Annotated in this window: 53 protein-coding genes and 1 tRNA gene (1 of these 54 only partly in view); 33 read left to right on the top strand and 21 right to left on the bottom strand. The window is 31.1% G+C overall.

The window, feature by feature from the left end; translation table 11 throughout:
* Nucleotides 1-317 precede the first annotated feature (317 nt).
* From thrS to ABDX67_RS11635, 7 genes are all read left to right on the top strand, one after another.
* The gene (gene thrS, locus ABDX67_RS11665; RefSeq protein ID WP_347175208.1) at nucleotides 318-2,258 is read left to right on the top strand and encodes a threonine--tRNA ligase; all 1,941 of its coding nucleotides are present in this window, start codon (nucleotides 318-320) and stop codon (nucleotides 2,256-2,258) included.
* A gap of 61 nt (nucleotides 2,259-2,319) precedes the next feature.
* Nucleotides 2,320-2,877, top strand: coding sequence for a translation initiation factor IF-3 (gene infC / locus ABDX67_RS11660; protein WP_347175209.1), 558 nt, complete (start codon nucleotides 2,320-2,322; stop codon nucleotides 2,875-2,877).
* A 39-nt stretch (nucleotides 2,878-2,916) separates the two neighbouring features.
* Nucleotides 2,917-3,114: a 50S ribosomal protein L35 gene (rpmI, locus tag ABDX67_RS11655; protein WP_301399729.1), complete on the top strand. Its 198-nt coding sequence runs from the start codon at nucleotides 2,917-2,919 to the stop codon at nucleotides 3,112-3,114.
* Between the two features lie 94 nt (nucleotides 3,115-3,208).
* Nucleotides 3,209-3,553 (top strand): 50S ribosomal protein L20, encoded by a 345-nt coding sequence (gene rplT, locus ABDX67_RS11650; RefSeq protein ID WP_301399728.1) that lies wholly within the window; start codon nucleotides 3,209-3,211, stop codon nucleotides 3,551-3,553.
* Between the two features lie 97 nt (nucleotides 3,554-3,650).
* Nucleotides 3,651-4,223, top strand: coding sequence for a coiled-coil domain-containing protein (locus tag ABDX67_RS11645; protein ID WP_347175207.1), 573 nt, complete (start codon nucleotides 3,651-3,653; stop codon nucleotides 4,221-4,223).
* Nucleotides 4,224-4,891: 668 nt separating this feature from the next.
* The gene (locus ABDX67_RS11640) at nucleotides 4,892-6,058 is read left to right on the top strand and encodes a glycoside hydrolase family 19 protein (protein WP_347175206.1); all 1,167 of its coding nucleotides are present in this window, start codon (nucleotides 4,892-4,894) and stop codon (nucleotides 6,056-6,058) included.
* 7 nt (nucleotides 6,059-6,065) lie between these two features.
* Nucleotides 6,066-6,461: a hypothetical protein gene (locus ABDX67_RS11635; protein ID WP_347175205.1), complete on the top strand. Its 396-nt coding sequence runs from the start codon at nucleotides 6,066-6,068 to the stop codon at nucleotides 6,459-6,461.
* Between the two features lie 65 nt (nucleotides 6,462-6,526).
* Here the strand turns inward: ABDX67_RS11635 and prfA are convergent, their stop codons facing one another.
* Nucleotides 6,527-7,603, bottom strand: coding sequence for a peptide chain release factor 1 (gene prfA, locus ABDX67_RS11630; protein ID WP_347175204.1), 1,077 nt, complete (start codon nucleotides 7,601-7,603; stop codon nucleotides 6,527-6,529).
* Between the two features lie 93 nt (nucleotides 7,604-7,696).
* Between prfA and ABDX67_RS11625 the strand changes: the two genes are divergently transcribed.
* The 3 genes from ABDX67_RS11625 to ABDX67_RS11615 are packed head-to-tail and all read left to right on the top strand — an operon-like array spanning nucleotide 7,697 to nucleotide 9,629.
* Nucleotides 7,697-7,990 carry a hypothetical protein gene (locus tag ABDX67_RS11625; protein ID WP_347175203.1) on the top strand — a complete coding sequence of 98 codons (294 nt, stop codon included), beginning with the start codon at nucleotides 7,697-7,699 and terminating at the stop codon, nucleotides 7,988-7,990.
* A complete protein-coding gene (locus ABDX67_RS11620; RefSeq protein ID WP_347175202.1) occupies nucleotides 7,978-8,634 on the top strand; it encodes an ATP-binding cassette domain-containing protein in 657 nt (218 codons plus the stop codon). The genes ABDX67_RS11625 and ABDX67_RS11620 overlap by 13 nt, the downstream gene beginning before the upstream one ends.
* The gene (locus tag ABDX67_RS11615; RefSeq protein WP_347175201.1) at nucleotides 8,631-9,629 is read left to right on the top strand and encodes a DUF6265 family protein; all 999 of its coding nucleotides are present in this window, start codon (nucleotides 8,631-8,633) and stop codon (nucleotides 9,627-9,629) included. The genes ABDX67_RS11620 and ABDX67_RS11615 overlap by 4 nt, the downstream gene beginning before the upstream one ends.
* A gap of 76 nt (nucleotides 9,630-9,705) precedes the next feature.
* Here ABDX67_RS11615 and ABDX67_RS11610 read toward each other — a convergent pair whose 3' ends face one another.
* A complete protein-coding gene (locus ABDX67_RS11610) occupies nucleotides 9,706-12,261 on the bottom strand; it encodes an adenosylcobalamin-dependent ribonucleoside-diphosphate reductase (protein WP_347175200.1) in 2,556 nt (851 codons plus the stop codon).
* Between the two features lie 286 nt (nucleotides 12,262-12,547).
* On the opposite strand from ABDX67_RS11610, the gene ABDX67_RS11605 reads away from it, so the two are divergent.
* On the top strand, nucleotides 12,548-12,964 hold the full coding sequence (locus ABDX67_RS11605; RefSeq protein ID WP_347175199.1) for a hypothetical protein: 417 nt from the start codon (nucleotides 12,548-12,550) through the stop codon (nucleotides 12,962-12,964).
* Nucleotides 12,965-13,016: 52 nt separating this feature from the next.
* Nucleotides 13,017-13,430, top strand: coding sequence for a hypothetical protein (locus ABDX67_RS11600; RefSeq protein WP_347175198.1), 414 nt, complete (start codon nucleotides 13,017-13,019; stop codon nucleotides 13,428-13,430).
* Here the strand turns inward: ABDX67_RS11600 and ABDX67_RS11595 are convergent.
* A complete protein-coding gene (locus ABDX67_RS11595) occupies nucleotides 13,427-14,287 on the bottom strand; it encodes a winged helix-turn-helix domain-containing protein (RefSeq protein ID WP_347175197.1) in 861 nt (286 codons plus the stop codon). The genes ABDX67_RS11600 and ABDX67_RS11595 overlap by 4 nt on opposite strands.
* Nucleotides 14,288-14,404: 117 nt before the next feature.
* Between ABDX67_RS11595 and ABDX67_RS11590 the strand changes: the two genes are divergently transcribed.
* Complete coding sequence (locus tag ABDX67_RS11590) at nucleotides 14,405-14,980, top strand: hypothetical protein (protein WP_347175196.1); 576 nt, start codon at nucleotides 14,405-14,407, stop codon at nucleotides 14,978-14,980.
* A 51-nt stretch (nucleotides 14,981-15,031) separates the two neighbouring features.
* On the opposite strand, the gene ABDX67_RS11585 is transcribed toward ABDX67_RS11590, so the two are convergent.
* The 3 genes from ABDX67_RS11585 to ABDX67_RS11575 form a co-directional block, all read right to left on the bottom strand.
* Nucleotides 15,032-16,210 carry an AIR synthase related protein gene (locus ABDX67_RS11585; RefSeq protein ID WP_347175195.1) on the bottom strand — a complete coding sequence of 393 codons (1,179 nt, stop codon included), beginning with the start codon at nucleotides 16,208-16,210 and terminating at the stop codon, nucleotides 15,032-15,034.
* Nucleotides 16,211-16,286: 76 nt separating this feature from the next.
* Complete coding sequence (locus ABDX67_RS11580; RefSeq protein WP_347175194.1) at nucleotides 16,287-18,470, bottom strand: glutamine synthetase III family protein; 2,184 nt, start codon at nucleotides 18,468-18,470, stop codon at nucleotides 16,287-16,289.
* Between the two features lie 127 nt (nucleotides 18,471-18,597).
* Nucleotides 18,598-19,533, bottom strand: a complete 936-nt coding sequence (locus tag ABDX67_RS11575; protein WP_347175193.1) for a calcium/sodium antiporter — start codon at nucleotides 19,531-19,533, stop codon at nucleotides 18,598-18,600.
* 123 nt (nucleotides 19,534-19,656) lie between these two features.
* Here ABDX67_RS11575 and ABDX67_RS11570 point away from each other — a divergent pair, with 123 nt between their 5' ends.
* The 5 genes from ABDX67_RS11570 to ABDX67_RS11550 all read left to right on the top strand — a co-directional run bounded on the left by ABDX67_RS11570 (nucleotide 19,657) and on the right by ABDX67_RS11550 (nucleotide 22,314).
* Nucleotides 19,657-20,061: a hypothetical protein gene (locus ABDX67_RS11570; RefSeq protein WP_347175192.1), complete on the top strand. Its 405-nt coding sequence runs from the start codon at nucleotides 19,657-19,659 to the stop codon at nucleotides 20,059-20,061.
* Between the two features lie 43 nt (nucleotides 20,062-20,104).
* On the top strand, nucleotides 20,105-20,257 hold the full coding sequence (locus ABDX67_RS11565) for an SsrA-binding protein (protein ID WP_347175191.1): 153 nt from the start codon (nucleotides 20,105-20,107) through the stop codon (nucleotides 20,255-20,257).
* Nucleotides 20,258-20,269: 12 nt separating this feature from the next.
* Nucleotides 20,270-20,500 carry a putative signal transducing protein gene (locus tag ABDX67_RS11560; RefSeq protein WP_347175190.1) on the top strand — a complete coding sequence of 77 codons (231 nt, stop codon included), beginning with the start codon at nucleotides 20,270-20,272 and terminating at the stop codon, nucleotides 20,498-20,500.
* Nucleotides 20,501-20,544: 44 nt separating this feature from the next.
* Nucleotides 20,545-20,618 (top strand) — tRNA-Arg (locus tag ABDX67_RS11555).
* 154 nt (nucleotides 20,619-20,772) lie between these two features.
* Entirely contained in the window at nucleotides 20,773-22,314 is a 1,542-nt protein-coding gene (locus ABDX67_RS11550; RefSeq protein WP_347175189.1) for a M20/M25/M40 family metallo-hydrolase, read from the top strand.
* Between the two features lie 115 nt (nucleotides 22,315-22,429).
* Here ABDX67_RS11550 and ABDX67_RS11545 read toward each other — a convergent pair whose 3' ends face one another.
* The 6 genes from ABDX67_RS11545 to ABDX67_RS11520 all read right to left on the bottom strand — a co-directional run bounded on the left by ABDX67_RS11545 (nucleotide 22,430) and on the right by ABDX67_RS11520 (nucleotide 25,418).
* A complete protein-coding gene (locus ABDX67_RS11545; protein WP_347175188.1) occupies nucleotides 22,430-22,627 on the bottom strand; it encodes a PID-CTERM protein-sorting domain-containing protein in 198 nt (65 codons plus the stop codon).
* Between the two features lie 96 nt (nucleotides 22,628-22,723).
* Entirely contained in the window at nucleotides 22,724-22,996 is a 273-nt protein-coding gene (locus ABDX67_RS11540; RefSeq protein WP_347175187.1) for a hypothetical protein, read from the bottom strand.
* 1 nt (nucleotide 22,997) lies between these two features.
* Entirely contained in the window at nucleotides 22,998-23,273 is a 276-nt protein-coding gene (locus tag ABDX67_RS11535) for an ATP-dependent Clp protease adaptor ClpS (RefSeq protein WP_347175186.1), read from the bottom strand.
* Nucleotides 23,274-23,292: 19 nt separating this feature from the next.
* Entirely contained in the window at nucleotides 23,293-24,129 is an 837-nt protein-coding gene (prmA, locus tag ABDX67_RS11530) for a 50S ribosomal protein L11 methyltransferase (RefSeq protein ID WP_347175185.1), read from the bottom strand.
* The gene (gene tpiA / locus ABDX67_RS11525; protein ID WP_347175184.1) at nucleotides 24,129-24,887 is read right to left on the bottom strand and encodes a triose-phosphate isomerase; all 759 of its coding nucleotides are present in this window, start codon (nucleotides 24,885-24,887) and stop codon (nucleotides 24,129-24,131) included. Before tpiA ends, prmA begins: the two co-directional genes overlap by 1 nt.
* A gap of 36 nt (nucleotides 24,888-24,923) precedes the next feature.
* Nucleotides 24,924-25,418 carry a TlpA family protein disulfide reductase gene (locus ABDX67_RS11520; RefSeq protein ID WP_347175183.1) on the bottom strand — a complete coding sequence of 165 codons (495 nt, stop codon included), beginning with the start codon at nucleotides 25,416-25,418 and terminating at the stop codon, nucleotides 24,924-24,926.
* Nucleotides 25,419-25,554: 136 nt separating this feature from the next.
* Between ABDX67_RS11520 and pyrF the strand changes: the two genes are divergently transcribed.
* A complete protein-coding gene (pyrF, locus tag ABDX67_RS11515; protein WP_347175182.1) occupies nucleotides 25,555-26,379 on the top strand; it encodes an orotidine-5'-phosphate decarboxylase in 825 nt (274 codons plus the stop codon).
* On the opposite strand, the gene ABDX67_RS11510 is transcribed toward pyrF, so the two are convergent.
* The 4 genes from ABDX67_RS11510 to ABDX67_RS11495 are packed head-to-tail and all read right to left on the bottom strand — an operon-like array spanning nucleotide 26,359 to nucleotide 27,747.
* Nucleotides 26,359-26,544 (bottom strand): Lacal_2735 family protein, encoded by a 186-nt coding sequence (locus tag ABDX67_RS11510; RefSeq protein ID WP_347175181.1) that lies wholly within the window; start codon nucleotides 26,542-26,544, stop codon nucleotides 26,359-26,361. The genes pyrF and ABDX67_RS11510 overlap by 21 nt on opposite strands.
* A gap of 49 nt (nucleotides 26,545-26,593) precedes the next feature.
* Nucleotides 26,594-26,764, bottom strand: a complete 171-nt coding sequence (locus ABDX67_RS11505; protein ID WP_347175180.1) for a C1orf53 family protein — start codon at nucleotides 26,762-26,764, stop codon at nucleotides 26,594-26,596.
* Between the two features lie 11 nt (nucleotides 26,765-26,775).
* The gene (locus ABDX67_RS11500) at nucleotides 26,776-27,213 is read right to left on the bottom strand and encodes a hypothetical protein (protein ID WP_347175179.1); all 438 of its coding nucleotides are present in this window, start codon (nucleotides 27,211-27,213) and stop codon (nucleotides 26,776-26,778) included.
* Nucleotides 27,214-27,228: 15 nt separating this feature from the next.
* The gene (locus ABDX67_RS11495; RefSeq protein WP_347175178.1) at nucleotides 27,229-27,747 is read right to left on the bottom strand and encodes a DUF4136 domain-containing protein; all 519 of its coding nucleotides are present in this window, start codon (nucleotides 27,745-27,747) and stop codon (nucleotides 27,229-27,231) included.
* 165 nt (nucleotides 27,748-27,912) lie between these two features.
* On the opposite strand from ABDX67_RS11495, the gene ABDX67_RS11490 reads away from it, so the two are divergent.
* Nucleotides 27,913-31,371 carry a methylmalonyl-CoA mutase family protein gene (locus ABDX67_RS11490; RefSeq protein WP_347175177.1) on the top strand — a complete coding sequence of 1,153 codons (3,459 nt, stop codon included), beginning with the start codon at nucleotides 27,913-27,915 and terminating at the stop codon, nucleotides 31,369-31,371.
* A 321-nt stretch (nucleotides 31,372-31,692) separates the two neighbouring features.
* Complete coding sequence (locus tag ABDX67_RS11485; protein WP_347175176.1) at nucleotides 31,693-31,842, top strand: hypothetical protein; 150 nt, start codon at nucleotides 31,693-31,695, stop codon at nucleotides 31,840-31,842.
* A gap of 88 nt (nucleotides 31,843-31,930) precedes the next feature.
* Here ABDX67_RS11485 and ABDX67_RS11480 read toward each other — a convergent pair whose 3' ends face one another.
* Nucleotides 31,931-32,590, bottom strand: coding sequence for a PQLLE family protein (locus ABDX67_RS11480; RefSeq protein WP_347175175.1), 660 nt, complete (start codon nucleotides 32,588-32,590; stop codon nucleotides 31,931-31,933).
* A gap of 356 nt (nucleotides 32,591-32,946) precedes the next feature.
* Between ABDX67_RS11480 and ABDX67_RS11475 the strand changes: the two genes are divergently transcribed.
* The 5 genes from ABDX67_RS11475 to ABDX67_RS11455 all read left to right on the top strand — a co-directional run bounded on the left by ABDX67_RS11475 (nucleotide 32,947) and on the right by ABDX67_RS11455 (nucleotide 39,793).
* On the top strand, nucleotides 32,947-34,890 hold the full coding sequence (locus ABDX67_RS11475) for a site-specific DNA-methyltransferase (RefSeq protein WP_347175174.1): 1,944 nt from the start codon (nucleotides 32,947-32,949) through the stop codon (nucleotides 34,888-34,890).
* 1 nt (nucleotide 34,891) lies between these two features.
* A complete protein-coding gene (locus ABDX67_RS11470) occupies nucleotides 34,892-37,543 on the top strand; it encodes a restriction endonuclease (RefSeq protein WP_347175173.1) in 2,652 nt (883 codons plus the stop codon).
* A 394-nt stretch (nucleotides 37,544-37,937) separates the two neighbouring features.
* Nucleotides 37,938-38,279, top strand: a complete 342-nt coding sequence (locus tag ABDX67_RS11465) for a DUF3703 domain-containing protein (protein ID WP_347175172.1) — start codon at nucleotides 37,938-37,940, stop codon at nucleotides 38,277-38,279.
* Between the two features lie 250 nt (nucleotides 38,280-38,529).
* A complete protein-coding gene (locus ABDX67_RS11460) occupies nucleotides 38,530-39,069 on the top strand; it encodes a sigma-70 family RNA polymerase sigma factor (protein ID WP_347175171.1) in 540 nt (179 codons plus the stop codon).
* Between the two features lie 151 nt (nucleotides 39,070-39,220).
* On the top strand, nucleotides 39,221-39,793 hold the full coding sequence (locus ABDX67_RS11455; RefSeq protein ID WP_347175170.1) for a hypothetical protein: 573 nt from the start codon (nucleotides 39,221-39,223) through the stop codon (nucleotides 39,791-39,793).
* 154 nt (nucleotides 39,794-39,947) lie between these two features.
* On the opposite strand, the gene ABDX67_RS11450 is transcribed toward ABDX67_RS11455, so the two are convergent.
* Nucleotides 39,948-41,504 carry an amidohydrolase family protein gene (locus tag ABDX67_RS11450; RefSeq protein ID WP_347175169.1) on the bottom strand — a complete coding sequence of 519 codons (1,557 nt, stop codon included), beginning with the start codon at nucleotides 41,502-41,504 and terminating at the stop codon, nucleotides 39,948-39,950.
* Nucleotides 41,505-41,530: 26 nt separating this feature from the next.
* Nucleotides 41,531-44,056, bottom strand: coding sequence for a M14 family zinc carboxypeptidase (locus tag ABDX67_RS11445; RefSeq protein WP_347175168.1), 2,526 nt, complete (start codon nucleotides 44,054-44,056; stop codon nucleotides 41,531-41,533).
* A gap of 173 nt (nucleotides 44,057-44,229) precedes the next feature.
* On the opposite strand from ABDX67_RS11445, the gene ABDX67_RS11440 reads away from it, so the two are divergent.
* The 3 genes from ABDX67_RS11440 to ABDX67_RS11430 all read left to right on the top strand — a co-directional run bounded on the left by ABDX67_RS11440 (nucleotide 44,230) and on the right by ABDX67_RS11430 (nucleotide 47,544).
* A complete protein-coding gene (locus ABDX67_RS11440; protein WP_347175167.1) occupies nucleotides 44,230-44,619 on the top strand; it encodes a hypothetical protein in 390 nt (129 codons plus the stop codon).
* Nucleotides 44,620-44,625: 6 nt separating this feature from the next.
* Nucleotides 44,626-45,342, top strand: coding sequence for an AAA family ATPase (locus tag ABDX67_RS11435; protein ID WP_347175166.1), 717 nt, complete (start codon nucleotides 44,626-44,628; stop codon nucleotides 45,340-45,342).
* Nucleotides 45,343-45,480: 138 nt separating this feature from the next.
* Complete coding sequence (locus ABDX67_RS11430; protein WP_347175165.1) at nucleotides 45,481-47,544, top strand: hypothetical protein; 2,064 nt, start codon at nucleotides 45,481-45,483, stop codon at nucleotides 47,542-47,544.
* A 166-nt stretch (nucleotides 47,545-47,710) separates the two neighbouring features.
* Here the strand turns inward: ABDX67_RS11430 and ABDX67_RS11425 are convergent, their stop codons facing one another.
* Nucleotides 47,711-49,669: a YgiQ family radical SAM protein gene (locus tag ABDX67_RS11425; RefSeq protein WP_347175164.1), complete on the bottom strand. Its 1,959-nt coding sequence runs from the start codon at nucleotides 49,667-49,669 to the stop codon at nucleotides 47,711-47,713.
* A 144-nt stretch (nucleotides 49,670-49,813) separates the two neighbouring features.
* On the opposite strand from ABDX67_RS11425, the gene ABDX67_RS11420 reads away from it, so the two are divergent.
* Nucleotides 49,814-51,670: a M61 family metallopeptidase gene (locus ABDX67_RS11420; RefSeq protein WP_347175163.1), complete on the top strand. Its 1,857-nt coding sequence runs from the start codon at nucleotides 49,814-49,816 to the stop codon at nucleotides 51,668-51,670.
* 123 nt (nucleotides 51,671-51,793) lie between these two features.
* On the opposite strand, the gene ABDX67_RS11415 is transcribed toward ABDX67_RS11420, so the two are convergent.
* On the bottom strand, nucleotides 51,794-52,519 hold the full coding sequence (locus ABDX67_RS11415; RefSeq protein WP_347175162.1) for a DJ-1/PfpI family protein: 726 nt from the start codon (nucleotides 52,517-52,519) through the stop codon (nucleotides 51,794-51,796).
* A gap of 116 nt (nucleotides 52,520-52,635) precedes the next feature.
* On the opposite strand from ABDX67_RS11415, the gene ABDX67_RS11410 reads away from it, so the two are divergent.
* The 3 genes in view from ABDX67_RS11410 to ABDX67_RS11400 are tightly spaced (at most 8 nt apart) and all read left to right on the top strand, a layout consistent with a single transcriptional unit that may run on beyond the window.
* Nucleotides 52,636-54,564 (top strand): CocE/NonD family hydrolase, encoded by a 1,929-nt coding sequence (locus ABDX67_RS11410; RefSeq protein ID WP_347175161.1) that lies wholly within the window; start codon nucleotides 52,636-52,638, stop codon nucleotides 54,562-54,564.
* 8 nt (nucleotides 54,565-54,572) lie between these two features.
* Complete coding sequence (locus ABDX67_RS11405; RefSeq protein WP_347175160.1) at nucleotides 54,573-56,759, top strand: acylase; 2,187 nt, start codon at nucleotides 54,573-54,575, stop codon at nucleotides 56,757-56,759.
* 4 nt (nucleotides 56,760-56,763) lie between these two features.
* A protein-coding gene (locus ABDX67_RS11400; protein WP_347175159.1) for a flavin-containing monooxygenase crosses the window boundary here: on the top strand, nucleotides 56,764-57,671 show its 5' portion. It continues 535 nt past the right edge of the window; only the first 908 of its 1,443 coding nucleotides appear in the window; it begins with the start codon at nucleotides 56,764-56,766; its stop codon lies beyond the right edge, outside the window.

The following is a 57,671-nucleotide window of genomic DNA, read 5'->3' as shown; positions in this document are numbered from 1 at the left end:
AAACTCTTTTTACAATACAAAAACTTTTTTAATGTTTTTTTGAAAAATTTATTTCGCAGTAACTTTAATGAACTTTTACTAAATAAAAAAAGCATTATGCTTTCCGTTAGCGGGTGCAAAGATACATCCTCTTTTCGGTTCTGCAAGAACTTTTTTAATCTTTTTTTAATCTTTTTTTCAAGGCGCTTAACATCAGTAAATTATAAAGAAATATTTGTCAAAAAAATAACCGTACATCTACTATAAAATCTTTGAACATATATATTGTATGAAATATAGTTTTCTAATATCTTTGCAGCCAATAAATATTAATTTAAATGATACATATTACTTTACCTGACGGAAGTGTTAGAGAGTTCAATTTAAATAGCACACCAATGGATGTGGCTAAAAGCATTAGTGAAGGATTTGCTAGAAACGTTATTTCTGCAAATTTTAATGGAACAACTATTGAAACCACTACACCTTTAACTTCTGATGGTTCTTTAATTTTGTATACATTTAATGATGATGGCGGTAAAAAAGCTTTCTGGCATTCATCTGCACACGTATTAGCTCAAGCTATATTAGAATTTCATCCAAAGGCAAAACTGACTATTGGACCTGCAATTGATAATGGGTTTTATTACGATTTAGATTTAGAAGACGAAGTCATATCAGAAAAAGATTTTACTAAAATTGAGCAAAAATTCTTAGAATTAGCAAGAGGAAAGCACGAATTTAAACTTCGTTCTGTCTCTAAAGCAGATGCTTTAGCATATTATCAAAAGGAAAACAATCAATATAAAGTAGAATTAATAGAAAATTTAACGGACGGAGATATTACTTTCTGTGATCATTCTGATTTTACAGATTTATGTCGTGGTGGACATATTCCAAATACAGGGATTATCAAAGCTGTTAAAGTAATGAATGTTGCTGGCGCATATTGGCGTGGTGATGAAAAAAACAACCAACTTACTCGTATTTACGGAATTTCATTTCCGAAGCAAAAAATGCTTACCGAGTATTTAGAATTGCTAGAAGAAGCTAAAAAACGTGACCATAGAAAATTAGGAAAAGAGTTAGAATTATTTACTTTTTCTCAAAAAGTTGGTGCAGGTTTACCTTTATGGTTGCCAAAAGGTGCAGCTTTAAGAGGAAGATTAGAAGATTTCTTAAAAGTAGCACAAAAGAAAGCTGGTTACGAAATGGTAATGACACCACATATTGGTCAGAAAGAATTATATGTTACTTCTGGTCATTATGAAAAATATGGAGAAGACAGTTTTCAGCCTATAAAAACTCCTAAAATGGATGAAGAGTTTTTATTAAAACCGATGAATTGTCCGCATCACTGTGAAGTATATAACTTTAAACCACACTCTTATAAAGATTTACCAAAACGTTTTGCAGAATTCGGAACCGTTTATAGATATGAACAAAGCGGAGAATTACATGGGTTAACTCGTGTAAGAGGATTTACACAAGATGATGCTCATATATTTTGTACACCAGAACAATTAGATCAAGAATTTAAAAATGTAATTGATTTAGTTCTTTACGTATTTGGCTCTTTAGGTTTTGAAAACTTTACAGCACAAGTTTCTATTAGAGATAAAGAAAATCCAGATAAATATATTGGTGATGTTGATACCTGGGAATTAGCAGAACAAGCAATTATTAATGCGGCAACTGACAAAGGGTTAAATTTTGTGATTGAAGAAGGAGAAGCTGCTTTTTATGGACCTAAGTTAGACTTTATGGTAAAAGATGCTTTAGGCAGAAGTTGGCAGCTTGGAACCATACAAGTTGACTATAATTTACCGAAACGATTTGAATTAACCTATAAAGGAGCAGATAACCAATTGCATCAACCCGTAATGATTCACAGAGCGCCATTTGGTTCTATGGAACGATTTATTGCAGTATTACTTGAGCATACAGGCGGAAATTTTCCTCTTTGGCTAACTCCAGATCAGGTTATCTTATTGCCAATCAGTGATAAATATCAAAAATATTCGGAAAAAGTTTTAGAATCGCTAGAAAATTCCGAAATTCGCGCCCTCGTAGATGATCGAAGTGAGAAAACTGGTCGAAAGATTAGAGATGCAGAAATGAGCAAGATTCCGTTCATGATTATAGTTGGCGAGAAAGAAGAAAATGAAGGAACTGTATCTGTAAGAAAACACGGAGAAGGAGACATCGGAACTTTTACTATTGAAGAATTTATTTTGTTGATACAGAATGAAATAAAAAGTACAAAAGTAGAATTTTAAAGAAGTAAAAAAAGCAGTTAAAGAAACTGCATTGTATAATTAAAATTTATTAGTCATAGCAATTAGAAGAAATAGGCCAAGAAGACCTTTAAGAGTACTTAAAGAAGATCAACACAGAATTAATCATAAGATTAAATTTGTTGACGAAGTACGTTTAGTTGGAGATAACATAGAAGTTGGTGTTTATCCGATTGAAAAAGCAAGAGCGTTAGCGGAAGAACAAGAATTAGATTTGGTAGAGATATCACCTAAAGCAGTTCCTCCGGTTTGTAAAATTATCGATTATAAGAAATTCTTATACGAACAAAAGAAACGCGAAAAAGCTTTAAAATCGAAAGCATCTAAAGTTACTGTTAAAGAAATACGTTTTGGACCCCAAACTGATGAGCATGATTACGAATTTAAAAAGAAACATGCCATAAAGTTTTTAAAAGACGGAGCAAAATTAAAAGCATTTGTTTTCTTTAAAGGAAGATCTATCATCTTTAAGGAGCAAGGACAAATCTTGTTGTTAAAATTAGCCCAAGAATTAGAAGAATACGGTAAAGTAGAACAACTACCAAAATTAGAAGGTAAACGTATGATTATGTTTATTGCTCCTAAAAAAGTAGGTAAATAATAATAACAATCTTATAAGCGAGATAAAAACGAAGGAGAAATGCCTAAAATGAAAACCAAATCTAGTGCCAAGAAACGTTTTAAGTTGACAGGTTCTGGAAAAATCAAAAGAAAGCACGCGTTTAAGAGTCATATCTTAACAAAGAAGTCTAAGAAACGTAAGCTTAAATTGACGCACGCTACATTAGTACACAAGTCTGATGAAGCGAACATCAAACAACAATTAACTTTAAAATAGTTAATTAAAGGGAATTTAATTATTAACCATGGAGTTAGGCAAAAATAAAAAGAGTTGATTTATCAACCGCCTACTACAAAAAACAATTTGAATTATGCCAAGATCAGTAAATTCAGTAGCCTCAAGAAAAAGAAGAAAAAAAATCTTGAAGGCAGCAAAAGGTTACTTTGGAAGACGTAAAAACGTTTATACAGTAGCAAAAAATGCGGTGGAAAAAGCAATGACATATGCTTATAGAGACCGTAAAAACAATAAGAGAAACTTCCGTGCATTATGGATTCAACGTATTAACGCTGGAGCTAGAGAACATGGAATGTCTTACTCTCAGTTTATGGGAAAAGTAAAAGCTAACAACATCGAATTAAACCGTAAGGTTTTAGCTGATTTAGCAATGAACAACCCAGAAGCTTTTAAGGCAATTGTAGAGAAAGTAAAATAATATAATAATCCTTGCTTATATATAAAAACCCAAACGAAACGTTTGGGTTTTTTTTGTTATTTTTAACCTTTTAATATTTGCTCTTTATACCAAAATTATGAAGTTTACTTTTACATTTCTATTTGCACTACTATTTTCTTTGAATTCTTTTTCTCAAGAAAATACAAATACGATCGACAATCAATTTAGAACAGTTTATAAAAAATCTAACAATTACTTAGAGTACAAAGTAATTCTTAAAAAAGATTATGGAGATATACATGACAATGTATTAGATAGTATTAAGGCTTTTAATAAACAGTTAGACGCTAAAAACACATTAATCAATTCTCAAAAAAACACTATTGCAATTTTAAATAAAGAGAAAGAAGAAACTGCTACAAAACTTTCTGAAGCTTTAAACAAAGAAAATTCTGTTTCTCTTTTTGGAATGCAATTAAGTAAAGGACTCTATTCTTTTATTTTATTTACTATAATTATTGCGTTACTTATCTCTCTTGGATATTTTGTTTACAAATTTAAGAACAGTAATGTATTAACAGTTGCTGCAAAAAACGATTTAGAAGATGCAGAAAATGAGCTAAATACTTTTAGAAAAAAATCTTTAGAAAAAGAGCAAAAACTACGCAGACAGCTGCAAGACGAGATTATTAAAAACAGAAATAACTAATTTCTAAATGGTTCAACTCACGGTTTTCCGTGAGACGTCTAACTCACGGTTTTCCGTGAGGCAACTCACGGTTTTCCGTGAGACAAAAAAAACCCCATAAATGGGTATTGCACAACACAATATTCTACTTTACATTTGGAGTATAGAATTACAACAACTAGAGTATTGTTATTCTTTGTTATAAAATTACCCCTTAATTAATTATTTGTTAACTTAAAGCGATTAAAACTTCCCCCTAGATTTTTAATCGCTTTTTTAAAAAGACAAAGATTGCACACATTAAATTTGAAGTATTAATATTAAATTTAACCATATGAAAAGAAAGAAAGAAAGAAAGAAAGAAAAATCTTTTAAAATTAGGACTGCTGTTCTTTGCAATTCCACTACTCTTATTTAATTGCGAAAAAGAAAACTTCCCAGAAGAAGATAGCTATTTTAAAACTGTTAGCATTTCAGAGTCTTTAAATTTTCTGAAAACCAAAAATTTAAATGCTAAAAGCACAAACGACATACAATTATCTGTTGCTTTTGATTCTATAAAACACGAAACTATAATTAATAGTAATCAAAAAATTACTGTATTTCCAGCAGAAACTCAATATAAAGATATTTATAGCAGAGTAGTTTTAATGCGTATTAATGATACTATAAAAACCGTATTAGTTAATATGTATAAAAAAGATAGTTCAGAACAATTTACTGGAAGAATAAGTATTACAAAACTAAATGGTAATTTTATTATAGGCTATACAGTAGAAAAAGGTAAATTAAAATCAATTTTTAAATTAAAAAATAAAAGTACTTTAAAAAGTAAATCTTCTAACGATGACAATTGTGTGCATTTTACTGCAACAACATACGGAAGTAATTGTATTAGACTAGACGAAGTTGTAATAACAGCAGAAGCAAAAAGCACTATATTATATTTAGATCCTTTTGTAAACGAAGGTAATGGAGATTACGAATATGATTACACGCTTGACTGGAATTTTGGTGACGGAAACCCAAATGGTGGTGGCGGTTTTAACTCCAATTGTACTGGCGGGAAAGTTTTAAACCCTGTAACAAGTGTTTGTGAATGTCCAACTGGATATACTGAAGACAGCAATGGAAAATGTGTTGTGAAATGCGAAACTACTGAAGATGATTTGAAAAAAGTTTTCCCAAACACAAATTCTACCAAATTAAAAGAAATTGCTGATATTATCAATAAGTATGGCAAGGATTTTGGTATTGATAACAATGAAAAATTACAACATTTCATATCTCAAGCAGGGCATGAAAGTGATGATTTTAATGCTTTTGAGGAATATACTAATTACAACATAAATAGATTACATTTAATTTTCTCTAAACACTTTAACCCGTATAATAATCCAACAGAGAACCTAAACAAACAAAACCCTCTTGATTACCAAACAACCGGTAGTATTTATGCAAATTCAGAAAAATTATATAATTATGTTTATAATGATGCAAACAGAGGTAAGAAACATAAGCTTGGAAATATTTACACTGGTGATGGCTATAAATTTAGGGGTAGAGGAATTTTTCAATTAACTGGTAGAGCAAATTATCAAAATTTCAATACTTTTTATCAAAACAAATATGATGCAAATACTAATTTAATAAATACTCCAGAATTATTATCTACAAATAATGTAATTGCCGTAATAAGTGCTCTATGGTTTTTTAAAAACAAAGTAAACATTGATATAGATGAAAATACTACTGTTGAAGAAGTCACAGATAAAATTAATGGAGGTGATAATGGCGTGAATGACAGAAAGCAAAAATTCAACAAAGCAAAAACAAATATTAACTGTATAAAATAAATCAATTATGAAAAATAAAAAGTTTAGTATATTAATATTATCTGTGGTTATAGCAACTATTATATACTCTTTTACAACTATAAAAACAAACCAATCAACAAAAGATAAAATTATTGGCACTTGGGTTTCTGATAAAGATATCAATAGTAAATGGGTATTCTCTCTTGATAATACTTGTAAAAGGTATTACAATGGAGTACTTTTAAACACCTATAGTTTTTCAATCACAAATTATTCTTGTAATAATGAATTAGATTCTAAATATGAGTATGTAAAGTTATTAAAAAGTAATCAAAAAACTTATTGTTACGCTATCAATGGAATTACAAAAGATGGTAATGATACTTATTTATCATTAGAATTTGACGGTAATCCTAGACCAATGTTATTTAAAAAACAATAAAATATTAATCAAAACAAAAAAAAGCACCCGTTCGGGTGCTTTTGTTTTATACAAGAAACTGATTTTTAAAAACCGTCTCCTAATTCTTTTAACTTTTCTGTGTTTTCTGCAAGCATTAATTCATCTATAATTTTCTGAATATCTCCATTCATAATATTAGGCAAATCATATAACGACAAACCAATTCTGTGATCTGTAACACGTCCTTGCGCATAATTATACGTTCTAATCTTTGCAGATCTATCTCCACTAGAAACCATAGAGCCACGTTTTAAAGCATCTTCTGCTTGTTTCTTCGCCAATTCCATATCGTACAAACGAGAACGCAATACTTTAAACGCTTTCTCTTTATTTTTATGCTGCGATTTTTGATCTTGGCATTGGGCAACCAAACCCGTTGGAATGTGCGTTAAACGAACTGCAGAATAGGTTGTGTTTACCGATTGTCCTCCAGGACCAGACGAACAGAAAAAATCAATTCTTACATCTTTCGGATTAATTTCTACATCAAATTCTTCTGCTTCAGGAAAAACCATCATCGTTGCGGCAGAAGTATGAACTCTACCTTGTGTTTCTGTTTGCGGAACTCTTTGTACACGATGCACACCAGCTTCAAACTTTAACGTACCATAAACATCTTCTCCGTTTACTTCAAACTGAATTTCTTTAAATCCGCCGTTGGTTCCTTCAGAAAAATCTACTGTAGAAACTTTCCAACCTCTACCTTCACAATACTTTGTGTACATTCTAAATAAATCTCCAGCAAAAATACTTGCTTCATCACCACCAGTTCCGGCACGTAATTCAACAACAGCATTTTTAGAATCTTCTGGGTCTTTCGGAATCAATAAAAATTTAATTTCGTCTTCTAATTCAGGAATTCTGGTATTGGCATCGCTCATTTCCATCTTTGCCATTTCTACCATTTCGGCATCAGAACCATCCGCAATAATTTCTTTTGCTTCTTCTATATTGTTTAATAAAGATTGATATTCTTCACCTTTTTTAACAACATCACCTAAATCTTTATATTCCTTACTTAAACCAGCGTATCTTTTTTGATCCATAATGATTTCTGGTTGGATAATTAAATCCGAAACCTCATCATAACGCTGCTTTACAATTCTTAATTTATCTAACATTTTCTATTCTTTACTTGATTGCGAATTTACAATTTTCTCTGAACTTCTCTAAATTAGATTTCATGTATATTTGATTAAAATTATTTTGTATTAATGAAAAAAATAAATCTCTATTTTTACTTTTATAAAAATAAATTTGCTTTTCCACTAGCTTTAAGTTTATTCATTTTATTTAGCTTAAGAGCTATGCCTTTAGCTGTATTGACTTTAGCTGCAACTACTTTTTTAATTTGGTTTTATCAAAAGTTTATTAATGATCAGAAAAACCAAACTCTCTATTTTTATTATAATTTAGGAATTACAGAACTAAAATTATATACTTTTTTGTTTTTTATAAATATGATTGTTTTAATCAGCATTAATATCAGTATCAAATGGATGTTATAGAAATTGATAATGTTGAGTTAAATTTTGGCATAAACGAAGTTTTAAAAGCAATTTATTTTAAAGCTGAAAAAGGAAAAATTACAGGAATATTAGGGAGAAATGGCTGTGGAAAAACATCATTATTAAGAATCATTTTTGGAGAACTAAAACCTAACAACAAACTAATTAGAATAGATAATAAACCTTTTTTAATTCCTTTATATAAAAAAGGTTTTATAAAATATTTGCCACAGTTTCATATAATTCCAAACTCGGTTTCTTTACAAAGTGGATTTCATTATTTTAATGCTTCATTTACTGATTTTTTAACTGATTTCCCTAATTTTAGAACAAAAGAAAAGCATCGCTTTTCTGATTTTTCTGGAGGAGAAAAAAGACTAATTGAAACGTATATTATTCTAAAATCCGAAGCAAAAATTATTTTACTAGACGAACCTTTTTCTCATTTAGCTCCGCTATATGTTCAAAAAATAAAAGAATTATTAAAAACCGAAAAACAAAATAAGATCATTATTATTACCGATCATTTATATAAAGAGATTATAGACGTAGCTGATACTTTATACTTATTAAAAGATGGCTGGAGTAGATTCATAAAATCACCAGAAGAACTAATACATTACAAATACATAAACTCATTATGAAAAAACTCATAGTACTAATAACTATCATTTTCATCTCTTCTTGCAATACAGAAACCAAACCTCAAAAACCAGATTTCTTATTGGGGAAATGGATAAGAACAAACGACAAACCAGAAAATATTACCTATGAAATATGGAACAACAACTTTACTGGATTAGGAATTACACTCAAAGAAAAAGACACTACTTTTAAAGAAATTCTAAGTATTGTTTCTATGAATGACACATTAACTTTAAAAGTTGAAGGTGTAAATGAAACTCCGACCTTATTTAAATTCACATCTCAAACCGACACTTCTTTTGTTGCAGAAAATCCAACACACGACTTTCCAACAAAAATTAAATACTGGCTAGAAAACAAGCAATTAAAAGCACATGTTTCTAACAAAAAGTTCGGAATTGATTTTGTTTTTGAGAAACTAAAAAAAACTAACTCATTAAAGGGCAAATCAATCAAAGAAAAATCAAAAGAACTTAAAAATAATTATTTAAATGCAAAAAATGCAGACGTGTTAAAGAAAAAGAAAATTGATGAAATGTTTTTTGAATCTTTTCCTAACTCATTTTTTGAAATGTATGAAATTTTTGGTTATGATGAGAATGCTCATAATGAAAATCTATACGATAATGGAAGTGAAATAATTAAATACTTCAGCAAACTTGAACTGAATAACAAAGAAAAATATTACAATAAATATATAAACATTTGTGTGGATGGAAAATGGGACGCAGATAATATTGCTTATGGTTTTTATATTTATAAAAGAATTATCTCTGACAAAAATCCATTTTTAGAAATTTTAAATAAAAGAACAGACGATGAACTTAAATCTGTTTTTAGATTTATGTTTGATGGTCCTCACCCTGATAACAAATCAAATCATAATCTAAATAAAAAACTAATGAAAGAAATACCAAATAAATTTGAACGATTAAAAAAGCTAATAAACTACTCTTTAGAGGAATTGATCTATGAAAATAAAGATAGTAACTAAAAATATTTCAAAATCGAAATAAAAAAATCCCAAATTCTAAATAAATTTGGGATTTTTACTTTCTATAAAATAGGATTTATCCACATTTAGAAGAACCACAATCTTGACAGGTTAAACAACCTTCTTGGTAAATTAAACTATCAGATTTACAGTTTTCACAAGATTGTCCTTTTGCTTTTGTGCCATCTTCCACATAACGTTTTAATGCACGTACAACTCCATTTTTCCAAGTATTAATTGATTCGCTATCAAGCTGTAAGCTATTAATTAAATCTACAATTTTATCAATTGGCATTCCGTGACGTAAAGTTCCAGAAAACAATTTTGCATAATTCCAGAATTCAGGATTAAATTTATGTGACAATCCTTCAATAGTGGTTTTATAACCTCGTTTATTTTTGTACTGAAAATCGTATCGTGATGTACCATCTTCGTTTCTACTTTTAATAATCAATCCGTTTTCTACCCAACGCGGAATTAAAATTCCGTCTTCATCATCAACCAAACCAGTAAAAACTTCATACGGTTTATCATCAACCAAACCAATAAAAGCAATCCATTTTTCTTTTTTATTTTGAAAACGAACTACATCAGCTTCCAAAATTTCTGGTCTAATAACAGGAAAAGAAGTCAATACATTTTCTTGATTTTCTTCTTTCTTTTCATCATTAGAAATCAAAACTCCAGCACGCGAACCATCTCTATAGACGGTTACGCCTTTACAACCAACTTCCCAAGCTTTTAAATACAGCTCGCCCACCAAATCTTCGTTAGCGTCGTTTGGCAAATTTATAGTTACACTAATGGAATGATCTACCCATTTTTGAACAGCGCCTTGCATGGTTACTTTACTCATCCAATCTACATCGTTTGAAGTTGCTTTGTAATACGGAGATTTTTTTATCAAAACATCCAATTCTTCTTGTGAAAAGTTTTTGTCAGCATCAATTCCGTTTACTTCCATCCATTGTTTAAATCGATGATGAAAAACCACATATTCTTCCCAAGAATCTCCTACTTCATCAACAAAATCTACGCGAGAACCTTTATCATTTGGATTCACTTTTTTTCTACGTTTATAAACTGGCATAAAAACAGGTTCAATTCCTGATGATGTTTGCGTCATTAAACTTGTTGTTCCGGTTGGCGCAATCGTTAACAAAGCAATATTTCTACGTCCGTATTCTAACATTTCGTAATACAATTTGCTATCTGCTTCTTTTAAGCGCAAAATAAACGGATTATTTTTTTCTCTTTCTGAATCAAAAATTGAAAATGCACCACGTTCTTTTGCTAAATTCACAGATGCTCTGTATGTTTCTATTCCTAATGTTTTGTGCACTTTTACTGAAAAATCGTTTCCTTGTTTACTTCCGTATCTAATTCCCAATGCCGCTAACATATCTCCTTCTGCAGTAATACCAATTCCGGTTCTTCTACCTTCGTATGCTTTTTGCCTAATGTTTAACCACAGGTTTTTTTCGGTTGCTTTAACATCATCTGCTTCTGGATCTGAATCAATTTTTTCTAATATTTTATCTATTTTCTCTAATTCTAAATCAATGATGTCATCCATCATTCTTTGTGCAATAACAATATGTTTTTTAAACAACTCAAAGTTAAAAGCAGCTTCTTTTGTAAACGGATTTTCTACATACGAAAACAAGTTGATCGCCAACAAACGACAAGAATCGTACGGACATAAAGGGATTTCGCCACACGGATTTGTAGAAACTGTTTTGTAACCTAAATCTGCATAACAATCTGGCACCGATTCATTAATGATCGTGTCCCAAAAAAGAATACCTGGCTCTGCAGATTTCCATGCGTTGTGCACAATTTTTTTCCATATTTTTTTAGCTTCTATCGTTTTTATAACTTTTGGATCAGCACTAAAAATTGGATATTTCTGAGTATATTTTTCATCATTTTTTACAGCTCTCATAAATGCATCATCAATTCTAACTGATACATTTGCGCCAGTAACTTTTCCTTGCTCTAATTTAGCATCAATAAAATCTTCTGAATCTGGATGATTGATAGAAACCGACAACATTAATGCACCACGACGACCATCTTGCGCAACTTCTCTGGTAGAGTTAGAATAACGCTCCATAAAAGGAACAATTCCTGTTGACGTTAATGCCGAATTTTTTACTGGAGAACTTTTGGGTCTAATGTGTGATAAATCGTGACCAACACCGCCACGACGTTTCATTAATTGCACTTGTTCTTGATCAATTTTCATAATTCCTCCGTAAGAATCTGAATTTCCATCATTACCAATGACAAAACAATTAGAAAGTGATGCTATTTGAAATGGATTTCCAATTCCAGCCATCGGACTTCCTTGTGGAACTATATATTTAAAATCTTTAATAGCTTCAAAAACTTCTGACTCTGTTAACGGATTTGCATATTTCTGTTCAACTCTTGCAATTTCTTTTGCAATTCTGGCATGCATATCATTCGGTGTACTTTCGTAAATATTTCCATCAGAATCTTTTAATGCGTATTTATTTAACCAAACACTTGCAGCTAAATCATCATTATTAAAGTAGCTTAAAGCCGCATCTAGCGCTTCTTGTCTTGTGTACGTCTTTTTAGGAGTAATTTGTGTTGTTGATTTCATTGTTTTTACTAGAGAATTAGATTATTATTTGTCAAGACTAAAGTAAGAAAAATAAAACAATTAAAAACATGATTAAAATCATAAAGTTTACAAGAAAAAATCATAAATTGCTTAATATCAATAAGCTAGTGTTTTATCAACATAAAAATGTTTACAAATATTTTATTTTTTTATTCACGACAGAACACTTAAAAACCTCTAAACAAGCGACTAACAGTACTATTTATCTTTAAAAAAAATAACATAAAAAAAACTATCTTTAACTTGTAAAATAAAACACACAATTATGAAAACTAAATCAAAATTTCAATCAATTGTAATCCTATTATTTCTTACACTAAACTTTTCTTGCACAAACACAGAAGGTGAATGTTTAATTTGCAACGAAGATCCAATACATATTTCTAAAAAAGCAATTCAGTTTGATGCAGAATTAAATACTACAACAATTACAACAAAGGGAACAACTTGGAAGCTTATTGAAATTTCTTATAACAATTCTATAATTGATTTAAGCGGAATTAATCCGCAGGCAACTACTTTTAAAGTAGAAAATCCGAATTTTATTTTTGAAAGGAAAAGCTCAAATGAGATTTATATAGAAATGAGTGCAAATTATACAGGAAAAGAAAAAAAGTTAATTGCAATTTTACAAGACGGAGATTATTTTGGTCAAATTGCTGTTTTACAAACTATTGATTAATTTTTACAAAAAAAAAACTACCTTTATTACTTTAATCTAAAATTTTATGAAAATGAAAACAATATTCCAATCAATAGCTTTATTACTTTTTTTAACCTTAAGCTTTTCTTGTTCTAATAATATTGAAGAAGATTGTAACGGATGCCAGACAGACACCATTGGTCTATCAAAAGAGAATGTTCAATTTTCAGCTGAAAGCAATTCAATAACACTAACCACTCAAGGTTCAGGATGGTGGCTAAGTGAAATTGAATTTAATGGAAATACTATTGATATTAGCGGACTTCACAGAATTGCCTACCAACTTAAAATAGAAGAACCAGAATTTACTTTTGAAAGAAAAAATGCAAATGAAATTTTTATTCAAATGACAAAAAACATTACAGGAAAAGAAAGAAAACTTCACGTTCTTTTAACTCATATGAACCGTGGAGCTCATATAGGTGTTTTTCAAGCTGCAAATTAATTCAACTCTAACTTATAACCAACTCCATGAATATTAATTAATTTAATAGAAGTATCTTCTTTTAATTTTTTTCGAAGTTTTGATATATAGGTATCTAAACTTCTACCCACAAAAACGCCGTGATCTTCCCAGACTCTTTTAGTTAATTCATCTCGTTTAATAATTTGATTTGGATTTGCAACAAAAATAGCCAACAACTCACATTCTTTTTTAGAAAGACTAATTTCTGTAGCTTGTTTTACCAATTTATTTTGCTCAGGATAAAATTGAAAACTACCTAATTTCGTATGATTTTTAATAGTTTCATCTAATTCCTCAGATTGTTTTCTTTTAGAATAAAAATAATCCAAAATAGAAACAATAATAATTAGAATAATCAACGCTAATTGTTTCGTAAAAAAAACAGTTATTTTATTTGTAAACCTAACTTCAATGCTATAACAACCATTTGGCAATAATCTTCCTGCACAAGGAATGATTGTGTCTTCTTTTTCAGCGCTCATTTGATAACTATAAGCAACTTCATTATCCGAACACTGTATCACCTCTACTCTATAATAGTTTGGAAGTTCTGTTTTTTGAAAACTATTTTTTATGGCGGAAACTAAATTGCTAGGTTCAAAAGAAAGTTGATTTTGAAATGACAACTTGTATTTAAACTTATTTAATTCAACTACAGGCAAAACTAAAGAAGTAGAATCGTTGTTTGATAACAACAATTGATTTCCAACTTCTCTAAGAGCAATTTTTACTCTTTCAGAAAGGTCATCATTTTTATCATTTGAATCAGAAAATATCCAAACAAAAAAAACAAGACAAATTAAAACACTATATAAATAAATTTTTCTTTTGCTCATAATCTCTACAAATAACATACAATTGAATGACATTTTACAACTGTTGACAGTTCTTTTACATTTTTTTGACACTTTTCTTTTGAAGTTGATATAGTTTTACTCAAAAACACAATCATCATGAAAAAAATTATTATTACTATTCTAGTACTTTCTTCAACATTTATTTTTGGGCAAAAAAACGAATTCAATTTAATACAACTTGATTCTACTTGGGGGCAAGAAGTACTTCGTTTTCCTGCAAGAAACATGGATTATGTTGGAGTTGGAGAAGTTCGATTTCCACCGAAAGGTTGGATAAATCCAGAGCACGACAACTTTTGGTCATATACGTACGCTTGGAGCATCAATATAAATAGAGAAATTCCAGAAAAGGAATTGGAGTTAGATTTAGTGAAGTATTTTAATAGTTTGAATCATATTGAAATGAATGACACAGCTAATATTCAGTATTCATCTGCAAATGCATCAATAACCAAAAAGGAAAAAGCAACTACTTTTTTTAAAGGATCTGTTAGAATTTTTGATCGTTTTGCAACTAATAAAATGCTTACTCTAAATGTTTTGATAGAAAGTCATTATTGTAAAAAAAAGCAGCGAACAATACTTCTTTTTAAATTCTCTCCTAAAGAGTTTAAACATGAAACTTGGAAAATGCTTAATAGAATAAAATTGTATCCTGATTTGTGTGAATAGAAATAAAAAAAACCTCAGAGTTTTCTGAGGTTTTTATAATTATAATATTTTCTAATACTCAAAAACTCCAAACTCACTTTTAATAGTGAGTTTTTTTGTTGATGATGCTTCTACTCGACCTACAATTTGAGCATTTACATTATACGACTTAGAAATCGAAATAATGTCTTCTGCTATTTCTGGAGAAACATAAATTTCCATTCTATGTCCACAGTTAAAAACCTGATACATTTCTTTCCAATCGGTTGTTGATTGTTCTTGTATCAATTTAAATAAAGGTGGAATTGAAAACATATTGTCTTTTACAATATGTAAATTGTCTATAAAGTGTAAAATTTTTGTTTGCGCTCCACCAGAACAATGAATCATTCCGTGAACGGAATCCGAATTAAATTTTGATAAAATTTCTTTGATAATTGGTGCGTAGGTTCTTGTTGGCGACAATACTAATTTACCAGCGTCAATAGGAGAATCTTCTATGCTGTCCGTTAATTTTACATTTCCAGAATACACTAAATCCGCTGGAACAGCAGCATCAAAACTTTCTGGATATTTTTCTGCTAAATAGTTGTGAAAAACATCGTGTCTTGCAGAAGTTAATCCATTTGAACCCATTCCGCCATTGTATTCAGTTTCATACGTTGCTTGTCCGAATGACTCTAAACCAACAATTACATCACCGGCTTTTATGTTTGCGTTATCAATAACATCAGCACGTTTCATCCTTGCCGTTACGGTAGAATCTACAATAATTGTACGCACTAAATCGCCAACATCCGCAGTTTCACCACCAGTTGAATGAATGGTTACTCCGAATTTTTTTAAATCTTCAATTAATTCTTCTGTTCCGTTGATAATTGCCGACAACACTTCGCCAGGAATTTTACTTTTATTTCGCCCAATTGTAGAAGACAACATGATATTATCTGTTGCACCAACACATAATAAATCATCAATATTCATGATTAACGCATCTTGTGCAATTCCTTTCCACACAGAAATATCACCAGTTTCTTTCCAATACATATACGCTAAAGAACTTTTTGTACCTGCTCCATCTGCGTGCATAATCAAACAATAATCTTCATCATTTGTTAAATAATCTGGAACAATTTTACAAAATGCTTTCGGAAATAAACCTTTATCGATATTCTTAATTGCATTATGTACATCTTCTTTTGATGCAGAAACGCCACGTTGTGCGTATCTTTTAGAAACTTCTTGACTCATGTTGCTGTGTTATTGTTGCTGCAAATTTACTTTTTTGTGAGTAAAAAATCCCGCTAAAGCGGGATTTAATTTTTAATTATCTAGTAAATAATAATTCTCTATATTTTGCTAATGGCCAAAGCTCATCGTCTACCATTAACTCTAACTTATCACAGTGATATCTGATTTCATCAAAGTAAGGTTTTACTTTATTACAATATGCATCTGCAGCTTCTTGACCGTGTAATGTATTTGCAATTTTACGCTCATTTATCATTTCTGTTGTCTTAGAATTGATTCCTGCAATACGCATAGATATTTTTTCAATTAACTCGATTTGCTCTTTAGCATGAGCTTTAAACTCGTCTCCAAAAATATTTTTTAATCCACTTACATTTTCTATCAAAGTATTTTGATACCTAATTGCAGTTGGAATCACATGGTTTCTAGCAATATCGCCCAATACTCTTCCTTCTATCTGAATTCTTAAAATATATTCTTCTAATTCTATTTCATGACGAGCTTCAACTTCTACCTTACTCATTACATCCATTTCTTCAAAAAGTGCAATCGTTTTTTTAGATTTTTTTGCTTTTAGTGCTTCAGGTGTTGTTTTATTATTGCTTAAACCTCTCTTTTTAGCTTCGATTTCCCATTCTTCTCCATAACCATTCCCTTCAAATCGTATCTTTTTTGATGCCTTAATATATTCTCTTAAAACATTAAAGATTGCCTCATCTTTCTTTAAGTTTTTACTTTTAATTAACGCATCAACTTCTATTTTAAAATCTTTTAATTGTTTTGCAACAATTGTATTTAAAACCGTCATTGAACCTGCACAGTTTGACCAAGAGCCAACAGCCCTTAGTTCAAATTTATTACCTGTAAAAGCAAAAGGCGAAGTTCTATTTCTATCAGTATTATCTAATAAAATCTCAGGAATTTTACCAACAATATTTAATTTTAAATCTGTTTTTTCTTCTGGCGATAATTTTCCGTTAGTTACATTTTCTAACTCATCTAAAACCGCTGATAATTGCGACCCAATAAATACAGAAATAATTGCTGGCGGCGCTTCATTTGCTCCCAAACGATGATCGTTACTTGCAGATGCAATAGACGCTCTAATTAATTCTTCATAATCATGAACTGCTTTAATTGTATTTACAAAAAATGTTAAGAATTGTAAATTTTTCATTGGTGTTTTCCCTGGACTTAATAAATTAACTCCAGTATTTGTTAATAACGACCAATTGTTATGTTTACCAGAACCATTAATTCCTGCGAATGGTTTTTCATGAAATAATACTCTAAAATTATGTCTTTGAGCAACTTTTTCCATCACATCCATTAATAATGAATTATGATCTACTGCTAAATTTGCTTCTTCAAAAATTGGTGCTAATTCATATTGATTTGGCGCTACCTCGTTATGTCTTGTTTTTACAGGAATTCCCAAAAACATACATTCTTGCTCTAAATCACGCATATAACTTAAAACTCTACGCGGAATTGAACCAAAATAATGGTCATCTAATTGTTGTCCTTTTGCTGGAGAGTGCCCTAACAACGTTCTTCCTGTTAAATTGATATCTGGTCTAGAAATTGCCAATGCAGAATCAATTAAAAAATATTCTTGCTCCCAACCTAAAGAAGCATTTACTTTTGTTACGTTTTTATCAAAATATTTACATACAGCTGTTGCAGATGTATCCATTGCTTGCAAAGCTCTTAACAACGGCGCTTTATTATCTAACGCTTCTCCAGTATACGCAACAAATATTGTTGGAATACATAATGTTGTTCCATAAATAAAAGCTGGCGATGTAGGATCCCAAGCAGTATAACCTCTCGCTTCAAACGTATTTCTTATTCCACCATTCGGAAAACTAGAAGCATCTGGTTCTTGCTGAACCAATTCTCCTCCACCAAACTTCTCCATCGCTCTTCCATTTCCAATAGTTTCAAAAAAAGCATCATGCTTTTCTGCAGTTGCTCCTGTTAATGGCTGAAACCAGTGTGTATAATGTGTTGCATTTTTAGAAAGCGCCCAATCTTTCATTGCTGCTGCAACTTGGTCTGCAACATTTCTATCAATCTTTTTTCCAAACTCAATTGCATCCATTACGCTTTTATATGCTTCTTTAGTCATAAACTGACGCATAGAATGTTCGTTAAAAACGTTTTTACCAAAAGCCTCTGACTTTCTCTCTTCTTCTGTAATTTTTAAAGGAACTCTTTTAAGTGTTTCTTTTAATGCATTAAATCGAATTGTTGACATATTTTTATTTAAAATTAAAATTATACGGGGCAAATGTACAAAAAAATGTATTTAAAATTAAAATACCCCTAAAAAAATAGGGGTAAGATTTAAAAATTTATCTTTTTAAAAGTAAAGACCCACTAAATTAACTTATTGTAGTAAAAATAAAAATTCCGTATAACGCTAAAAGAATAAAGCCATCTTTCCAATCTAGCCTTAATTTTCTTGGAAAAAAGACCAATGGAAGAATTAAGAAAGAAACACCAAGCATCCAGAAGATATCATAATCTAACAATTCAACATCTTTTAATTCTATTGGAGTAATCATTGCTGTAATTCCTAGAACTGCTAAAATGTTAAAAATGTTTGAACCAATTAAATTTCCAAGTGAAATTGCTTTCTCCTTTTTAAGCACAGCAACAATAGAGGCCGCTAATTCTGGAATACTAGTTCCTACAGAAACAACAGTAATTCCAATAATACGTTCGCTTACTCCAAAATCTTTTGCTAAATCTACAGCACCTTTTATTAGTAGTTCTGATCCAGCCCACAAACCTACTCCACCAATTGTAAAAAATAATGCTATTTTATACAAAGGCAACATTTCATCATCTTCTGGCATTTCATCAACAACGGCTTGCTTTTGAAAACGTAATAAATAAATTAAAAAAACTATTAATAAGGAAAACATAATTATACCTTCTGTAGTATCAATAATATTATCATTGTATAAAAAATAAAATAACAAACCCGAAGCAATCATCATTACTGGCCAATCTGTTTTATAAAAACTTTTCTGAACATCAATCTTAGCCAATGTAATTGTAATACCTAATACCAAAGCCAAATTGGCGATATTAGAACCAACAACATTACCCAATGCTAAATCAGGAAAACCATTTAATGCAGATTTTATACTCACAATTAATTCTGGTGCTGATGTTGCAAAAGAAACAACCGTCATACCAATTACAATTTTTGGAATATTTAATTTTAGAGACATTGCAACCGCTGCTTTCAACAACCAATTACCACCAAAAATCAACAGAGTTAATCCTAAAATTATATATAAAAATTCCATTTATTTATTTTTGCACAAAGATAGCATAATTTGATTTTTTTGAGCGGTTTTCTCTTTATTTCATTTTTAAAAAATTACTTTTATCTTTTGATTTTATTCGAATTTAAAATCGATATCAGCTTTATGAAAAAACACAACTACATATTACTTACTTTTCTTTTAGTTGCTGTATTTTTTATTAGCAACAACACAGTTGCTCAAGAAAAGAAAAACTTTTTACAAATTAGATTTAATGGTTTTACAGAAACCATCACTAAAAATTTCACCAAAGAAAAACTAACTGAATTAAAAAAGCGTCTTGAAAGACAAGGATTATTTTTCTCGTTCAGTAATTTAAAATACAACAAGAAAAAAGAAATTATAAAAATATCTATCAAAATAAAAAACAAAAGAAGCAATTCTGAAGTTACTTTTAATGATAATGAAAAACCAATTCCAGATATTAAAGTTGGAGAAGCGAACGGAATAGTAATTGCCACAAAAAGCAGTACTTTAGAGTTCATTTTTAAAGATTCAATATCAAACTAGAAATCATTTTGATTTAAACTTCAAAATAAGTATATTTAAACAGATGAAAAAACAGTTTTTTAAAATTATAGCCAAAGTAAACAAAGTAGTTTTACCTTCATTTACAAAAAGGCAATTAGATATAAGTAAAGCCTCAAAAATGCAATTGGCAATTATTGGTTGGCGCGCTTATGTTACTATAAACTCAAAAGATTAAAGTAATATCAACATGGAAAAAGAACACATAAAAGTATTTACAGGAACTTCAATATTAATTAACAGATTAAGTTACTTACTTGATAAAGAAAAAATACCGAGTTTAATTAAAAATCATCACGAATCTGCAAGGCTTGGTGGTTTTGGTTTAGCAATTGATACTATTGAGTTATTTATCTATAATTCTGATTTAGAAAAAGCAACACCAATTATTGAAGATTTTAGAAAAGAAATAGCAGAATAGGCTTTTAAAATTAAAAAATAGCAACTATATTTGCACCCGCTTACGGCCATGTGGCGCAACTGAATAGCGCACTTGATTACGGCTCAAGAGGTTATAGGTTTGAATCCTATCATGGTCACTAAAAACGCATCAAAAAATGATGCGTTTTTTTATTTATAAAAATTCTCAATTTACTTTTCTGCACTAAATTTCGTTGTTTTTGCATACATTTATCAAAAATACCTGATAATCAATATCAAAACACCAACAATTATTAACTAAATTTTACACTTATGATTCGTAAACTATTAATTTTACCTGCATTATTTTTCATTTCTCTTTCCTTTGGTCAAGAAGTATTTGATGCAAACACAATTGAAAAAATAAGAAACGAAGGACTAAACAATTCTCATGTAGAAAAAATAGCCTTTGAATTGATTGACAAAGCTGGATCTCGATTAACAAACTCACAAGGTTATAGAAGAGCAGCAAATTATGCCGTAAACCAATTATCTAAATGGGGATTAAAAAATTCTAAAACAGAAGTTTGGGGTGAATTTGGAAAAGGATGGGAAATAGAAAAGAACTACGTTGCAATGACAAAACCATATTATATGTCTTTTGTTGCAGTACCTAAAGCTTGGACAGAAGGAACAAATGGGCAAATTTCTGGAAAAGTAATAATGGTAGATATTAAATCCGAAGCCGATTTTGCAAAATATAAAGGAAAACTAAAAGGCGCAATTGTTCTTGTAAAAGCAAACGGAAGTCAAGCACCAACATTTGAAGCAGATGCAGTTCGTTTTAGCAATGAAGCTCTAAATAAAATGGAAAAACCGGCTGAGCCAAGAGCTAGAAGAACTGGAAATAATGATGACATGGCAGCAAGAAGAGCTGCATGGATGAAAAGAAGAGAGTTAGCTCAGAAAATTACAACTTTTCTTTTAAATGAAGGTGTTGCCTTGCAGGTTACTGGAAAAAATGGAAGACACGGAACTCTTTTCACAAGTGGTGGAAGAGGTTATTTAAAAGATGCTCCAAAATCTATTAGCGAAATAGAAATGGCTCCAGAACATGCAAATTTGATGGCACGTTTAATTGAAAACAACGTAGAAGTAGAAATAGAAGCGGAGGTAAAAACATCTTTTAACTCGAGAAGCTTAAATGGATATAATGTTGTTGCTGAAATTCCTGGAACTGATAGAAATTTAAAAGCAGAAATTGTAATGTTGGGAGCACATTTAGATTCTTGGCATGGAGCAACAGGTGCAACAGATAATGCTGCTGGGTCTATTGTTATGATGGAAGCTGTACGTATTTTAAAAGCAGTTGGCGTATCACCAAAAAGAACAATTAGAATTGCGCTTTGGGACGGAGAAGAGCAAGGTTTACACGGATCTAGAAACTATGTAAAAAATCATTTCGGAGATCCAGCAACAAAGAAATTTACCAAAGAGAATGAAAAAGTAGCTGGTTATTTTAATATCGATAACGGAACAGGAAGAATTCGAGGAATATATACTCAAGGAAATAAAGATGTTGTTCCGATTTTTAAAAGTTGGTTTACACCTTTTAGTGATATAATCGATAACACAACTGTTACTACAAATAATACTGGCGGAACAGATCATTTAGCTTTTGATGCAGTTGGAATTCCAGGATTTCAATTTATTCAAGATCCTGTAGAATACAGATCTAGAACACATCACACAAATGCAGATACTTACGAGCGTTTAGTTATGGATGATTTAAAACAAATGGCTGTTATCGTGGCTTCTTTTGTTTATAACACTGCTCAAAGAGATGCAAAGCTTCCTAGAAAGGAAATGAAATAATTGAATTCCACCTTAGATAATAAAAAAACGCGCCAATATGGTGCGTTTTTTTATGAAAAAGAAAAACCTTCAAATATTTCTATTTATAAGGCTTTTCATCTAACCAAACTTAATCTTAAAACTTGTTTTTGCTAATTATTTTTTTTACTCCGTAAATCAATCCACCAATTAATAAGTAAATTAATCCACCATCTATTGGTAAACCTGGAGGTGGCGGTGGCGGAATTGGAGGTGGAACCATTTGTGCATAACCGTTTAATGAAATAATAATTATTGCTATGGTAATAACTATTGTTTTGTTTTTAAAACTCATTTTAATTAATTCTTTACATTATTATGACACAGTAACTCTTAAAAAGTCACTCTGTATTATAAAAAAAATTAAAATTGCGGGAGATTCTCTTAATTTTTATTCGAAATACCTTCTTATCGCAATACGATGTTCCGGTATGCTTTTGTCGTAATCTTCGATTACTGTTTCTAAAAGTAATGGCTTGTTCTTGCCAATATCTTTTTTTGATTTGTATTTAGAAATATACAAATTATATTTTTCATTATTTTTTTCAAAAATCAAAAAATGCTCAGGATTTAACTCACTATAACAAATTTGATTTCCTGCAAATATATCAGATTCATCTTTAAAAAAAAAATTGAAATCGTAATATAAAAAAATATTTGTCATATTAAACTAATTCTGCGGATAAACCTAGTTGTTGCAATTTAGAGCACCTTGGCTTTAAATCTTTATATTCTCCTGTTTTCACAGTACACTTTCCTTTATAATGCACTAAGATTGAACATTGCTCTGCTTGCTCCAATGTGTGTTCACAAACATCAATTAAAGATTCTATTACATGGTCAAAAGTATTTACATCATCATTGAACAACACTATTTCGTGTTGATTTACTTCCTTTTCAAGAATATCTACTTCTTCTTGTATTTTCTCTTTTGTACTCATTTTAAAAATAAATATACAATTAGTCTTTTAAATATTTTAGCGAAACCCAATTATTTTTTTCAATTGTCTTCTGTAAACTTAATCCGTATTTAGAAACTTCTGTGTCAATAGTTGAAATATCTTCTTTGTAAAATCCACTCAACAATAAGATTCCGTTTTCATTTAAACATTTTGTATATGTAGCCATATCATTCAACAAAATATTTCTATTGATATTTGCAATAATAACATCATATTTCTGAGTTGTTAACAAACTTGCATCACCTTCGTAAAAAGAAATGTGCTTACAATTATTTCGTTCTGCATTTTCTATGGAGTTTAAGTAACACCAATTATCAATATCAATTCCGTCAATTGGTTTTGCGCCTTTCATTTCAGCAAAAATTGCTAAAATCCCAGTTCCACAACCCATATCTAAAGTCTTTTTATTTTCTAAATCTAATGCTAATAAATGCTGAATCATCATGTGTGTTGTTTCATGATGACCTGTTCCAAAACTCATTTTTGGCTCAATAACAATATCGTATTTTAGTTTTTTAACTTTATGGAAAGGTGCACGAACACTTACCAAATCATCAACCTGAATTGCTTCAAAATTCTTTTCCCATTCGCTGTTCCAATTGGTTTGTGCTACTTCATTTTTATCAAAAGTAATCTCAAATTCTTCAGATTTTAAAATTGATATATCTTCTAAAATATCTGCATTCCAATCTTCTTTTTGAATAAAAGCTGTAACTCCATTTTCGTTTTCCACAAAACTTTCAAATCCAGCAAAGCCTAATTCTGCAATTAAAATTTCTGTTCCAGGAACTGTTGGTTCAACAACAAAATTATATTCTATATAAATATTATCCATTAAATCGCTTTAATAATTTCTGTAAAATCATCTACATTTAAAGAAGCTCCGCCAATTAAACCACCATCTACATCTTGTTTAGAAAATATTTCATTTGCGTTAGAAGGTTTTACACTTCCACCATATAATATTGATGTATTATCGGCAACGCTTGTATTGTATTTTTCTTGTAATAATTTTCTGATAAAAGCGTGCATTTCTTGAGCTTGCTCTGGCGAAGCAGTTTCTCCTGTACCAATTGCCCAAACGGGTTCGTACGCCAACACAATTTGATTCCAAGCAATAGCTTCTAGATGAAACAATCCATTTTCTAATTGATTTTGCACAACTTTAAAATGATTGTCCGATTTTCTATCTTCCAATTGCTCTCCAAAACAAAAAATGACTTCCATATCATTTTGAATCGCTTGATTTACTTTTTCTGCAAGAAGCTCATCTGTTTCGCCAAAAATTGATCGTCTTTCTGAATGACCAATAATCACTGTTTTAACACCGATGCTTTTTAACATTTCAGCAGAAATTTCGCCTGTAAAAGCGCCATTACTTTCTTGATGCATGTTTTGAGCAACAACTTCTATCTTTGATTTTTTAGCTTTTTTAATTGCACTTGTTAAGTTTACAAATGTAGGCGCAACAATAACTCTTGTGTTTTTTAACGGAAATCTTTTAATAGCTTTTCTAATTCCTTTTACCAAGTTTTTTGTTTCCTCAACATCATTATTCATTTTCCAATTACCTGCAACAATTTTACTTCTCATTGATACTATTTTACTGTTAAACACTGCAAAAATACGTTATTTTTTTAAGGCTTCAACTATGCTTTTGTCGGTAATCTTTTTTGCTTTAAACAAATCTAAAGTTCCGTTTTCGTTTACTACTAAATATCTCGGAATCCAATTTGAGTTCAGAAAATCCCCAAAAGCACTATTCAATCCATTTTTCAGAAAATAATGATCTCCTTTAAGATCGTATTTATCGATTGCTTTTTTCCAACTAAAAACACTTCTATTTGTAGAAAGAAAAACATATTTTACAGTTGGATTATTTTTCTGAAACTCTTTTAAATCTGGAAAACCAACCACACAATCTCTACACCAAGAAGCCCAAACATTTATGAGTATTTTTTGTCCTTTATGTTTTGCTAAGATTTCTTTAAATTGAATCGATTTATTATTGATTTCAAAAAAAGAATCATCCAATGCTTCTTCTGTAAAATTCGAAGGAGATTTGAAGCTACATCCGATTAAAACTAAAGACAAAAGCGAAAAAAAAGTAATTTTTTTAATCATGATTATTGGTTTGAAAATTAGTCAATAACTAAGTGGATTTCTTACAAAAAATAACAGTAAAAAACTTTTACATTAAAAACAAATATAGATAAACTATCAAAATTAAGTACCTTTGCTAAACTTTATTACTGTTTGAATGACAACAAAGCAACTTATTGAGCAAATTCATCTAAAAAAATCATTTTTATGTATTGGTTTAGATGTTGATATCACTAAAATACCTCAACATTTATTACAAGAAGAAGATCCCATTTTTGCATTTAACAAAGCAATTATTGACGCCACGCATCATTTGTGTGTAGCCTACAAACCAAACACTGCTTTTTATGAAGCATACGGAATCAAAGGTTGGCAATCACTAGAAAAAACAATTCAGTACATCAATAACAAGTATCCAGAAATTTTTACCATTGCAGATGCTAAACGTGGCGATATTGGAAACACATCTAGCATGTATGCAAAAGCTTTTTTTGAAGATTTAGCATTTGACTCTGTGACTGTTGCTCCGTATATGGGTAAAGATTCGGTTGAACCATTTTTAGCTTTTAAAGACAAGCACACCATTTTATTAGCCTTAACATCTAATGAAGGTGCTTTTGATTTTCAAACAAAATTGGTAAATCAAAAAGAATTGTATAAAGAGGTTTTAGAAGCCTCTACATCTTGGGAAAACTCAGAAAACCTAATGTATGTTGTTGGTGCAACAAAAGCTGAATACTTTAAAGAAATAAGAAAGATTGTTCCGAATAGTTTTTTATTAGTTCCTGGTGTTGGTGCTCAAGGCGGAAATCTACAAGACGTTTGTAAATACGGTATGTCAGATTCGGTTGGCTTATTAATAAATTCTTCTCGTGGAATTATTTATGCTTCAAATGATGAAAATTTTGCAAATTCGGCGATGCATAAAGCGAGTGAATTACAAGAAGAAATGGAAATAATTTTAAGAAATTTCTTTGTTTAAATAGTTAATCCTATTTAATTTACCACGGATTTTCATGGCTTTATAAGCAGCTCTATCGCTTTTAATTTCATCAACATGTCTATAATCGCTAGATTTTTCTAGCAATCTGCGATATCTATCTTCTAGATGTTTTCTATATTGTAGCAGTTGACTTAAGCGTGACATTTTAAATTTTATATTTATAAATATACACAAATAATTGAAATCTAAAAAATTATTTTGTTTTAAAGCTATCTGTCTTTTTATCGTAACCGTACGGACAATGCTTACAACCACTTTTACAGCAATAACCCCTTTTTAAATGATACTTTTCTGTAAATACCCGATAACCTTCTTCATTAAAATAAAAGTCATCGGGTTCTAATTCAATATATGGCTTAAACATCTAATAAAAAATTAATTCTCTCCTCTCCATTCTGACCTTTTCCAATATTCATCAATGTTTTTTCCTTTTTTTCCTAAATCACTATCTTTTAATAAAGTCATTTTTCTAGAATAATTTTTCAACATATATTCTTTCTCTATTAAAAACTTAGCATAATTATAATTATATCTTATAATTTCTTTTTCAATTCTCTTCCAATCTCTATCAATCTTAACTCTATATGAATCCTTTACAGTTTCAACTTTTTTAGCAATAACAGAACCTGAGCTATAATTTATGTACAAATCGTTTCTATATTTATAAATTTTTGCTTTAGCGATAGCTTGAACTTGTGCTTCAGTTGATTTTACTTCTAATAAATCTTTTTTTTCTTGTGAATTGACATTCACAAAAACCATTAAAAAGAATGTTAATATAATTGACCTTAAAATTTGCGTGTGTTTTTTCATAATGTTTAACCTTTTCTAGTATGTAAATTTAGTAATAATTTCTTTTACAAATGTTTGTATTCTCTCTGCTTTCTTTTCGCCCGTTTTTGCGCCTAATGCACCAGATCCAATTCCTTGCCAAATTAATTTTTTATTTTCTACATCAATAAAATCAATAAACAAAGTTCCTTCTGTTTGTTTTGTTACTCGAAGTCTTTCTCTTCCGTAATAATAGGAAGGATACCAATATCCATAAGGATAATTTACTCTAGAATCTACTTGGATATTTTTTCTTGACTTTGCAAAAATACTCACCAACATATCTGGATTCTCAGATTTCTTAAATCCTTTTGCAAGCAATTCCACTTCAATTGCTTTTAATATTCTACGTTTATCAATATCAGAAATCTTCGCTTTGTCAATTCCACTTTTGTAAAATGCAAAGGTTTTATATTTAGAGAAATCCGTTTTAGAATCATAATCTGTAACCACTCTTACACTACTACACGAAACAAGTAAAAAAGTTGACAGAAATAATAGTATGAGTTTTTTCATCAGAAAGGCTTAAAAGTTATCAAAGTATAATTAGCAAAAAACATGCCAAAAGAAAAGTCTATTTTAAAAACATAAAATTATTTAACTTTTAAATATAACTAAAGAATCAAATTGTTTTTTAAGAATTCCGTAAATTGCGCACACAAAAATTTTGATTTTTTACGAATGGAACAAATAGCACCTTATAAACCAACACATACAGTACGAATTGTAACCGCAGCATCTTTATTTGATGGACACGACGCGGCAATAAATATTATGAGACGAATTATTCAATCTACCGGTGTAGAAGTAATTCATTTAGGTCATGATAGAAGTGTTGAAGAAGTGGTTAACTGTGCAATTCAAGAAGATGCAAATGCAATTGCCATGACTTCGTATCAAGGCGGACATAACGAGTACTTTAAATACATGTATGATTTGCTAAAAGAAAAAGGCGCAGAACATATTAAAATATTTGGCGGCGGCGGCGGTGTTATTCTTCCAGAAGAGATTAAAGAATTGATGGAGTATGGAATTACAAGAATTTATGCTCCTGATGATGGTCGCGAATTAGGTTTACAAGGAATGATAAATGATTTGGTAAAAACTGCTGATTTCCCGAGCCCATCCTTAATCCTTCCCAAAGGGAATGAAATAGCAACCTCTTTAAAAGAAAAAAACATTAATACTATTGCAAGATTGATTTCTTTTGCTGAAAATCAGCATGACGAATTCGCTAGACTTTTTTCCCCTTTGGAAAAATTAAAAGGGGAAACTCCGGTGTTAGGAATTACAGGAACTGGTGGCGCAGGAAAATCTTCTTTGGTGGACGAATTAGTTCGTCGTTTTTTAATTGATTTTCCAGAAAAAACGGTTGGATTAATTTCTGTTGATCCATCAAAAAGAAAAACTGGTGGCGCTTTGTTAGGCGATAGAATTAGAATGAATGCAATCAATAATTCTAGAGTTTATATGCGTTCGTTAGCAACGCGTCAATCTAATTTAGCCTTATCAAAATATGTAAATGAAGCGATTGAAGTTTTAAAAGCTGCTGAGTTTGATTTAATCATTTTAGAAACTTCTGGAATTGGACAATCCGACACAGAAATCATAGAACATTCTGATACTTCTTTATATGTAATGACTCCAGAATTTGGAGCTGCAACACAATTAGAGAAAATTGACATGTTAGATTTTGCTGATTTAGTTGCCATCAATAAATTTGATAAACGTGGCGCTTTAGATGCTTTGCGTGATGTAAAAAAACAATACATGCGCAACAATCACTTATGGGAAGTGCATCAAGATGATTTACCTGTTTTTGGAACCATTGCTTCTCAATTTAACGATCCAGGTATGAACACGTTGTACAAACGCATTATGGATACATTGGTTGAAAAAACAGGAGTTGATTTAAAAACCAACATGGAAATTACCAAAGAAATGTCTGAAAAAATCTTTGTAATTCCGCCAAGTAGAGTTCGTTATTTATCAGAAATATCTGAAAGCAACAGAGCGTATGATAAAAAAGTTGACGATCAAGTTGTGGTTGCTCAAAAATTATACGGAATTTATCAAACGATACTTTCAATTACGGATGTCACTTCGAGCGGAGTCGAGAAGTCTCTTTTAACAAAATTTGGACTTGACAACGACGAGATTTTATCTCTCGACTCCGCTCGAGATGACAATGAGTTCGTTAAGTTATTGCTTGCACAATTCGAGAAAGTAAAACTAAACCTAGATCCATTAAACTGGGAAATCATTTTAAACTGGAACGAGAAAGTACAGAAATATAAAAATCCTATTTACACGTTTAAAGTACGCGATAAAGAAATCAATATAGAAACACACAGCGAATCGCTATCACACACTCAAGTTCCTAAAATTAGCTTACCAAAATATGAAGCTTGGGGAGATTTATTGCGTTGGAATTTACAAGAAAATGTCCCTGGAGAATTTCCTTTTGCAGCTGGATTGTATCCGTTTAAAAGAACGGGAGAAGATCCAACAAGAATGTTTGCAGGAGAAGGCGGACCAGAAAGAACCAACAGACGTTTTCATTATGTGAGTTTAGGAATGGATGCAAAGCGTTTATCAACTGCTTTTGATTCGGTTACTTTATACGGAAATGATCCTGGTGTTAGACCCGATATTTATGGTAAAATTGGAAACGCAGGAGTTTCAATTTGCTGTTTAGACGATGCTAAGAAATTATATTCTGGCTTTGATTTAAGTCACGCCATGACTTCTGTTTCGATGACCATTAACGGACCTGCGCCAATGTTGTTAGGTTTCTTTATGAATGCAGCCATCGATCAAAATTGTGAGAAATACATTAAAGAACACAAATTAGAAAAACAAGTTGAAGCGAAGTTTAAAGAAATTTACGATTCAAAAGGATTAGACAGACCGGTTTATCAAGGAGAGTTGCCTGAAGGAAATAATGGTTTAGGTTTGCTATTACTTGGTTTAACTGGTGACATGATTTTACCTGCGGATGTGTATCAACAAATAAAAACGGAAACGTTAAGTCAAGTTAGAGGAACGGTTCAAGCAGATATATTAAAAGAAGATCAAGCACAAAATACCTGTATTTTTTCTACGGAATTTGCGTTGCGATTGATGGGAGATGTGCAAGAGTATTTTATCGAAAAACAAGTGCGTAACTTTTATTCTGTTTCTATTTCTGGATATCATATTGCAGAAGCTGGCGCAAATCCGATTACACAATTGGCATTGACGTTATCAAACGGATTTACGTATGTAGAATATTACTTATCGAGAGGAATGGACATTAATAAATTCGGACCGAATTTATCGTTCTTTTTCTCAAACGGAATTGACCCAGAATATTCTGTAATTGGTAGAGTTGCTCGTAAGATTTGGGCAAAAGCCATGAAATATAAATACGGAGCAAATCCGAGAGCACAAATGTTAAAGTATCACATTCAGACTTCCGGACGTTCTTTACACGCACAGGAAATTGATTTTAATGATATCCGTACAACATTACAAGCGCTGTATGCAATTAATGATAACTGTAATTCTTTACACACCAATGCCTACGATGAAGCGATTACGACTCCGACTGAAGAATCAGTTCGTAGAGCGATGGCAATTCAGTTAATCATCAACAAAGAATTAGGATTGACGAAGAATGAAAATCCGATTCAAGGTGCATTTATTATTGAAGAATTGACAGATTTAGTAGAAGAAGCAGTTTTAACAGAGTTTGATAGAATTACAGAACGTGGCGGTGTTTTAGGCGCGATGGAAACAATGTATCAACGTTCTAAAATACAAGAAGAAAGCTTGTATTATGAAACCTTGAAACACAATGGAGATTTCCCAATTATTGGTGTTAATACGTTTTTGAGTTCTAAAGGTTCTCCGACTGTGCAACCTGCGGAAGTTATTAGAGCAACCGAAAAGGAAAAGCAATATCAAATTCAGACGAAAGAGTTATTGAACAAGGCCAATGACGGAAAAGTACAAGAACAATTGGCAATTTTACAAGAAGCTGCAATCCAAAATGAAAACTTATTTGACAAGTTAATGGAAGCAACCAAGTTTTGTTCTTTAGGACAAATTACGGAGGCGTTGTTTAAAGTTGGTGGGCAGTATCGAAGAAACATGTAAGCAGAGAACAAGTTTTTTATTTAAAAACTTTGTGAATCGCTTATCCTGAGCGTAGACGAAGGATCTTAATAAAAACAAAAGTCCGTACAGATTGTGCGGATTTTTGTTTTTCAAGAGATTGCTTTAGTTTTCTATAATGACAGTGAGTTAAGATTCCTTTGTTTGTTCTTTTCTTTTCCATTGATGACCTCTCGACTCCGCTCGAGGTGACATTGAAACAAAAATTCTTCTTATAGCGTTTTTTTGCCAAAGTTGCAATGATTTGTAGGAATTGATGTTTTTACACGAATTTAACTCAAATAAAAATTCTATCTTTAAACCATGACTACATTTATTATTGTACTTATTGGTATTTATTTAATTTTTGTTTTAAGTAGTTATTGGATACGATTTGTAAATTGGTTAATGAATCCAATGATTAAAAGAACCGAAGAAAGGGAAAAGGAATGGCAAGAGAAAAATAAAACCTGAATAATATTCAGATTTTATTTTGATAAAAAGATTGCTTCAATCGTTCCTCTTTCGCAATAACGGTATTTTTGCAATAACAAAATAGTGTTTAACTCTTTACCATCTTACCTAAAGACTCTAGCAATTGAGGTTCTCCTTCTAGTGCAATTCTTGCAATAGCGTAGAAATCGCTCATCCATTTATCTAATTCTACAAAAGCTTTGTTTTTAGTTTTGGTAGCATTTTGTGAATTTCCTTTGGCTTGAATATAAGCTGCTCTTAAATTCTCTAACTCATTTAATGCAGCTATTTGGTCTGTAACATGCTGTTCTGTTATTTGTAATGTGGCTAATTTTGCTAATACATCTGGTTGTGCATTTAATGTGTTGTAAAATAAACTTACTGTTTCTAACCATTTTACATAGGTTCTTGGCAAACTGCCCTTTAAACCTAATTCTCTAAAAACAACTGCATCTGTTTTAAATACTACTTTAGCCTTTTTACGGTCTGTACTATAGGTACTATCTATTTCAACTCTCTTATCTTCAAAGGCTTTGTAAGCATTAAGTTTTATGTCTTCTAACTCTTGACTTTGATTATAGAGTGTTTTAGCTGTACTTAATAAGGCTTTGCCTTCGTCAATTTTTGCAGTATTGTAACCCAAAGCTTCCATTAAAGGTTTAATAATAGGATTGGTTTCTACATTTTCTAATGCAATTCTTGTAATTTCTAAAATTTCTGTTTGTGAACGTGTGTTTTTAAGTGCCATAGCAATTTATTTAAGTTAATTATTATTTTCTTTTTCAAAAGTGAGGATACAATGTGTTTGATTTAGCTCTCAAACCTATTGCGTAGGTTTCCTTACTCCTTAAATATAACAACAAATGTTTTAAATAGCCTTGCTTTGTTAATAAAACCACTTACAATGTTAATAAGGAGCTTTACATTTTAATAAAACGGGGTTACAATTACATAAATTACAGTTACAATTAATGTTATTGTACTTGCAATAAAAGAAAACTACTTTACAAGTACATAGGTGCTATATATTTTGATAAAATTTATGGTTTGGGTTTAAAAGTTATTATATTCGTTGAGTAGAAAAAATAATTTTGAAAAAGCACTATGAAAGGAGAAAGCTTAACCCCACAACAAGAAAAACTAAACGCTTTAAAACAAATATTACCAGAAGTTTTTGCTGAAGGCAAAGTAGATTGGGAAAAATTAAAAGCTACTCTTGGAGAAGATATAAACTTCTCTAACGAACGCTACGTTTTAAATTGGGCAGGAAAAAGTGAAGCCTTTAAAGTATTGCAAACACCTACCACAAAAACACTTGTACCCGCCAAAGACGAAAGTGTAAACTTTAACGATACCGAACATATTTTTATTGAAGGTGAAAATTTAGAAGTATTAAAGGTGCTACAGAAAAGTTACTTTGGTAAAGTAAAAATGATTTACATAGACCCACCATATAATACAGGAAACGACTCTTTTATTTATCCTGATAAATTCTCTGAAACCAAAGAAGACTACGAAAAACGTGTTGGCGACAAAGACGAAGAGGGAAATAAAACATCTGACTCGTATAAAAAAAATAGCAAAGAAAACGGACAATACCATAGCAATTGGCTAAATATGATGATGCCTCGTTTGTATTTGGCTAAGAATTTATTAAAACAAGATGGGGTTATATTTATTTCTATTGATGACAACGAAGTGCATAATTTACGTTTATTGATGAATGAAATTTTTGGAGAAGAAAATTTTATAGCAGAATTTATATGGAAATCTAGGTTAAGTGAAGATAATAGAAATTTAACAGGTGCTTCAATAGACCACGAATATATCCTAGCTTATAGAAAACAATCAGGTGTTTTAACAGGAGTTAAGAAAGATTTAGCAAAGTTCTCAAACCCTGACAATGACCCAAGAGGTCCTTGGAGAAGTTCAGATTTAACAGGCTTATTAACAATTGACCAAAGGCCAAATTGTCACTATGATTTAACAAATCCTGAAACAGGAATTACATATAAATGTCCACCAAAAGGATGGAGAAATGAACCAAAAACAATGGCTACAAAAATTTCTGAGAAAAGAATATTATGGCCATCTTCTTCTGATGGTAGACCAAGAAATAAGCTTTTTGTAAATGAAATGGATTCTTTAATGAAAAACATTTCTACCTTAATAACTAAAGTTTCTACAAATGATGGAACTAAAGAAGTAGCTAAATTAATAGGAACAGGTTTTTTCACTTTCCCAAAGCCAACAAAACTTATCAAGTTAATTTTAAACCAAGTGATTTCTAAAGACGATATTGTACTTGATTTCTTCGCAGGCTCAGGAACTACTGCTCATTCTGTAATGGAATTGAATAAAGAAGATGGAGGTAACAGAAAATGCATCTCTGTGCAGTTACCAGAATTGTGTGATGAAAAAAGTGAAGCCTATAAAGCAGGCTACAAAACTATAGCTGATATTGCCAAAGAACGTATTAGAAGAGCAGGTAAAAACATCTATGATAAAAGCCAAAGTGAAATAGCAAGATTGCAAGCAGAAATAGAAGTACTAGACAATGAGATACAATTGGAGAACACTTTAGATAAAATAAAAGAGTTACAAGAAAAAATAACAAGTTTACAAAATCAAGATTTAGGTTTTAAAGTCTTAAAACTTTCTGACAGTAATTTTAAACAATGGCAACAAATTACGGGCAAGGACAAACAAGCATTAGAAGAACAAATGCAACTTTTTATTGACCCAGTAGCAAAAAATGCTACGATTGAAAACATGGTGTATGAATTGTTGCTAAAAAGTGGTAAAGGTTTAAATAGTACTATTTCGCACGTTTCGACAAGCTCAACGCCCGAGGGTTTTTATGCTATCAATGAAACAGAACTCATATTGGTTTTGGAAAAAGCCAATCAAGAAATCATTGACGCAGTAATTGCCAGCAAGCCACAAAAAGTAATTGCCTTAGATAAGCTTTTTAAAGGCAACGACCAATTGAAAACCAATGCGTCTTTGCAAATGAAAGATGCAGGTATAGAATTTAAAACGATATAATATGAAATTAGCGTTTGATTCTAATCTGCAATATCAGCAAGATGCTATAAAGTCTATAACAGATTTGTTTGAAGGGCAACCTTTGGAAGATTCCATTATGGAGTTTAACTTTAAAGAAGCAGGCACGTTAGACCTTATAAATGGTGTGAGTAATAATTTAATTTTGTCTGAAGACCAGATATTATCCAATCTTCAAACCATTCAAGAAAAGAATGATATTGAGCAATCAACAAAATTAGAAGGAATGCACTTTTCTGTTGAAATGGAAACAGGAACAGGAAAAACCTATGTGTACTTGCGTAGCATTTATGAATTAAACAAACTTTATGGATTTAAAAAGTTTGTTATAGTTGTTCCGTCTGTTGCCATTAGAGAAGGAGTTTTGAAAAATTTAGAAATAACACATGAGCATTTTCAAAATTTATATGATAATATTCCAATAAATTTTCAAGTGTATGATAGTTCTAAAGTTTCAACTTTAAGAGGTTTTGCAACCAATAATAATATTGAAGTTTTGGTTATTAATATTGATTCTTTTGCCAAAGACCAAAACATCATCAATCAACCCCATTATAGAGCTAATGGGCGAAAACCCATAGAGTTTATACAAACTGTGAATCCGATAGTTATTGTGGATGAACCACAAAATATGGAAACAGAAAAACGTATTACGGCAATTGAAAATCTAAATAGTCTTTGTACACTTCGTTATTCAGCAACTCATAGAAATCAATATAATTTAGCTTACAGTTTAAATCCTGTAAAAGCTTATGATTTAGGCTTGGTTAAACAGATTGAAGTAGATTCTATCGTAGAAGAAAACGCTTTTAATGATGCTTTTGTACAAGTAGATTCTATAAAAGCAACCAAAACAAAAATAACGGCAAAAGTTTCAATCAATATCAACGATAAAGGAGGCGTAAAAAAGAAGTCTGTTGCTGTTAAAGTTGGAGATGATTTGTATAAACTATCTAACGAACGAGAAATTTATGCAGATGGTTACATCATTGAAGAAATAGATGCAACAAACAATTGCATTTCAATTTCAAACGGTAATTTATTGTACAAAGGCGATAGCCAAGGAGGATTGAATGATGAAGTAATGAAATTTCAAATCCGCAAAACGGTTGAAGAACATTTAAAAAAGGAAAAACGACTGAATAAATTAGGAATTAAAGTGCTTTCGCTCTTTTTCATAGATAAGGTTGCAAATTATCGTCATTACGATTCGGCAGGAAATCAAAACAAAGGAAAATTTGCAGAATGGTTTGAGGAGATTTATGAAGAATATATTGCAAAACCCGCATTTAAGGAACTTAATAAATTTACTGTAGAGGAAACACATAATGGTTATTTTTCTCAAGACAAGAAGGGTAAATGGAAAGACACTAAAGGCGAAACCAAGGCTGATGACGACACTTACAGTTTGATAATGAAAGATAAAGAGGAGTTACTGAATATTGATAATTCACTTCGCTTTATATTTTCGCATTCAGCACTTAGAGAAGGTTGGGATAATCCAAACGTATTTCAGATTTGTACATTGAATGAAACCAAATCTGACGTTAAGAAGCGTCAAGAAATTGGACGAGGTTTGCGTTTAGCGGTTGACCAAACAGGACAACGAACTTATGACCAAAATATTAATCGGCTAACCGTAATTGCAAACGAATCTTATGATGATTTTGCAAAGACATTACAAAAAGAAATAGAAGATGATTGTGGTGTTGAATTTAAAGGCAGAATTAAAAACAAACGTGAAAGAACAGCTATTAAATACAGAAAAGGATTTGAAGCAGACCCAAAATTCTTGGAGATTTGGGAAAACCTTAAAAAGAAAACCACTTACAGAGTTGATTATAAAACGGATGAATTAATTACGTTAGCTTCAAAATCAGTAAAAGATTTACCTGAAATCAAAGCACCTTCTATTCGTTCAACTAAGGTCAATATTAATATGACTGACGAAGGAATAGAAACAATGTATGCAGGAGATAAGGTAGAATCTTATGACAGCTATTCTTGGAAAATACCAGATGTTTTAGGGTATATACAAAGCAAAACGGAATTAACTCGTTCTACCATTCAAGAAATTTTAAGTAAATCAGAAAGAATTGGAGATATATTAATCAATCCACAATTATTTTTAGACTTAACCACTCAAGCCATTAAAAGAACTTTATATGATTTGATGATTGATGGAATCAAGTATCAAAAAATTGGAGGTTCTGATTATGAAATGGCTTTATTTGAAGCTCAGGAATTAGAAGTTTATTTGAATGACTTTTCTTTTAAAGTAGCGGATACTTCAAAAACGATTTATGAAGAGTTTGTGCCATTAGATTCTGGAGTTGAGAGCAGGTTTGCACAGGATTGTGAAACAAGCGACCAAATTAAGTTTTATTTTAAACTACCTAATTGGTTTAAAATTCCTACACCTATTGGAAATTACAACCCAGATTGGGCTTTGGTATTTGAAGATGATCAAAAAATTTATTTTGTAGCAGAAACAAAGGACACAGGAACGCCAGAAGTTGATGTAAAAAAATTAACTCCAGACGAACAATTAAAAATAAAATGCGGAAAAGCACACTTTAACGAATTTGAGGAGTTAGAGTATAAAGTAGTTAATAAAGTGGGGCAACTTATATAAGGTTTAATCATTGCAATTAAAAACTTCTTATAAAAGATGTTGTTCTATATGCTGACAGAAAATAGCATTAGAAATTGAGTTACAGTATATAAAAGAAGAGATTGCTTTAGTTTTCTATAATAACAGTGAGTTAAGATACCTTTGTTTGTTCTTTTCTTTTCCATTGATGACCTCTCGACTCCGCTCGAGGTGACATTGAAACAAAAATCTAGACTTATTATAATTTTATTGAATTCTAAAAGATATTACACTATCGCGTCCAGACCGTTTCACTCTTTGGACACTTAGCCGTTTCATCTCTTTTGAATTCTTACTAAAATTATAAATATGTCGGGGCTGGATTCGTGAATATGCATCTATTCCATTTTTTTAAAGTCTATTGTTTAAAAACAATATGTCAACACAACTTTTAAAAACTGAATTCTACAAACAAATCCAATTAGGAAAAGAAGCATTAAAACTAAAAAACTATGCTGTTGCTTTTTATCATTTTGAAAACGCACACATTCTTGGACAAAAACATGTATGGCGACATACAATTAGTCATTATTGGATGTTTGTCTTTGGAATAAAAACCAACAATGGTAAAGAAATAATTGGACAGGTATTTAGAATGCTTGCTTCTCTTCTGTTTACTTTGATTTGGGTTCCGCGTGGTAATACTGGAGGCACAAACATTTCCCCGATTAAACCAATTCCTGTCAGAAAAGAATTAACAAAATATTTCTCTAAATAATTGCATCTTTTTTGTACCTTTTTTGTCTATTAGATGAATTCTAAAACATATTATCATGAAAAATAAAAATGAATGTACTTGTAATTGCGAAGGTTGCAAAACAGGAAGTTGCTCTAATTGCACTTGCGAAAATTGTTCTTGTAATAATTGTAATTGTTAAAGTTAGAATGTCTCCTTGAGCGGAGTCGAAAGGTTATAAATAGTTCTCGACTCCGCTCGAACGGACATTATATATTCAAATGAAATTTCTATGACCACACAACAAGTTTGGAAAACCTATTCTGAAGATTTAAAAAGATTTATCATCAGCAAAGTAAAAGATATTGCTATTGCTGATGATATTTTACAGAATACGTTTATTAAAATTCACACGAAACTACATACGTTAAAAGATATTAAAAAACTAAAATCTTGGTGTTTTACTGTGGCTCGGAATTCCATTTTAGATTATTGGAAATCTACCAATCAAACATTTAAAATTGCAAACTTTGAAGCTGAAACAGTTGTAGAAGAAGACGAACATACAGAAAAAGATTGTTTGCGCGGCATTTTACAAAGCTTACCCAAAAAATATCGTGACCCTATCTTTTTATCAGACATTAAAGGGTTGAAACAACAAGAAGTTGCTGATCAATTAAAACAATCTTTACCAACAACAAAATCTCAGATTCAGCGTGCACGAAAGTTGATTGCGCAAGGATTTATGGATTGTTGTGGTTATGTTTTAAATGATGAAGGAAAACTCGTTGGCGAACTACAAGAGAAAGAAGATTGTAAGGTTTGTGGGTAGAAATTTATTTAACTTGTTTCTAAACTCATTTTTCGATAACTTCGCTTACTGCTGATATAAATCATTAAAACGGATTCATATCAAAATGCACGTTGGCAACAATTAAACGAATACCGAAACTTATTGATTTACATTGATTAAAAAAACATAAATGAAAGAAGGTTTAATAAAAGATACTTACGAATCAATCATAAAGGAAATACAAACAGTTATAACTGCTTCTTATATTATTGCTGTTGGAATAGGTATGCTTTTTAATTACCAAAAATATTCAGAATTTGATATAAATATATTTAATTATTCAGACGTATTTGACTTTCTGATTGCACCGTTTTCTGATTTTTATATACTATTATTTGCCACAGCATCAATTTTATTTGTTTCTATATTAATTAAATTAGACACCTTATGGAAAAATAAATGGCCGAAATCTTACTCAAAAGCAAGCTTTGGAATTGATAAAAAATCTTGGTATAAAACATACAGAATCGTGCTTTTCATAATAAGTTTTTTCCTTTACCTATATCTATCAGCTGATTCTTATGGAAAATATACAAAGGATAGAATAAATAACCTGAATGATATTTCAATAAAATTAGCTGACAATGAAATTAAATCAGGAAAATTAATCGGAAAAACAAAAGATGTGATTTTCTTGCTTAACAACGAAAACGTTTATGCAATACCTATTTCTTCATTAGTAAAGGAAATAAAAATAAAATAAAACTGTTGCCAACAATGGCTATAAGTAATTGCTTGTTCTCGCCTACTTCTGAAAATCCTCTCGGATTTTCAGTTTGGTGTGTACTTGCAAAGTTAAGTGCTAAACCACGCAACTACTCATAGCCGAGACCGTTAGCGAAACTTATAAAATTATATTAATTTTTAATTCCTGGCTGTTTTAATTTCCAATTGGTTTTAGCTTTTTCTGCATCTACCATTGTCTTAACATCAGCTAATAATCGCTTTGCGTCGTATATGATTCCGTCTTTAATCGTGTACTTTACGCCACCAACACGAACCACTTCATTGTCTTCAGTTAATTTAATTGCTCCTGTTCCGTACAACACTTTTAAATTTACCAACGGATTTTCTTCAACAATTACAAAATCTGCCAACTTCCCAATTTGAACTGAACCTATTTTATCTTCCCAACCCAAGGCTTCTGCACCGTTTAAGGTTGCAGCTCTAATGATTTCTAAAGGATGAAATCCAGCTTCTCGTAATAATTCCAATTCTCTTGCATAGGCAAAACCATATAATTGATAAATAAATCCAGAATCTGTACCAACAGTTACTCGTCCGCCTCTATTTTTATATTCGTTCACAAAAGTCATCCAAAGTCTATAATTTTCTTTCCATTGCACTTCTTGTTCTGTTCCCCAATAATGCCAATAACTTCCGTGACTTATTTTACTCGGTTCGTAAAATTTCCATAAAGAAGGCATTGTATAATCTTCGTGCCATTCTGCTCTACGAGCGCGTTGTAAATCTCTACTTGCTTCGTAAATATTAAAAGTTGGATCTAGTGTAAAGTCTAAACTCAACAATTCATCCATTACATTATTCCAATGTTCTGAGTACGGTTTTGCTGCTTGCGCCCACAATTTACCAGCTTGTTCAAAACGATGTTGTTCATTTTGATAATTATAATCTGCCGGATAATTCTGAACTGTTCTGTCATTAAACAGCGCTTCTGGCAAACCATACCAATGTTCCATTGAAGTCATTCCTGCTCTTGCAGAATGCAATACATTCCAACGTGAAACACTTAATTGTGCATGATGCGCTGTAGATTTTAACCCTAATCTTTTATTTTCTTTGATGGCAGCATCCATAATTTCTGGCTCTGCACCAAAAAATTTAATTCCGTCTGCGCCATTTTTTGCATTCATTCGAACCCAAGCAATAGCTTCTTCTGGAGTTGTAATTGGTTTTTTAGCACCTGAACCAAAACCTGTATATTCAAAAATTCTAGGAGCAACAATTGTATTTGCTGCACTTTGTTTTTTTAATCCGATTGCATTTCTTCCACTTGGTTGTCTAACAGAAGTTATTCCGTGAGCCATCCAAAGTTTAAAAACATATTCTGGACTTGCTCCTTGAGCAGGGCCTCCAATATGTCCGTGCATATCAATAAATCCGGGCAACAAATACATGCCATTTGCATCTAATTCTTTTCCTCCTCGTTTTAATTTTGGTCTTCTACTTTCATTTATTTTTACTCCTGGATAACCCACAATCTGCATGCTTACAATTTTATTGTCTTCTACAACAATATCCATTGGTCCACGAGGCGGAGAACCATCTCCGTTTATCAACATTACGCCTCTAATTATTAATTGTGAATATGGTCCATCACCTAAATATTCTTTTTGTGAAAATCCCTGAAAACTAAAGATGAAAGCAAAAAATAAGATTAATTTTTTAGTCATGATAAAATGTTTTTAGTTGGTGTGATTTAAAATTTATTTCCAAAGAATAATGCGTTTAAAAACAACTTATTTGTTCCGTACCAAGCACCTCTAAAATTTGGATTATCAGCAAACATAACAGCTCTACCTCCACCAATTGGACTTACCAATAAAGACGCAGATGGTTTTATAAAAGTATCTAAATTCTTTTTGGTGATAAATCCATCTATATGTGGATTATCAGAATATTTTGCAATCGTTGCATACGGATTTTTACTTGGTGCTAAAAACACCATATTATTTTTATACACTGGCATTTTAGCAGTTCGATACCCAAAACCTAACGGGTGTGTTACATCTAAATCAACTTCTAAAATAATTCCGCCAATTCTATCTCTACCTCTATTTTCTCCAGCATCAACATACGGTAATCTTTTCGTTTCAACTATTTCTTTTGATTTCGGTTTTGGCTTCTTCGTAAAACTTTCTTGAACCATTTTTTTGTCTATCAACCATTTAGATCCGCCAGCAATGGTAACAATTGTGTTTCCTTTTGAAATCCAAGTTTTAAGTTTTTGCCTTTGTATAGAATCCAATTCAGCATAACTTCCAGAAACGAGAACTAATGTATTGTATTTATCCAAATTTGCTCTTCTAAAACTATTCATTCTAATTTTAGTAATTGGCATATCAACTCGTGTATCTAACAAATGCCAAACTTCTCCTGCTTCTAAAGAATTTACACCTTCGCCAATTAACATGGCAACTTTTGGCTTGCTCAACGCTCTAAAATTATTTGATCCTAAATCAATTCCTTTAATGCTATAACCACTGTTTGTTCCGAAAATTGGAACATTGTATTTGGCTTGTGCATCAGAAACAATTTGATACACTTCTGCACTCGTTTTTTTCTGTTTGCTAATCGGAATTAATAAACTTCCGTAGTTAAAACTTTTATTTCCACCTGATGTGTTTATCGTAAAAGGTTTGAATGCCGAAGCAACTGTTAATCCTTTTGATTGCATATAATACAAGGCTGCTGGCGTATTATAATCGTCCCAATCAATAATATACGCGTAATTTGCTCTTTGGATTTTTGCGTTGTTTACAATTCCGTCTGCAGATGTAATTTCTGTTCCTAAACGTACAGATTTTAATCCTTTGTATTTTATATTATAGAAATTAGCAACACTCCAAGCCGACGCATCATAATACACACTATCACTATATTTAGAATACGTTTCGAACATGGTTTGCACCATTCTGTGTTGTGGTTGCTTTAGCGGAACCACAAATTTCTCTCCTTTTTTATATACCTTAATTTTGTGCGATAATAATTGCTCTACAAATGCTTTATTACGATTCTTATCAAAAGCATCTCCAAATTCATATCCTGCAAAACCCGTTTTTGCTTTTTGAGTCATTGCAGATTTAAAAAACGTTTGTTGGTATTTTCTTAAAAACGCATTATTCTCAACCGCCGCTTTTATGGTTGCAAATCCAGAAGTAAATTGATTTCTAATGGTAAAAGCAAACGTAATTCTTCCATAATCGGTGTCTTGTACATGTCCGCGAGAACTTGCTTGTTCAAACAATAATGCCAAACCACCTTGTAAATCTGGATACGAAGAACCATAACCTGGATAGGTTCCATCAAACGATTCTTTGGTATAATAAAAAGACCCAATTTTATCCAACGCAGATGAAAAATACGGCGCAAATAAATTATTTAAATCTTCGTAATTTTCTTTTGGCATAATCGGATCTAAAGAACCAATTGGTTTCATTGGCTCAAAAAAGTGATTACTATTGGTTCCCATTTCATGGAAATCTGTCACCACATTTGGATACCAGTCGTGCATCCATTTTAATTTCCCTTTACTTTCTGGATGAACTCCCAACAACCAATCTCTATTTAAATCGAACCAATAATGATTTGTTCTTCCTCTTGGCCAAGCTTCGTTGTGTTCTGCATCTGTATTGTCAGAAACTAATTGTTTTGCTTTGAATTGATTTGCCCATTGTGTATGTCGGTCTCTTCCGTCTGGGTTAATCGTTGGATCAATAAAAATGACAGATTTATTTAAGTAATTTGTTACCTCAACATTGTTTGATGCAACCAACGTATAAGCCGTTAATAACGCTGCTTCTGAACTCGATGGTTCATTACCGTGAACATTGTATCCTAATTGAATAAAAACAGGAACTTCATCATAATTTTTTGGACTCAAACTCGGATTTACAAATTGTAAATGTTGTTGTTTTATGGATGCTAAATTTGATAAATTTTCTTTTGTAGAAATGGTTAGCATTACCAACTTTCTGTTTTCGTGTGTTTTTCCGTACACTTCTATGGTTGCTCTGTCGGATACTTCTGCAAGTTTATAGAAATACGCAACAATTTGATCGTGGCGTGTGTGTTGTTCTCCAATTGGATAACCCAAAAATTCTTCTGGAGTTGGAATTACTTTATTAAACGGCGCTTTGTCTTTAAAAAAATAATCTTGTGCTTGCGTTGCGCTACTTATGATTAGCGAAAAAAACAGTAAAAAAACAAGTTTGGTAAGTTTCATTAGATTGATTTTAAAATAATTGAACCTAAAAATACTAATAATTCGCAAATAAGAATCTTTTCTTTTCTTAATATTTCTATCAACAATAAAATTGCTTGTTTCTAAACTGCTTTTTCGGTAACTTCGTTACATGTATAAACTAATTTTGGTGTGGAAACACAAGAGTCATTAAGATGAAAACAAATAAAATAGTAATTATTATTCTTGGACTAATTATGTTGGTTTCATCTTGTTCTTCTGATGATTTTGATTTAAATCCTGAATATCCAACAGAAATTATCAATTCTTGGCTAGAATCGTATGAAGAAGATTATGGAGTTTATAGACCATCTGATTATAAAACATTCCCAGATTCACATTATAGACAGTATTTTAAGTTTATGGAAAACAATAAGTGTGAGTATTTAGTACTTTCTCCTGTAGATGCACATTATATTGAAAATGGTTTTTGGGAGTTTATTGAAGATGATAATAGCATCCATATATATAATCAAAATATGGAATTACACAGAACATTAAAAGTGGTTTCAATCTCATCTAACCATTTTCAAATTGGACACTAATAAAATATGGCGTATCAAAACACAACTTTAAGAAGTAAAAACAAGGTTTTAACATTAGATGAACTTCATTTAAGTAAAGACGTTCGAGATAAAATTAATCAACTGATTGAAGAATTTACGTATATAGATGCTCTTAAAAAAATTGACATTCCAATTGATAATAAAATTTTATTACACGGAAAAACTGGTTGCGGAAAAACTGCAACTGTGCACGCAATTGGCAAAGCATTAGATAAAGAAGTTCTTACACTAAATTTAGGCGGATTTGTTTCTTCGAGATTAGGAGAAACCGGAAAAAACATTACTGAACTTTTTAGAAAAGCGTCTTACAGCAATGCCATATTATTTATTGATGAGTTTGATTTTATTGGAAAAATAAGAGATTTTGACAATAAAGATTCTGGAGAAATGAAACGATTGGTAAATACATTAATTCAGCAAATAGATCATTTGCCAGATACTTCATTACTTATTTGTGCTACAAATCATTTAGACATCATTGACACTGCATTATTAAGAAGATTTCAACTAAAACTTAAATACGAGTTACCAACTAAAGAAAAACTTGATTTGTACTATGACGCTATTTTGACTCCTTTTTCAAAAGAGATTAATTCTGTAAAAAGAGTTTATGAAATATCGTATGCAGAAGCGAAAGACATTTCTTATCAGCAAATTAAAGCAAACGTAATTCGGTTGGAAAAAGAAAAAAAGCAAGCTTAAGAGAATTCATTAAAAACCTTACCTAGTATTTCTGAGAACAATATTTAGTTTGTTTCTAAACTCTTTTTTAGATAACTTCGCTAACTGCTGATATAAATCATTGAAACGGATTTATATCAAAATGTGTTCTACACAATTATGAGAAAATCTTTTTACATACTACTAACATTATTGGTTTCGGGAAATATTTTCTGTCAAAATTCAATAATTAATGAAAGTGATATTCCAAAACTTGATTCCATTATAAATGAATTGGAAGGAAATTATAATCAAAGTGAAACACCTAATTTTTATTCTCTTCCACAAACATCAGCTACTTATTTTAAAATAATTACAAAAGAACCAAACAATTTTCTATCTGAATTAAAGAAATCAGAGAATATTAAACAATTACAAAATAAATATAAAGGGTTACAGGTTGACAAAGATTTATTAATTATAAAAAACGTCTATTTAAATTATAAAAAGGAAAAGAAACTTGAGATAAAATCATTTGAAATTGGTAAAAGCCAAAGACATATTATTGATAGCCAAAATTATGAGATTGAAATCTTTTCAAATAAAAAACAAAATAATAGAATATATTTCTCTTCTTACCAAGAAAAATGGAGTAAACATAAAGAATCAACAATAATAAAAGGTTTCTACTTAAATCAAGAATTCAAATCAGTCGCTGTTCCAAAAAAACTTTCAGATTGGATAAACTATACAGACTTAATAGTAAGACCAGAAACATATATTTTTTATGATAATGATGACAAGTCAAATGAGTTTAAACCATATAAAATAACTATTATTGACTCATTAGTAAATTACTATGAACTAAAAACCGAAAAACCACCTTATAGAAAAGAACAAGATTATATAACTCGTAGAAACGAATTAAATGAATGGCAATCTAAAAAAGAGAAATTTGCAGACAGCCTTTATACCAATGATAGTAATTTTAAAAATCTTTTATTAGAAGCTTTAGATTACGCAGAAAAAAACAAAGTCTCAAACGGAGATTTAGAGGATTTTACTGCTCAACTTATTTCGAAGAAAAGAGCTTTGGAATTAATGAGACAAAATAGACAAGTTGGAACTGGTAGTTTTGACAACGGACCAATAGTGCAACAAAAAAGGATTGCTAGCTTGGCTTCCAAAACTCAAAATTGGAATGTTTTTGTAAAGTCGTTCTTAAACATAATGAACGATAATGTTTCCAGAAATGCAAATAGTAATATTGCTTCAAATGCAAGAAAAACGTATATAGAAGAACTTGCGAAACTGAATATAGATATTGATAAAATCTTATTAGGTTCTAACATAAGAATTGATGATACAACCCGTACCCACTATTTTTCAGATGGTAGCAAAATCGCAAAAGCATATGCTAACTTAAATTCGGACAAACAAGAATATTTCAAGAATACAGTTTTTGAAATAATTAAAGACAAAGAAATTGATGCTTTTAATAAGCTTCATTTTTATAATACACTAAAAAATTATCAATATTTTGTTAAAGACAGTATTGAAAAAATCCGGTTAGAGAAAGACATTGAAAATCTAATTCCATTTCTTCCTAAAGAAATAAAATCAAGAATTAAAAACCCCAACAAACAATTATACGATTTACTTTATCGTGAAAAGCAAACGTTAGATAACTTTAATATCAAATCCTCAATAATCGCAAATATTTATTCTTACAGTTTCGACGGAGACTGTTGGCAAGCCGAACTTATTGACAAAAACTCTGATGGTAGAATTATTTACGACTTAACAATGGCAATCGGAGAGGAAATCACACCACTTCAAAATTTCATTGACAAAAAAAATGAATTGAAATCTCGTGTTGAACAACATTCATTCTTACAGCAAATTATCAATGATAATAAAGAAAATAAGGTTTATATAAAATTTACAACCGATAAGTCGTTTGTCAATCACAGAAACAGAGTGACCGAAGATATGCCAAAGAAATTAATAGAAGAGTTAGATTTTGAAAATGCAATTTCTCTTTATGTATCATTTTCAAAAAGAAAATATGTACGCTTTGTTTTATTAAATAATGGAAACTTATTGATATTAGGAATTCCAAAGGGTTTTGAATTGCTAGACTATAAGTTTGAGGAATTGATGACTGAAGAAGAAAAATCATTCTTATCGACTTCTTATAAAAGTTTTAAATTGTTTGATGAGAAAGGAAAGATATTGAATTAAAAAATAACTGTGTACAACGCAAATGGTTAAGGCGAGTGGCGTTGAGCTTGCTCAAAAGGCACGTTAGCCTTTAGACATTCGTTTTAATCGTAGTTGTCGGCAGTATGCCGTATAACAAGGTTGAAATTAATGACGTAGGCATTTGCGTTAGCGAAACTTCAAAAAACTACCTCCTCCTTTTCTTCTGTTTTGGAGCTCTAGAAACTTTCTTTTTACGTTGATTAAAAGGAATGGCATCATCAAAAGTATTCTTCGTTTCTGTTGCTTTTTTATTTTTCTTCCAAGAACTGTTATCTGGCAATAACACCTTTAATAAATCTTGTCTTCCAACTTTATTTAATGTGTTTCTAATCCAATCTTTATTCTCTTTTTTATACCAAAAGAAAAAACGATGTTGATCTTCTCGCTCTTGTTTTGTTTTCGGAGTTTTCGTTGGTTTTAACGTATACGGATGGTAACCAGAATAATAAATTACCGTAGCAACCGTCATTGGTGTTGGTGTAAAACCTTGCACTTGCTCTAACTGAAAACCCATATCTTTTGTTTCAGCTGCCAAGTTTGCCATGTCTTCAACTTCACTTGCTGGATGACTCGATATAAAATACGGAATCAATTGTAGATTTAATTTCTTTTTGATGTTGATTCTATCAAAACGTTCTTTAAACATGTGAAAATATTTAAAAGACGGTTTACGCATCAATTTTAAAACAGGATCAGAAGTATGTTCTGGTGCTACTTTTAATCGACCAGAAACATGATTCGTCATTACCTCTTCAGTAAAAGCATCTAATTCTTTTGGATCTGCGTTTTTATTAAATTCAGGAACCAACATATCATGTCGAATTCCACTACTAACAAACGATTTTTTTACTTTCGGATGTTTATCAATTGCTTGATATAATTCCGTTAAAGGTTTGTGCGAAGTATCTAAATTGCTACAAATTACTGGAGAAATACAAGAAGGTGCAACACATTTATCACAGATAGATTGTATCTTTCCTTTCATCTGATACATGTTTGCAGAAGGCCCGCCAATATCAGACAAATACCCTTTAAAATCTGGCATATTTGCAACTGTGTCAATTTCTTTTAAAATAGATTCTTGACTTCTACTGGCAATAAATTTTCCTTGATGTGCAGAAATAGTACAAAAACTACATCCACCAAAACAACCACGGTGAATATTGATTGAAAACTTAATCATTTCAAACGCAGGAATTGGCCCTCGCTTGTTATATTTTGGATGTGGTAAACGCGTAAAAGGCAAATCGAAAGAAGCATCAATTTCCGCTTCGGTCATTGTTGGAAAAGGCGGATTTATCACCAAAGTATTTTCTCCAACTTCTTGGAATATTCTTCTCGCTTTTAATTTATTTGACTCTTGCTCAATCACTTTAAAGTTAGAAGCAAATGTTTTTTTATCAGCTAAACACGCTTCATGAGAATTGATGGTTACATCTTCCCAATCGTTTATAACAGGAATTTTCTCTTCCTTTTTATCAATTAAAACAGCCGTTTGTTTGATGTTTTTTAAAGAAGAAAACGGAACACCTTTTTGCAGTAATTCTACAATTTCTCGCAATGGTTGTTCTCCCATTCCGTACACCAACATATCTGCTTTAGAAGTTTCTAAAATAGTTGGTAATAATTTATCTGACCAATAATCGTAATGGGTTACTCGTCTTAACGAAGCTTCAATTCCGCCAATTAAAACAGGAATTTCAGGGAATTTTTCTTTTAATATTTTAGAATATACAGAACCTGCATAATCTGGTCTAAAACCTTTATCGCCATTTGGCGTATACGCATCTTTATCTCTACGTCTTTTACTTGCGGTATAATTAGAAACCATCGGATCCATACATCCGCCAGTTACAGCAAAAAACAATCTTGGTTTTCCTAATTTTTCAAAATCTTGTAAATTATCGTGTACACTTGGTTGCGGAACAATAGCAACACGTAATCCGTAAGATTCTAAAATCCTACCAATTACTGCTGGTCCAAAAGATGGATGATCTACATAGGCATCACCACTAAAAAGAATGACATCTAACTCTTCCCATCCTTTTAATTTTACCTCCTTATTTGTAGTTGGTAACCAATCTGTTAATCTTAATTCACTCATGCGCTGCAAAAATACAAGATTTTAACTGATTCTACTATTTTTACACTTGTTTCGAGTTGATTTAAAATAAATTTTTGTTAAAGAACTGTTACTTATTTATAATATGAGCGTCTAGTTAGTATATTTGTCCAAATTTTATAAAACATGAAAAAAATATTTATTGCGATAGTAACTATCGCTTTTTTAGGTAGTTGTTCTACCTCTAATGTAGCTGTAAAAAAAGACTTAATTGAAGTTGGCATCAACCTTAACAATGTTGTTGACGATAAAGTTAAAGTTGAGGTAAATCCTCATAAAATTAAAGAAGAAACAGTTGTTTATAACATTCCGGCAATAGTTCCAGGAACGTATTCAATGAGTAATTACGGAAGATTTGTTTCTGATTTTAAAGCTTTTGATTATGACGGAAAAGAAATGGCTGTTCAGAAATTAGACGACAATTCTTGGCAAGTAAACAACGCTAAAAAAATGGATAAAGTTTCTTATTGGGTTGATGACACTTTTGATTCTGAATTAAAACACGGAATTTATGTAATGGCAGGAACCAACATTGAAGAAGGCAAAAACTTCTTTTTAAATCTTCCTGGTTTTGTAGGATATTTTAAAGGAAAGAAAGAAACACCTTACACAATTACGGTTTCTCATCCAACAAACTTATATGAAACTACCTCTTTAATCAACAAGAACACAAGTAAAACTGACAATTCTAAAGATGTTTTTGTGGCTTCTCGTTATGATGAAATTTCTGACAATCCAATTATGTATGCTCCGTTAAATAATGTAAGTTTTACTGTTGACGGAATTGAAGTTACAATGGCGGTTTATTCTCCAAACAATGTACATTCTGCAAAAGACATGGAAGCAGATTTAAAGAAAATGGTACAAGCGCAATCTAATTTCTTAAAAGGATTTAAAACGACAAGCGAGTACAATATTTTACTGTATTTATTTGATCCAAAAGTTTACAAATGGAATAGCTTCGGTGCATTAGAGCATTTATCTTCTACAACGGTTGTATATCCAGAAAGTTTTTCGAAAGAGCAATTGGCAAACGGAATGATAAACGGAACGGTTTCTCATGAGTTTTTCCATATTGTTTCTCCGCTTTCTGTACATTCTGAAGAAATTCATTCATTTGATTTTAACACACCAAAAATGTCTAAGCATTTATGGATGTACGAAGGAACAACAGAGTATTTTGCAAACTTATTTCAAGTAAATCAAGGGTTGATTACTGAGCAAGAATTTATCAACGAAATGAAAGGAAAAATATCTGCCGCTTCACGTTATGATGACACCATGCCTTTTACAGAAATGAGTAAAAATATTTTAGAAAAAAAATATGCAGCTAACTATGGAAACGTATATCAAAAAGGCGCATTAATTAGCATGTCTTTAGACATTATTTTAAGAGAAGAAAGTAAAGGAACTTACGGAATTTTAAATTTAATGAAAGATTTATCTGATAAATATGGCGCACATAAACCTTTTAAAGATGATGAAATTATTCCAGAAATTGTTGCAATGACGTATCCAGCTGTAGGAGAATTTTTCAAAAATCATGTAGAAGGAACTGCTCCAATAGATTATGATGCTTTATTTGCGAAAGCAGGAATTGTAAAAAAATCACAAACTGTAAATACTAGATATCTTATTGATAATAGTAACCAACCTTTTATTGGCGTTAACGCAAAACGTGAAATTCATTTTTTAAAGAAAACAAATAGCGGATTAGTTGCATTAGGAGTTAAAGAAAATGATGTTTTACAGAAAGTTAATGGAGAAGATTTTACATTACAAACTGCTAATACAATTATTGTAAAAACATTTTCTTGGAAAGCTGGAGATAAAATTACATTAGACATTGTAAGAGATGGAAAACCAATGACTTTAGAAGGAACAGCAATTGTTCCTCAAGCTGAGCAAATTGGTTTAGTAATTGAAGATTTACCTGCAGATAACCCTAAAGTTAAGTTAAGAACAGCTTGGTTAAAAGGATAATAAATGTCCGTTAGAGCGGAGTCGAGAACTTATTTTTGTTCTTGCTCATATTTATCTCGACTCCGGTCGATATGACATTTTATAAAAACAAAAAAGCTGCAAATTTTGCAGCTTTTTTTTATGTTATTTTTTCACAACTAAATGCGGAACTTTCTCTAAATTCCAATCAATTACCAAACCTCCAGCCAAGGTTTTTGCAATTTCTTTTCCGTATAAATATTCACATAAATACAACGCAGCTTCAAACGATTTTGCGCCACCGGCAGAAGTAATGTATTTTCCATCATGAACAAATAACACATTTTTTCTAATGTCTAAATCTGGAAAAGTTGCTCTCATTTGGTCAATATCACTCGGAAAAGTTGTTGAAATTTTGTCTTTTAAGATACCTGCTTTTGCCAAAACAAAAGCACCATCGCAATGCGAAGTAATAAACTGCGCTTCTTCATCAATTCGTTTTACAAAATCTATCATTGCTGTATCTTCTAAATCAGAATCTAAATGATGTTCTGCACTAGGCACAACCAAAATATCAATCTTTGGTAAACTATCTTTTAAATAATTAAAATCTGGTAAAATTCGCATTCCCTCAAAAGTGGTAATTGCATCATCAGTATTTGCAACTGTAAACACATTCATTTGTTTGATTCCTTCTCTAAAAATGGTATGTTGAAAAATATCGTACGGAGCAGTAAGTTCTGTATTAAAAGTTCCGTCCATAATTAAAAAAGCAACATTATAGCGTCCTTCTTTTAACGCTGGTAATTTTTTCTGTTCAATCTCATTTTTAACTGAATCTTTACATCCAATGAGTATTAAAACAATTAATAAAAAGGCAATTTTTTTCATTGTAAAATTGATTTTATGATTCGATAAATGTATTAAAATTCAATTTAACTAAATTGTATGATTCTTAAATGTTTTTTCTTTTGTAGATTTACTTCAAAATCAACCTAATTTACATCATGAAAAAACAAGTTTTCTATACGGTTTTATCACTACTTTCTCTTCTTTTTATAAGTAGCTGTAACACCACATCAAAAGATGAAGTAAAAACATCAACCACGTATGTTCAAGATAATTACACTAAAAAAGAAGTTACTATTGAAATGCGAGACGGAACAAAATTACACACTGTAATTTACGCTCCAAAAGATCAAAGTAAAACCTATCCAATTTTATTACAACGAACTCCTTATAGTTGTGCGCCGTATGGTGATGGAAAATTTAAAACCAAAATTAGTCCGAATACTCAATTAATGAAAGAAGGAAACATTGTTGTTTATCAAGATGTTCGTGGTCGTTGGATGAGTGAAGGTGTTTATGATAATATGCGTGCGTATATTCCGAATAAAAAAGATAATCAAACAGATGAAACTTCTGATACGTATGATACCATTGATTGGTTGGTTAAAAATGTAGAAAACAATAATGGCAGAGTTGGTACTTGGGGAATTTCATATCCTGGACATTACGCAACAGTTTCAACAATTGATGCACATCCAGCATTAAAAGCAGCATCGCCACAAGCTTCTATTGCAGATTTTTTCTTTGATGATTTTCATCATAATGGAGCATTTTTATTGAGTTATTTTAGAGCAGTTTCATTATTTGGAACTTATAAAGATACGCCAACAGATACAGCTTGGTATGCTTTACCTACAATGGATTCTCAAGATCAATATCAATTCTTTTTAGATGCTGGTCCGTTAAAAAACTTAAATAAATATTTTAGAAAAGAAACTGTCGATAATTTAAGCCCACAGAATAACGACAGAATAGATGATTTCTTTTGGAAAGAATTGACAGAACACCCAAATTATGATTCGGTTTGGAAAAGTAAAGGAATTATACAACACTTAGATAAAGTTCCTGCTACAGTTGCAACGATGATTGTTGCTGGCGAATTTGATGCAGAAGATTTATATGGACCGCTAGAAACTTATAAGGGAATTGAAAAACATCAACCAAATAATTACAACACGTTGGTTTTTGGGCCTTGGGATCACGGCGGATGGTCTAGAAGTTCTGTAAAAAATATTGTTGGAAATTATTATTTCGGAGATTCAATTTCATTAAAATTCCAAAAGGAAATAGAATCTAAATTTTTTAATCATTTCTTAAAAGGAACTGGCGATAAAAATTCTGGATTACCAGAAGCTTATGTTTATGATTCAGGAAAAAAAGAATGGAATTCTTTTGATGTTTGGCCACCAAAACAAGCTGTAAAAGAAGATTGGTTTTTATCAGAAAATCAAAAATTAACTACTACAAAGAATAGTACAAAAGGAATTCAATTTATTAGTGACATTAAACGTCCTGTTCCGTATTCTGAAGATATTAAAACGGTTTTTACGCCTAGAAAATACATGACAGACGATCAGCGTTTTGCAGCAAGAAGACCAGATGTTTTGGTTTTTGAAACTGATGTATTGACCGAAGATTTTACGTTGGCTGGAGATATTTTAGCAAAATTAAAAGTAGCAACAACAGGAACCGCAGCCGATTGGATTGTTAAAGTAATTGATGTGCATCCAAAAGATGCAAAAAACAATAATAAAAATATGCAATCGCATTTAAAAATGAGCAACTATCACTTAATGGTTCGTAGCGAAGTAATGCGTGGTCGTTTTAGAAATAGTTTCTCAACACCAGAACCTTTTGTGGCTAATAGAAAAACAGCTGTAAACTTAAAGTTACAAGACGTTTTTCACACTTTTAAAAAAGGACATAAATTACAAATTCAAGTGCAAAGTACTTGGTTTCCTTTGATAGATTTAAATCCGCAAACTTATGTAGACAACATTTACAAAGCAGACGAAAAAGATTTTAAAACCCAAACTCATACTGTATTTACAGATTCTGCAATAGAATTTACAGTACTTAAAAACTAAACTAAAAAATGAAAAAATTATTTATACTCTCGTTCATTGTTCTTGCAAGCTGCACAGGCAATAAAGAATTAACCGAACAAGAACGTTGGGAGCAACACGCAAAAAACACAGAAATTATTAGAGATGATTTTGGTGTTCCACATATTTATGGTAAAACAGATGCAGATGCCGTATTCGGATTATTATATGCACAAGCAGAAGATGATTTTAATCGTGTTGAGCGAAATTACATATGGGCAATTGGTAGATTGGCAGAAATTGAAGGAGAAAAATCATTGTATAGCGATTTACGTGCTCGTTTATATATGACTGAAAAAGAAGCCAAAGAAAATTTTGAAAACAGTCCAGCCTGGTTACAAAAACTATGTGTTGCGTTTGCTGATGGTTTGAATTATTACCTAGCGAAAAATCCAGAAGTAAAACCAAAATTAATTACACATTTTGAACCTTGGATGACCATGTATTTTAGTGAAGGTTCTATCGGTGGAGATATCGAAAGAGTTTCTACTAGAAAAATTAAAGAGTTTTACGACAAGGACAATAAAATGGCAATTGTTAATGATGGCTTAATTCGTTTAAAAGATGATGAACCAAGAGGTTCTAACGGATTTGCAATTGCTGGCTCTAAAACAAAATCTGGAAAAGCAATGTTACTGATCAATCCGCATACTTCTTTCTTTTTTAGAGGAGAAGTTCATATGGTTAGTGAAGAAGGATTAAATGCATACGGCGCTGTAACTTGGGGGCAATTTTTTGTGTATCAAGGATTTAATAGCAAAACTGGCTGGATGCATACATCAACAGGAACAGACATTATTGATGAATTTGAAGAAACAATAGTAAAAAGAGGGTCTAAAACCTCGTATAAATACGGAGAAGAAATCAAACCAATGGATTCTATTAAAGTGAGTTTAAAATATTCTTCTAAAGACGGAATTAAAGAGAAATCTTTTATGACTTATAGAACTCATCACGGTCCAATTACTCATGCAAATGGGAATAAATGGGTAACAACGGCTTTAATGTGGAGTCCGATAAAAGCATTGGAACAATCTTTTACAAGAACAAAAAAATCAAATCATAAAGAATTTTATGAAATGATGGACATCAGAACAAATTCATCAAACAATACGGTGTATGCAGATGCAGACGGAACAATTGCTTATTATCATGGAAATTTTATTCCAAAAAGAAATGAAAAGTTTGATTATACAAAACCTGTTGATGGAAGTAATCCAGATACAGATTGGCAAGGATTACATCCTTTAGAAGACAATATTATGGTGTTGAATCCTCCAAATGGCTGGATTCAGAATTGTAATTCTACTCCGTTTACAAGTGCTTTAGAATACAGTCCTAAAAAAGAAGATTATCCTGCTTATATGCATTCTTTTCCTGAAAATTTTAGAGGAATTCATGCAATTCCGCTACTTACAAAAGCATACGATTTAACTTTAGATTCTTTAATAGATTTAGCATACGATCCGTATTTACCAGGAGCAGATATGTTGATTACAGGATTGTTAGAAGCAGCAAAAAAATCACCCATAAAAAGTAGAGAAGCAAGAGAGGCAATTGCTTTATTAAAAAAATGGGATTTTAAAGTAGGTGTAAATTCTGTAGGAATGACCTTGACACAATTTTACTTAAACGCTTATTATCGTTCAGGAAAAATCCCTAGAATGGAAGGAAACAAAAGAATTTCAAGATTGGGTAGATTTAATTACATGAGTAAAACTGCAAGTTATAAAGAACGCTTAGCAATTTTTCAACAGAGTTTAGAAAATCTTAAAGAAGATTTTGGTTCATGGAAAACTCCTTGGGGAGAATTTAATCGTTACCAACGAAATGATGGAAAAATTCAACAAGATTTTAACGATGCAAAACCAAGTATAGCAGTTGGAATGGCTTCTGGTTCTTGGGGAGCTTTGGCTTCATTCGGAACGCGCTTCGGAAAAGATACCAAACGTCAGTACGGAACATCTGGAAATAGCTTTGTTGCTGTAGTAGAATTTGGAGATAAAGTGACTGCAAAAACGATGTTGGCTGGTGGACAAAGTGGAGATCCAAAGTCACCTCATTTTTCTGATCAATCACAACGTTATGCTGACAAACAATTTAAAGAAGTTGCATATTATAGAGAAGATGTTTTAAAAAGAGCAAAATCAACCTATCATCCTGGAGAAGAAAAATAGAACAATGCTGCATACAGATATTATTATAGTTGGTGGCGGATTGTCTGGAATTGGTGAAGCTTGTCATTTAGAACGAAAAAATAAAAGCAAAAGCTACAGAATATTAGAAGCTAGGGAAGAAATTGGCGGAACTTGGAGTTTGTTTAAATATCCAGGAATTCGATCAGATTCTGACATGTATACTTTTGGCTATTCGTTTAAAACTTGGGATCATTCTAAATCTTTTGCGGATGCTCCAACAATTTTAAAGTATTTGAATGAAGCTGTTGACGAGTATCAAATAAGAGATAAAATTCAATATCAAACAAAAGTTACTTCTGTAAATTTTGACTCAACAAAAAATATTTGGACAGTAAACACCACAAATTCAAAAACAAACACCATAGAAACCTACACGTGTAATTTTCTATTTGTTTGCACTGGTTATTACAACTATAAAAACGGATATACTCCAGAGTTTTCTGGAATTGAAAATTATAAAGGAAAGGTAATTCATCCTCAACATTGGCCAGAAGATTTAGATTATAAAGGTAAAAAAGTTATTGTTATAGGAAGCGGAGCAACAGCCGTAACTATTGTACCAAAAATGGCTGATGATACTGCTCATATTACCATGTTACAAAGATCTCCAACATATGTTGGTGCTTTTCCGAACAAAGATAAAGTGGCTGTGTTTTTAAAGAAAATATTTCCTAAAAAAGCAGCACATAAAATCATTAGATTTAAAAATATTGTAACTCAAATTATCTTTTTTAACGTTTGTAAATGGTGGCCAAACACAATGAGAAAATTGATTATAAAAGGTGCTCAAAAAGAATTGGAAACTATTTCTGCAGAACCACATTTTGCCCCCAATTATAAACCTTGGGATCAGCGATTTTGTGTTGCACCTGATGGCGATTTGTTTACTTC

Source organism: Polaribacter uvawellassae, from assembly GCF_039748955.1.
In the GTDB taxonomy this organism is placed as follows: Bacteria; Bacteroidota; Bacteroidia; order Flavobacteriales; family Flavobacteriaceae; genus Polaribacter; species Polaribacter uvawellassae.
This window is presented reverse-complemented; position numbering and strand designations above follow the sequence as displayed.

What these genes read in the sequence shown, in the direction of transcription:
- ABDX67_RS11560 (WP_347175190.1), top strand. Translation starts at nt 20,270, where the DNA reads ATGGAAAAAGAACACATAAAAGTATTTACAGGAACTTCAATATTAATT.
- thrS (WP_347175208.1), top strand. Translation starts at nt 318, where the DNA reads ATGATACATATTACTTTACCTGACGGAAGTGTTAGAGAGTTCAATTTA.
- ABDX67_RS11405 (WP_347175160.1), top strand. Translation starts at nt 54,573, where the DNA reads ATGAAAAAATTATTTATACTCTCGTTCATTGTTCTTGCAAGCTGCACA.
- ABDX67_RS11495 (WP_347175178.1), bottom strand. Translation starts at nt 27,747, where the DNA reads ATGAAAAAACTCATACTATTATTTCTGTCAACTTTTTTACTTGTTTCG.
- ABDX67_RS11570 (WP_347175192.1), top strand. Translation starts at nt 19,657, where the DNA reads ATGAAAAAACACAACTACATATTACTTACTTTTCTTTTAGTTGCTGTA.
- ABDX67_RS11435 (WP_347175166.1), top strand. Translation starts at nt 44,626, where the DNA reads ATGGCGTATCAAAACACAACTTTAAGAAGTAAAAACAAGGTTTTAACA.
- ABDX67_RS11610 (WP_347175200.1), bottom strand. Translation starts at nt 12,261, where the DNA reads ATGAAATCAACAACACAAATTACTCCTAAAAAGACGTACACAAGACAA.
- ABDX67_RS11445 (WP_347175168.1), bottom strand. Translation starts at nt 44,056, where the DNA reads ATGAAACTTACCAAACTTGTTTTTTTACTGTTTTTTTCGCTAATCATA.
- ABDX67_RS11540 (WP_347175187.1), bottom strand. Translation starts at nt 22,996, where the DNA reads ATGACAAATATTTTTTTATATTACGATTTCAATTTTTTTTTTAAAGAT.
- ABDX67_RS11425 (WP_347175164.1), bottom strand. Translation starts at nt 49,669, where the DNA reads ATGAGTGAATTAAGATTAACAGATTGGTTACCAACTACAAATAAGGAG.
- ABDX67_RS11480 (WP_347175175.1), bottom strand. Translation starts at nt 32,590, where the DNA reads ATGGCACTTAAAAACACACGTTCACAAACAGAAATTTTAGAAATTACA.
- ABDX67_RS11490 (WP_347175177.1), top strand. Translation starts at nt 27,913, where the DNA reads ATGGAACAAATAGCACCTTATAAACCAACACATACAGTACGAATTGTA.
- ABDX67_RS11545 (WP_347175188.1), bottom strand. Translation starts at nt 22,627, where the DNA reads ATGAGTTTTAAAAACAAAACAATAGTTATTACCATAGCAATAATTATT.
- ABDX67_RS11595 (WP_347175197.1), bottom strand. Translation starts at nt 14,287, where the DNA reads ATGAGCAAAAGAAAAATTTATTTATATAGTGTTTTAATTTGTCTTGTT.
- ABDX67_RS11485 (WP_347175176.1), top strand. Translation starts at nt 31,693, where the DNA reads ATGACTACATTTATTATTGTACTTATTGGTATTTATTTAATTTTTGTT.
- ABDX67_RS11510 (WP_347175181.1), bottom strand. Translation starts at nt 26,544, where the DNA reads ATGTCACGCTTAAGTCAACTGCTACAATATAGAAAACATCTAGAAGAT.
- ABDX67_RS11410 (WP_347175161.1), top strand. Translation starts at nt 52,636, where the DNA reads ATGAAAAAACAAGTTTTCTATACGGTTTTATCACTACTTTCTCTTCTT.
- ABDX67_RS11600 (WP_347175198.1), top strand. Translation starts at nt 13,017, where the DNA reads ATGAAAACAATATTCCAATCAATAGCTTTATTACTTTTTTTAACCTTA.
- ABDX67_RS11475 (WP_347175174.1), top strand. Translation starts at nt 32,947, where the DNA reads ATGAAAGGAGAAAGCTTAACCCCACAACAAGAAAAACTAAACGCTTTA.
- rplT (WP_301399728.1), top strand. Translation starts at nt 3,209, where the DNA reads ATGCCAAGATCAGTAAATTCAGTAGCCTCAAGAAAAAGAAGAAAAAAA.
- ABDX67_RS11625 (WP_347175203.1), top strand. Translation starts at nt 7,697, where the DNA reads ATGAAAAAAATAAATCTCTATTTTTACTTTTATAAAAATAAATTTGCT.
- ABDX67_RS11415 (WP_347175162.1), bottom strand. Translation starts at nt 52,519, where the DNA reads ATGAAAAAAATTGCCTTTTTATTAATTGTTTTAATACTCATTGGATGT.
- ABDX67_RS11620 (WP_347175202.1), top strand. Translation starts at nt 7,978, where the DNA reads ATGGATGTTATAGAAATTGATAATGTTGAGTTAAATTTTGGCATAAAC.
- prmA (WP_347175185.1), bottom strand. Translation starts at nt 24,129, where the DNA reads ATGGATAATATTTATATAGAATATAATTTTGTTGTTGAACCAACAGTT.
- ABDX67_RS11565 (WP_347175191.1), top strand. Translation starts at nt 20,105, where the DNA reads ATGAAAAAACAGTTTTTTAAAATTATAGCCAAAGTAAACAAAGTAGTT.
- ABDX67_RS11450 (WP_347175169.1), bottom strand. Translation starts at nt 41,504, where the DNA reads ATGACTAAAAAATTAATCTTATTTTTTGCTTTCATCTTTAGTTTTCAG.
- ABDX67_RS11460 (WP_347175171.1), top strand. Translation starts at nt 38,530, where the DNA reads ATGACCACACAACAAGTTTGGAAAACCTATTCTGAAGATTTAAAAAGA.
- ABDX67_RS11420 (WP_347175163.1), top strand. Translation starts at nt 49,814, where the DNA reads ATGAAAAAAATATTTATTGCGATAGTAACTATCGCTTTTTTAGGTAGT.
- rpmI (WP_301399729.1), top strand. Translation starts at nt 2,917, where the DNA reads ATGCCTAAAATGAAAACCAAATCTAGTGCCAAGAAACGTTTTAAGTTG.
- ABDX67_RS11520 (WP_347175183.1), bottom strand. Translation starts at nt 25,418, where the DNA reads ATGATTAAAAAAATTACTTTTTTTTCGCTTTTGTCTTTAGTTTTAATC.
- ABDX67_RS11585 (WP_347175195.1), bottom strand. Translation starts at nt 16,210, where the DNA reads ATGAGTCAAGAAGTTTCTAAAAGATACGCACAACGTGGCGTTTCTGCA.
- ABDX67_RS11640 (WP_347175206.1), top strand. Translation starts at nt 4,892, where the DNA reads ATGTATAAAAAAGATAGTTCAGAACAATTTACTGGAAGAATAAGTATT.
- ABDX67_RS11550 (WP_347175189.1), top strand. Translation starts at nt 20,773, where the DNA reads ATGATTCGTAAACTATTAATTTTACCTGCATTATTTTTCATTTCTCTT.
- pyrF (WP_347175182.1), top strand. Translation starts at nt 25,555, where the DNA reads ATGACAACAAAGCAACTTATTGAGCAAATTCATCTAAAAAAATCATTT.
- ABDX67_RS11455 (WP_347175170.1), top strand. Translation starts at nt 39,221, where the DNA reads ATGAAAGAAGGTTTAATAAAAGATACTTACGAATCAATCATAAAGGAA.
- ABDX67_RS11635 (WP_347175205.1), top strand. Translation starts at nt 6,066, where the DNA reads ATGAAAAATAAAAAGTTTAGTATATTAATATTATCTGTGGTTATAGCA.
- ABDX67_RS11580 (WP_347175194.1), bottom strand. Translation starts at nt 18,470, where the DNA reads ATGTCAACAATTCGATTTAATGCATTAAAAGAAACACTTAAAAGAGTT.
- ABDX67_RS11615 (WP_347175201.1), top strand. Translation starts at nt 8,631, where the DNA reads ATGAAAAAACTCATAGTACTAATAACTATCATTTTCATCTCTTCTTGC.
- ABDX67_RS11575 (WP_347175193.1), bottom strand. Translation starts at nt 19,533, where the DNA reads ATGGAATTTTTATATATAATTTTAGGATTAACTCTGTTGATTTTTGGT.
- prfA (WP_347175204.1), bottom strand. Translation starts at nt 7,603, where the DNA reads ATGTTAGATAAATTAAGAATTGTAAAGCAGCGTTATGATGAGGTTTCG.
- ABDX67_RS11590 (WP_347175196.1), top strand. Translation starts at nt 14,405, where the DNA reads ATGAAAAAAATTATTATTACTATTCTAGTACTTTCTTCAACATTTATT.
- ABDX67_RS11470 (WP_347175173.1), top strand. Translation starts at nt 34,892, where the DNA reads ATGAAATTAGCGTTTGATTCTAATCTGCAATATCAGCAAGATGCTATA.
- ABDX67_RS11505 (WP_347175180.1), bottom strand. Translation starts at nt 26,764, where the DNA reads ATGTTTAAGCCATATATTGAATTAGAACCCGATGACTTTTATTTTAAT.
- ABDX67_RS11645 (WP_347175207.1), top strand. Translation starts at nt 3,651, where the DNA reads ATGAAGTTTACTTTTACATTTCTATTTGCACTACTATTTTCTTTGAAT.
- ABDX67_RS11605 (WP_347175199.1), top strand. Translation starts at nt 12,548, where the DNA reads ATGAAAACTAAATCAAAATTTCAATCAATTGTAATCCTATTATTTCTT.
- tpiA (WP_347175184.1), bottom strand. Translation starts at nt 24,887, where the DNA reads ATGAGAAGTAAAATTGTTGCAGGTAATTGGAAAATGAATAATGATGTT.
- ABDX67_RS11535 (WP_347175186.1), bottom strand. Translation starts at nt 23,273, where the DNA reads ATGAGTACAAAAGAGAAAATACAAGAAGAAGTAGATATTCTTGAAAAG.
- ABDX67_RS11430 (WP_347175165.1), top strand. Translation starts at nt 45,481, where the DNA reads ATGAGAAAATCTTTTTACATACTACTAACATTATTGGTTTCGGGAAAT.
- ABDX67_RS11440 (WP_347175167.1), top strand. Translation starts at nt 44,230, where the DNA reads ATGAAAACAAATAAAATAGTAATTATTATTCTTGGACTAATTATGTTG.
- ABDX67_RS11500 (WP_347175179.1), bottom strand. Translation starts at nt 27,213, where the DNA reads ATGAAAAAACACACGCAAATTTTAAGGTCAATTATATTAACATTCTTT.
- ABDX67_RS11465 (WP_347175172.1), top strand. Translation starts at nt 37,938, where the DNA reads ATGTCAACACAACTTTTAAAAACTGAATTCTACAAACAAATCCAATTA.